Source organism: Leucobacter salsicius M1-8 (assembly GCF_000350525.1).
Taxonomy (GTDB): Bacteria; Actinomycetota; Actinomycetes; order Actinomycetales; family Microbacteriaceae; genus Leucobacter; species Leucobacter salsicius.
In genome coordinates this window covers 1-57,671 of sequence record NZ_AOCN01000022.1, presented here as the reverse complement: position 1 = coordinate 57,671, position 57,671 = coordinate 1, and the positions used below count along the sequence as shown (strand labels likewise).

Below are 57,671 nucleotides of genomic sequence, written 5' to 3'. Positions count from 1 at the left end.
GCGTGTTGCATTCATACTGGACTCCTTTGTTGCGGGCCGTAATTTTACTGAACAAGCGTCAACGTCTTCCACCACGAGGTTGAGCGTGAGTAATATAACCATAGACGAAAGGATTAAACAATGTTCAATGTTGAGCACACCAAGGCCGAGGCCCCCAAGACTGACCCCCGCACCGAGGCTGGCGACCGCACGCGAGCACGCGAGCTCGGTATTGGGTTCGACGGCGAGCCCGGCACGCTGAATGCGATCACCGATGTGCCTGGTCTCGAAGTGGGCCTCGTGACGCTGATCGGTGACGCCCCGGGCGCCCCAGGCTCCGCGAGAACCGGCGTGACCGCCATTCTGCCGCGCGGCAAGCATCTTGCCGGCTCCGCATGCGCGGCAGGAGTCGCGGTGCTCAACGGCAACGGCGAGCTGACGGGCCGCAGCTGGATCGAGGAGTCGGGGCAGCTCCAGGCGCCGATCGCCATCACGAATTCACACGCGGTGGGGGCGGTGCATTCTGGAGTGGACCGCTGGATGGCAGAGCACCACCCCGCCACCGCTGCGGCGTGGATGCTGCCGGTCGTGGGTGAAACCTGGGACGGCTACCTCAATGCCATCAACGCGCCGACGGTGACCCCCGCGCACGCGATTGAGGCGCTCAACCGAGCATCCTCGGGCCCCGTCGATGAGGGCAGTGTCGGTGGCGGCACCGGCATGAACTGCTACGGATTCAAGGGCGGTACGGGCACCGCGTCGCGGGTGGTGCGTTCTGGCGACCGCTCGTGGACCGTCGGGGTGTTGTTGCAGGCGAACTTTGGCTCACGGAAAGAACTTCGCGTCTCAGGGCACGCCCTCGGCAGGCAGTCCCAGGCCCCCAACCCCATGGAGACGAGCGGCTGGTTCGAACGCGAGGCCGGCGCGGGTGCGCAGGCCGTGGGCGGCGCGGGCAGCGTGATTGTGGTCGTCGCCACCGACGCCCCACTACTCCCGGCCCAGTGCGACGCGCTCGCACGCCGCGTGCCGCTGGGGCTCGCGCGCACAGGCACCACCGGCAGCCATTTCTCGGGCGACATCTTTCTCGCGTTCTCCACCGCCAACGAGGGAGCCCTCGGCTCCCAGATGGCGGGAGACGAGATCCGGATCGAGTCACTCGATCACGTCGCTTGGGGCTCGATCGACCCATTCTTTGAGGCCGTGGTTGAGGCCACCGAGGAGGCCGTCATGAACGCGCTCGTCGCGGCCCGCAACATGACGGGCCGCGACGGCCACATCAGCTACGCGCTCCCCCACGCAGAAGTGCGCGCCGCGTTTGGCGGCGCGCACTGAAGGGGCGCTAGCTGATCCGGTGCTCGTGGACCTCGGTGGAGAACGCAGCGTCGCCGACCTCGAGGAAGAGGTGCCCCTCGGTGCGCGACACCGACAGCGTGTTACGCCGTCCGACCGCCGCAGCGACCTGTTCCACAAATCCGGGGTCGAAGGAGCGCACCACGATGTCTGCGGACTGATGAATGGTCTTCCCCGCCCACGACGCCAGCAGCTTCGCCGGGTCACGGTGCGTATACACCGCGACCCGGTCGGCAAGCTTGCTGCCAAAATGCAGCCGGGCTGCATCGGGTGCACCGATCTCGATCCAGGCGGTGATGTGACCGGTGAGATCGCGCACCAGCACGGCGGGCTCGTCGGTCGACGAGACGCCCCCGGCCGCAAAGCCGATGCCTTCCTCGTACTCGAGGCAGTAGGCCAACAACCGGGTCACCATATAGGTGTCGGTCTCTGAGGGGTGGCGGGCGACCCGCAGCGAGAAGTCCTCGTACACCCCACGATCCACGTCTGCCAGTTGTACATCGAAGGTGTGGATCGTTGCGCCTATTGCCATGTGTTCAGCCTAGTGGTCGACGGTTTCGTGTTCCCGCTGCGCAGCGATCAAGGCCGCGCGCTCAGGCTCCCGTTCGGGGTGCATGAGCCCCGCGACGAACACGAGAACGAGCGCGCCACCCCAGATGAGTGAGGCGGTGAGGCCGCCCACCAGCACGGGCAGGTTCCACACCGAGATTGCGAGCACGGCGAGCAATCCGAGACCGCCGAGCACGCTCGCGATGACCACCGCGAGAGGCGCTGCCTCGTGAGCTGCGCGACCGCGCCGCCCGTACGCGAGCACCGCAACGCTCGTGAGGGCCATCATGAAGATCACACCCACCGCACCGGCACCCGAGTACCAGGTGTAGATCTGCGTCACGGGATCCAGCTGCCCCAGCGCCGATACGACAACCACGGCGGACGTGACGATGCTCACCCACAGCGATGCCTGTGAGGGCGCGCGGTGCTTCGTGTGCACCGCCGCGAGCGCGCCGGGCAGCACGCCGCGCTGGCCGAGCGTGAAGAGGTACCGGGTGACAATGTTGTGGAACGACAGCATGCACGCAAACATGCTGGTTACGACGAGCACCTGCACGATGTCTGCCACGATGGGCGCCACGACCGCTCCCGCGAGCTGAATCACGATGCTGTCGGGGGCCTCGTTCGAGAGCGCAACAGCTTCATCCGCCCCCAGCCCCGAGATCACGAGCCACGATGACACGAAGTACAGGGCGCCGATCGTGATCACGGCAATGTACGTGGCGCGCGGCACCGTGCGATCCGGATCCTTGGCCTCATTGCGGAACACGGCCGTGGCCTCGAACCCAAAGAACCCCAGAAACGCGAAGAGCAGCCCGAGACCCGGTGCGCCCACGAGCGCCTCGGCCGGGTTGAGCGGTGCAGTCGAGAGGCTGCCGCCGTTGAACAGCACGCCCAGATCGATCGCGAGCACCGCCACGACCTCCAGCACGAGCACCGCACCCAGTACCTTGGCCGAGAGCTCGATGTCGCGGTAGCCGAGCAGCCCGACGATGAGCAGCATGATGGCCGAGATGAGCCACCAGGGGGGTGTGAAGCCGAGCCACAGCTGGATCAAGTTACCGGTCTGCACGCCGAGGTAGCAGGTCATCGAGACCGTGAGCAGCACGTAGCTGAACAGCGCGACGGCGGCCGTGCCGTGGCCCGCGCGGCGGCCCAGCCCCCGCTGCACGTACGAGTAGAAGGCTCCCGCATCGGGGACGCGGGGCGTCATCCAGGTGTAGCCGACTGCGAACAGCAGCAGGATTGCGGTCGTGGCGAGCACCATGGTCGGCACACCGATCGAGCCCGAGATGCTGATGATGATGGGAAAGTTGGCGGCGACGACGGTGATCGGCGCGGCCGCCGCAACCACCATAAACACGATGCCGGGCACGCCAAGCGTGCGGTTGAGCGTGGGTTTCACGTGGGTCTCCTGTTGCGAGGCTTGTCTCTGAATGATTCGAGGCATGCCAGAGCCTGCAAGCGCGCGGTGGCGCGGCGAGTGTGCTCGTGACTCAACAGCGAAGAAGGGGTGGCAACGCTGCGCTTCTTCATCGAAATGCTGGTTAGGCACCGCCAGCTTACCGCGCCAGCGGCGGTATCGAGGACCGCCGCTGGCTAGTCCTTTGCAGCGCGCTCGGCCACCCGCACGTCGAGCGGAAAGTCGACGGGGCTTTGGCCAAACAACAGCCGTCCCGCAGCGGCGGCCGATTCGGTCACGGCTGCCGTCACTTGCTCGGCCAACGCGATTGGGGTGTGGACGATGATCTCGTCGTGCAGAAAGAAGGCGAGGTGTGGGCGTCGCGCGAAGGCCGGGCCCGACGCGCGCGCGGGCGTCGCTCCGACATCCCCTGCCTCGTCCCAGACGATCTCGTTGAGTCGCAGCCGCAGATCGGCGAGCCACGCGAGCGCCCACTCGGCGGCGGTGCCCTGCACGATAAAGTTGCGCGTGAACCTCCCGAAGTCGCGCGCCACCCGTTTGGCCTCACGCTCGTCGCGCGCGGAAGCTCCGGGCAGGGTCGCCCGAGCCTGCAGCTCAAGCCACTCGTCCCCGGGCAGCGGCGACGACCTGCCAAGCCAGGTCGTCACGATGCCGCCGCGCTCCCCCGTCTCGGCAGCCTGGTCCACGAGCCGCATCGCGTCGGGAAATCCACGTCGCAGTCGCGGCACGAGCCGCCCGCTGTCACCCGTGGTGGCGCCGTACATCGCGCCCAGCACGGCAATCTTGGCGTCTTGACGCGTCGCGACCACTCCGCTGTCCACGACCCCGGCGTACAGGTCGGTTCCCGCTCCTGCGGCAGCCATCGCGCGGTCGCCGGACATGGCTGCGAGGACGCGCGGCTCGAGCTGCGCGACATCGGCCGATACGAAGGTCCAGCCGGGGTCGGCGCGCAGCGCGGGCCGCAGCAGCCGGGGCAGCTGGAGCGCGCCGCCGCCGCTGGACGCCCAACGGCCGGTCACCACGCCGCCAGGAACATACACGGGGTGATACCTGCCGTCGCGCACCCACTCGTCGATCCAGTTCCATCCGTTGGCGGTGAGCAGCCGGGACAGCTTCTTGTAGTGCAGCAGCGGCGGGATCACCGGGTGCTCGACCTCGGCGATCTCCCACTGAGAGGTGGACTGCACGTCGAGGCCCGCGTCGCGCATCGCACGCAGCAACTTGGGCGGTGAATCGACGCTCACGCGAGGGTTGCCCAGCGCACGCGCAATCTCCTCGGCGAGCCGCGCCATGATCTCGGGCCGGGCTCCCGTGGCGGGCCTCGGACCGAGCGCGTCGGTTAGGATCCGGTCGTGCTCGGTCGCGTCCCAGGGCACGCCGGCCTCTCGGAGCTCCGCTGCGATGAGCGCGCCCGCCGACTCCGCCGCGACCAATAGTGCGAGCTGGCCCGGGGCTGACGCGAGGGCCGCACGCTGCCGCGCGAACTCCGCGAGCGTTTCCTCGATACCGCCCGGCACGGCGGTCAATCGGGGTGCATCGAGCTCAAAGAGCGTCGTCTGCTGGGGCTCCGGATCCGGATCCTCGTGCCCGACGGCCCAGGCGGCCGCGGCCCGCAACGGGCCGGGATCCGGCACGAGAGCCGAGCGCGCGAGGATCGCGTGCGCGAGCCGCAGATCGTGGCAGCGGGTGACCCGCACGCCGAACTTCAGCAGGCCCGGCAGCCATTTCGCGGTGTCGTTCCAGACCCAGCGGGGCGCCTGGGCCGCCTCGGTCGCGCGCACGAAGTCGACGAGTTCGGCCGGAGCCAGTTCGGTGCGCTCGCCCAAATCGCCGAGCTCATTGAGCCCAAACGCAGTGATGCGCCCGTCGGCATTTCTGCCGAGGGCGCACCAACGCATCGTCACCTGGGGTGTCGAGGTTCTACTGTGTGTTGGGTGACCGGAGACCGGTTACCAGCGGGGCTTACGCTTGCCATCGGCGCTGTTGCCGCCGAAGTCGTTGCCACCGTCGCGGTTACCACCGTAGCCACCACGGCCACCGCGGTCGCCGCCGCCGTCACGGTTGCCACCGTAACCGCCGCGCGAACCGCCACGGTCGCCGCCGTAGCCACCACGGTCGCCGCCGCCGTCACGGTTGCCACCGTAACCACCGCGCGAACCGCCACGGTCGCCGCCGTAGCCACCACGGTCGCCGCCGCGATCATTACGGTCGCCGTAGCCACCGCGCGAGCCGCCACGGTCGCCACCGCGGTCGTAGCCGCCGCGTCCACCACGGTCGCCGCCGCGATCGCCGCCGCGATCGCCGCCGCTGTAACCGCCGCGCGATCCTCCGCCGCCACGGTCTTCCTTCAGCTCGATAGCCTTGCCACCGATACGCGTGTCCTGCAGCGCCGCGCGGGTCGCCTCAGACAGGTTGTTCGGGAGCTCGACGAGCGAGAAGTCGTCGCGCACCTGGATGCGGCCGAAGTCGTCGCGGGTGAGGCCACCCTCGTTGGCAATTGCGCCAATGATCTGGCCGGGCTGCACGCGATCGCGGCGGCCCACCTCGATGCGGTACATCTTGAGGTCGTCACGGCGCGGGCCACGCTCGGCGCGCTCGCGCACCGGGCGGTCGTTGCTGTCGTCGAGGAAGCTCGCGGCCTGCTTGCGGTCGCGATCAAACTTGCGATCGTCGTCAGCCGAGAGCAGCAGCGGCGTAGCGCCCTGTGCGACGACGGCGAGTGCAGCGGCCACGTCGATCTCGGGAACGTCGTGGTGCTCGACGTAGTGCTGGATAACCTCGCGGAAGCGATCGATGCGACCGGTGCGGCCGAGGGCCGCCGTGATCTCATCGTCGAAGCGTGACAGACGGGTCGCGTTGACCTCTTCGATGCCGGGCAGCGGCATCTGGGTCAGGGTCTGCTTCGTGGTCTTTTCGATCTGCTTCAGCAGGCGACGCTCGCGCGGCGTGACGAAGCTGATCGCGTCGCCCGTGCGGCCAGCGCGGCCGGTACGGCCGATGCGGTGCACGTACGACTCGACGTCGATCGGCAGGTCGTAGTTGATGACGTGGCTGATGCGCTCAACGTCGAGGCCACGGGCCGCGACGTCGGTGGCAACGAGGATGTCAAGCTTGCCATCCTTCAGTGCCTGCACGGTGCGCTCGCGCTGCGCCTGCTGGATGTCACCGTTGATCGCTGCGGCCGAGTAGCCACGAGCGCGCAGCTTCTCAGCAACCTGCTCCGAGTCACCGCGGGTACGCGTGAAGACGATGACGCCATCGAACTTCTCGACCTCGAGCACGCGGGTAAGCGCGTCGAGCTTCTGCGTGTAAGAGACAACGATGTAACGCTGCGTGATGGTCGAGCTCGTCTGGGTCTTCCCAGCGATCTTGATCTCCTGCGGATCCTTCAGGTACTGCTGCGAGATGCGGCGGATCTGAGCGGGCATCGTCGCAGAGAACAGTGCGACCTGCTTGTCGGCGGGAGTGTCAGCAAGGATCGTCTCGACGTCCTCAGCGAAGCCCATCTTGAGCATCTCGTCGGCCTCATCAAGCACGAGGTACTTGATCTGCGTGAGGTCGAGCGAACCACGCTTGAGGTGATCCATGATGCGGCCGGGGGTACCGACAACAACATCGACGCCTCGGCGCAGGGCCGACAGCTGCTGGCCGTAGGCCTGGCCACCGTAAACGGGCAGCAAGTTCACCTTGGGAAGGTGCACGGCGTAGCTCTCAAACGCCTCGCACACCTGGAGCGCGAGCTCACGGGTGGGGGCGAGAACGAGAGCCTGGGGCGCGCCAGCGCCCGGGATCATGCGTGAAAGGACCGGCAGCGCGAAGGCTGCGGTCTTGCCGGTGCCGGTCTGGGCGAGGCCGACGACGTCGCGCCCCTCGAGCAGAACGGGAATAGTAGCGGCCTGAATTGCCGACGGGGTTTCGTATCCCACGTCGGTTACGGCCTTAAGAACTTCAGCAGAGAGACCGAGATCGGCGAATGTGATGCGCTCGCCCTCGGATTCTGAAGAGACTGCGGATTCGCCTGATGTGGCGTTCTCGGAAGAGGTCATCATACTAGTCTACCCCGGGATAGCTCGAACACCTGACTAGATCGTGATAATTCACATTCGCGACACCCTTCACCGCCGCCACGCGGGCCGTAATCCGCGCCATCATGCGCATTCCCTGCACTAAAAATCAGGCCCCGTGCACGCTGAGCCAAACACAATCCACCCGACCGGCCATACGCTCAAACTCATAGCGTGGGCTGTGTTCTGCATCGCAGCAGTCCCGGTCGAGTACTTCGACCCTCACGCGGCAATGTTGCCAAATGAAAGGATCCCCCAATGAGTGAGTCAATCCCTCCTCAACAGTCAGGTCTGAGCAGGCGCACCCTTGGCGCACCAGCGATTACCCTCATGATCATCGCGGCCTCGGCGCCGCTGACGGTAGTCGCTGGTGGCGTCACCACCTCATTCGCGGTGACCGAGTCGTTGGGCGTGCCGCTCGGCTTCCTACTGATCGCCGCAATTCTGACCGTGTTTGCCGTCGGATACACGGCCATGAGCCGGTTCATCACGAACGCCGGTGCGTTTTATGCCTACGTCGCGCAGGGCCTCGGCCGTCCACTCGGCGTGGGAGCTTCGCTCATCGCTCTTGTGTCGTACAACGCAATGCAGGTCGGCATTTACGGTCTCTTCGGATTCCAGATGTCGATGTTCCTCGAGGCGAAGCTTGGCTTTGCTTCGCCCTGGTGGATCTGGGTGCTGCTGTGCATCGTGCTCGTCGGAGTGCTCGGCGTGAACCGCGTCGATCTCTCGGCGAAGGTGCTCGGCGCACTCGTCGCGCTCGAGTTCCTCGTCGTCATCATCTTTGACATCGTCTCGTTCTCGGTCGCCCCCGAGGGCATCACCACGACCACGCTGAACCCCACCGAACTCTTCGGCCCCGCGCTCGGCATCGTGCTCGTCTTTGGCGTCGCAGCGTTCATGGGATTCGAGGGCGCCGCTATCTACGGCGAGGAGGCCAAGGACCCGAAGCGCACCGTAGCCCGCGCCACCTACGCGGCCGTCGCGATCATCGGCTTGTTCTACGCATTCAGCGCGTGGGCGTTCTCGGTGGGCATCGGCCCGTCGAACATCATTGGGGCATCGCAGGAGTTTGGCCCCGACCTGATGTTCGTGTTTATGGGCGAGCACACGAGCGTGATCTTTGCAGACGTCATGACGCTGCTGTTCATTACCAGCCTGTTCGCGGCACTGCAGTCGTTCCACAACTCGGTCGCCCGGTACTTCTACTCGCTCGGTCGTGAAGGGGTGCTTCCCCGCGCCTTCGCTCGCACCTCGCGGGCGGGCGCTCCCTGGGCCGGTTCAGTCGCACAGACCGTCATCGCCTTCGTTGCGGTGATCGGCTTTGCTCTTGCGGGTGACGCGTTTGGTGGGGCGGCAGCGCTCGGCGACATGTCATTCCTGTACCCCGTGCTGACGATGTTTACGTGGCTCACCAACACGGGCGCCGCTGGCTTGGTGCTCCTCATGGCGGTCATCGCTGCCGCGGTAATTGGGTTCTTCCACAAGAACCAGCGCGGCCTCGGCGTGTGGACGCGCATCGTGGCTCCCGTGATCTCGGGGCTCGCGCTGCTGTGGGTGTTCATCATGATTCTGATGAACTTCCAGTTGATGCTCGACCAGGCAGAGCCCGATGCCACGACCTACATCTTGCCCGGTTTGATCTTTGCCGCGGGCATCGTGGGCATCGTGTGGGGGCTCGTGCTCAAGGCCACGAAGCCCACCATCTATCGCCAGATTGGGCACGGCACCGAGCCCGGCGCGTACGACACCGAGCTCGTGTCGGTGCCCGAGCAGTAACGACTCGATCCGGGATCCCAGACAGAGAGAGCCCGAAACGCATGGCCCCGGCGGCGGTGACGCGGTGAGATGGAATCACCCGCGGCACCGTCGCCGCTTTGTTTCGAAAGGGCCCCACCATGGCACTCCCCGGCGCACGTCCCGTCAAAGCCCCCCGCGGCACCGAAATCTCAGCGAAGAGTTGGCAGACCGAGGCACCGCTTCGCATGCTCATGAACAACCTCGACCCCGAGGTGGCCGAGCGCCCTGACGACCTCGTCGTCTACGGCGGCACCGGCCGCGCGGCCCGCAGCTGGGCGGCGTACGACGCGATCGTCGACACCCTGCGCGACCTCGAAGACGACGAGACGCTGCTCGTGCAGTCGGGCAAGCCCGTGGGCGTCTTCCGCACGAACGTGTGGGCACCCCGCGTGCTTATCGCCAACTCGAACCTCGTGGGTGACTGGGCCACGTGGCCCGAGTTTCGCAAGCTCGAGGCCGAGGGCCTCATCATGTACGGCCAGATGACGGCCGGCTCGTGGATCTACATCGGCACCCAGGGCATTCTGCAGGGCACGTTCGAGACCTTCGCGGCGATCGGCGTCAAGCGCTTCGGCGGCACCCTCGCCGGTACGATCACGCTCACCGGCGGCTGCGGCGGCATGGGCGGCGCGCAGCCGCTCGCCGTCACGCTCAACGACGGCGCCTGCCTCATCGTTGACGTCGACGAAAGCCGCCTGCAGCGCCGCGTCGGCAAGCGCTACCTTGACGAGGTCGTCACCGATCTCGATGAGGCGCTCGCGAAGGTGCAGCTGGCCAAGGACGAGAAGCGCGGCTGGTCCGTCGGGCTCGTCGGCAACGCCGCAGAGGTGTTCCCCGAGATCCTGCGCCGTCACCAGGCCGGCGAGATCACGATCGACATCGTCACCGACCAGACCAGCGCCCACGACCCGCTGTCGTATCTACCCATCGGCTACACGGTCGATGAGTGGCCGGATCGCGCAGCGGCCGATCCCGAGCAGTTCACCCGCGACGCACAGGCTGCGATGGCTGCGCACGTCAAGGCCATGGTCGAGTTCCAGGATGCCGGCGCAGAGACCTTTGACTACGGCAACTCGATCCGCGATGAGGCCCGCAAGGGCGGCTACGACCGCGCCTTCGAGTTTCCCGGCTTCGTCCCGGCCTACATCCGCCCGCTGTTTTGCGAGGGGCTCGGGCCGTTCCGCTGGGCCGCACTGTCGGGTGACCCCGAGGACATCCGCGTCACCGACGAGGCCATCCTCGAGCTGTTCCCCGAGAACGCGCACCTACACCGCTGGATCCGCGCCGCACAGGAGCGCGTCGAATTCGAGGGTCTGCCCGCCCGCATCTGCTGGCTTGGCTACGGCGAGCGCCAGCGCGCCGCGCTGCGCTTCAACGAGCTGGTCGCCGAGGGCAAGCTCTCGGCTCCGGTCGTGATTGGCCGCGACCACCTCGATTCCGGATCGGTCGCATCCCCGTACCGCGAGACCGAGGCGATGGCCGACGGCTCTGATGCGATCGCCGATTGGCCCCTGCTCAATGCCCTGACCGCAGCCTCATCGGGCGCGACCTGGGTGTCACTGCACCACGGTGGTGGCGTCGGCATCGGCCGCTCAATCCACTCGGGCCAGGTCTCGGTGGCAGACGGCACCCCGCTCGCGGCAGAGAAGCTCGAGCGTCTGCTCACGAACGACCCCGGCATGGGCGTCATTCGCCACGTCGACGCCGGCTACCAGCGCGCGGTCGATGTGGCCGCGGAGCGCGGCGTGCGTGTGCCGATGGAGCCCACCATTCGTCACGACTAGGCTGCTGCCCGCTGCACCTCTCACCCGTCATTCTGCGCGAGCTTGCGAGTCGCAGAATCCACCCACCAACGAAACGAGTCCCCTATGGCTTCACTGCTGATCGACAACATCGGTGAACTCACCACGAACGATGACGAGCTCGGTCGTCTGAGCGATGCAGCGGTCGTCGTTGAAACGTCGGGGCCAGACGCTGGCCGCATCGCTTGGGTCGGCCCTGCTGACCAGGCCCCCGCGGCGGACGACCGTTTCGATGCCGCGGGACGGGCCGTGCTGCCCGGATGGGTCGACTCCCACACCCACATGGTGTTCGCGGGAGACCGCACCGCCGAGTTCGAGGCGCGCATGGCGGGTGAGTCGTACGCGGCGGGTGGCATCAATGTCACGGTGAACGCGACCCGGGAGGCCTCCGATGAGGCACTCGAGGCCAACCTCGTGCGCCTCATCGACGAGGCGCGGCGCGGCGGCACGACCACCCTTGAGACGAAGACGGGCTACGGGTTGACGGTGGCCGACGAGGTGCGCTCGGCACAGATCGCGGGCCGCCACGTCGACGCCGTCACCTTCCTCGGCGCGCACCTCGTACCCGCCGATACTGATCCCAGCGAATACCTAGACCTCGTCACCGGCCCCATGCTCGAGGCGGTCGCCCCGTTCGTGAGCGCGGTCGACGTGTTCTGCGAGACCGGCGCGTTTGACAAGGCTGCGTCGCACCGTGTGCTCGAGGCCGCGGCTCGCGTGGGCCTCGCCACCCGCGTCCATGGAAACCAACTCGGCCACGGGCCCGGCGTGCAGCTCGCCGTCGAACACGGCTCGCTCAGCGTTGACCATGTGGCGTTCTTGAGCGACGAGGACGTCGAGGCGCTTGCGGCATCTTGGTCCGGATCCGGAGCCGCGGGCGCAGCAGCCACCAGCGCAGGTGCTCCCAGGGGCACCGTCGCGACGGTGCTGCCCGCATGCGATCTGTCGACTCGCATGCCGCTCGCGCCGGCGCGCAGGCTGCTCGACGCGGGGGCGCAGATCGCGATCGCGTCGAACTGCAACCCGGGTACCTCGTACACCAGCTCGATGGCGTTCTGCGTCGCGACCGCGGTGTTGCAGATGGGCCTCACGATCCAGGAGGCGGTGCGCGCCGCGACGCTCGGCGGGGCGGTTGCGCTCGGCATGCGTGACGTCGGCGTGATCCGGCCCGGCGCGCGTGCCGATCTGCAGCTACTCGAGGCCCCCTCGGTCACGCACCTCGCGTACCGGCCCGGCATGCCGCTGACGTCAGCGGTCTGGCGGGCCGGGTTGCGCGAGTTCTAAACGTTTCGTTCCACAGTCGTTGCCCCCTCGCTCAGAAACCACCGCCCCCTAGCTGCTGGGGCCACAAGTGGGGATTACGGCTAGGCATAACCCCAACTCATGGCCCCAACTCAAGCATTGAATCAGGCGAAGCCCTACAGCGCCGGGAATGGGCATTCTGCGAACAGCCGCGAGAGTGCGGGAGCGAGCAGTCGCGGGTCTCGCCCCAATCTCTCAGTGAGCGTCTTGCGGGTCTGCGCAAGGTTTTCTGCAAAGAAGTCTTCGTAGTGCAGACGCAGCACCTCATACCCCGCTTCTCGAGCGCGCTGCAGCCTGATCTCATCGTGAAGGTACTGATCCCGGTCCGTGCGATGCTGCTCTCCGTCGTATTCCAGAATCAGTTTTTTGGAGTAATCAACAAGGTCAAACCGGCCAATCAGCTTGCCGTGAGCGTCAAACACCTCAGACTGCATTTCCAAATCGTCGAGACCCATGCGTGCCAGTTCGAAGTGCAGCAGCGTTTCCATACGCGACTCTGCACCGACGCGAGACACTGACAATGCCATTCTCAGCCGCTTCGCCTGCAGAATACTTCCCGAAGAAAGTGCAGCCGTAATTGCCGCCTTCGTTGAAATCGAATACTGACGCCACGGTGGTCCCTGCAGTTTCAGCATGTGGTCAAATGCAACTACAAGGTCACAAAACGTGAGCAAGGGTACCGCTTGAAGTACCGCGTCGAGGATGGGGATGCAAGGTAGCCCCGTGTGGTCGTACACGGTGCGAAACGATGCTCGTTTTCGGTGCCCAATCACGCTCTCATCACGAGTGCGGTTGTTGTGGTGGGGTGATGTGACGTGTACCTCGAGCGGAGCCCGGATCGGTACTTTCAGTAGCAACAGCGCTGTCGTGTGGCTGAACACTTCACCCGCCCGCAAGGCCGGATACACCCCTTGTGCAAGGACGCGAGTCGCCTCGTCCACATGCATGCGAGGGAGCTTTTGTCGCAAGCGGTAGACCCCCCACCGCACTCGCGCAAATCTCTCGTGTCGAAGCATGTCACGAGTGACGCCGAGTCTGGCCCACTCTGCGGTGGTGTGTGCTGTACCTGGCGCATACGCGACTGGTGTGGGTGTGCGAGTCATGCACTCCAGTGTGAACATCTGCGGAGCCCCTATTAAGTTCTCCACAGCACGGGCCAAGAAAAATGAGTCCGCCCGCACAATCGCCCCCTGTGGACGAAGCACTTTCCTCACGCAAGCCCCTCGCTGGGGCCGCACGTGGGGGTTATGCCCGCCTATTACGCCCGCACGTGGCCCCAGCAGGTGAGGTTTGCTGGTGCGGCCTGCGGGTGTAGCATCCGCGGCACGGCCGTTGTTAAGCCCGGGCCCGCCCATGAATGCGCGTGGACAGGGTCTGCGCGGTCGTGCGTACGTCTTGGGCCATGCCTGCGAATTGATCCGGATCTATCCCGTCCTCGGCGAAGGTCACCGCAATCGCGGCCACCGGCCAGCCGCGGTGATCGAGAACCGGCACCCCGATCGACGCGAGACCGGCGGTCACTGAACCACGTTCGAGTGCATAGCCACGCGTGAGTGTGTCGTCAAGCACGGAACGTAGCTTGGAGTAGCGGTCGATGTGTTCGGCCCCCTCGGGGTCCTCATGTCGATGGACAAAGGCCTCGCGGTCGGGAAACAGGGCGCACACCTGGGCTTTAGGCAATGCGGCAAGGATCGCGCGACCACTCGCCGTGAGTTGCATCGGCAAACGCACATCGACATCGGTGATGAGTCGGCGGGCCCCCGGGGCTCGCTCCTCCACGACGTAGAGCACGTCGCGGCCGTGAGGCACTGCAAGGTGGCAGCTCTCACCCAGCCGGTCGACCAATTGGGCGATCAGTGGCCGACCAAGGCGGCTGAGTGGCTCTTGACGTTCATATGCACTCGACAGTTCGACTGCTGCAATGCCGAGCCCGTAGCGTTTCTCCTCGGGCAAGTGCATCACAAAGCCGTGCTGCTGCAGCGTGGTGAGCAGGTGGTAGACGGTCGAGCGCGGCAGCTCGAGCTGCGTGGCGATCATGCTCGCGGCCATCGGCCCGCGTGAGCGCGCCAGCAGGCTTAGGATACGCAACGTCTGATCGGCGGCGGGCACCTTGGTCGCGGGGGGCACGGTCATGCTGGCACTGTACCCCGTACCGGCGCCCCATCCGGGCGCGCTAGCGGAGCTGTGCGCCAAGGGCGGCTTCGACCTGCGCGCGCACCGCACCGCTCACGACGAACTCGTGCGCCGCCGTAATAGTCGGCGACAGGAACGAATCGGTGTCGGGCGCCGAGATTCGTGTGCGAAATAGCTCGTGCACGGCACTGGTCGCGGGCGAGGGCGTCTGAGTATCAGCGTCACTTGCCTGCGCACGGAAATCGAGGGCGCGGGTCGACGCCAACAGTTCGATCGCCAGCACGCGCGACAGCCCGTCGACGGCGCGGCGTAGCTTGCGGCCGGCGTGCCAGCCCATCGACACGTGGTCCTCCTGCATCGCCGAAGACGGAATGGAGTCGACCGAGGCGGGGGCCGCCAGGCGCTTGAGCTCAGAGACAATGCCCGCGGCGGTGTACTGGGCGATCATGAGCCCCGAGTCGAGACCCGCGTCGGCCGCAAGAAACGGCGGCAGCCCGTGATTGCGGGCCACGTCGAGGAAGCGGTCGGTGCGGCGCTCCGAGATACTCGCGAGATCGGCGACCGCGATCGCGAGAAAGTCGAGCGCGTACGCCACGGGGGCGCCGTGAAAGTTACCGTTCGATTCGACCCGGCCATCGGGCAGCACCACGGGGTTGTCGATCGCCGAGGCAAGCTCGTACCCGGCGACCGTTGCGGCGTGCGCCGCAGTATCGCGGGCAGCGCCGTGCACCTGGGGTGCGCAGCGCAGCGAATACGCGTCCTGCACGCGAGTGAACTCGCCCTCGCGGGGGCGCTGAATTAGGTGGGACCCCTCGAGCACCGCGCGCATGTTGGCAGCTGCCGCGGCCTGGCCGGGGTGCGGGCGCAACGCCTGCAGGTCTGCCGCGAACACGGCGTCGGTGCCAGCGAGTCCCTCGACAGAGGCCGCGGCGGCAACATCGGCCACGGCGAACAGATCGGCGAGGTCGGTGAGCGCGAGGCACAGCATGCCCAGCATGCCGTCGGTGCCGTTGATAAGGGCGAGACCCTCCTTCTCGGCGAGCACGAGCGGTTCGATGCCCGCTGCGGCGAGCGCCTCGGCGGCATCAATCGGCGCGGTGTGCGGGTCGAGGCTCACGCGCACCTGGCCCTCGCCCATGAGCGTGAGGGCGCAGTGGGCGAGCGGGCTGAGATCCCCTGAGCACCCCAGCGAACCGTACTCGTGCACCACCGGGGTGATCCCCGCATTAATGATCGCGGTATAGGTCTCCACCACGACCGGACGCACACCCGTACGTCCGGTGGCGAGCGTGGCAAGCCGCAGCAGCATCAGCGCTCGCACGACCTCACGCTCAACCTCGGCGCCGGTGCCTGCGGCGTGCGAGCGGATCAGGCTGCGCTGCAGCTGCTGACGCTTGGGCGCCGGGATCTGCACCTTGGCGAGCGCCCCAAATCCGGTCGAGATGCCGTAGTGGGGCTGAGTGTCGTTCGCGAGGTCCTCGACGATCTGGCGGCTCGCGGCAACACGGTCGTACGAGGCAGCCGATACGGCAATGGCCGCATCGTGGCGGGCGACCGCGACGACCTCGGCGATCGTGAGCGGTGTGGCGCCGAGCGTGACGGTTGCGTGAGTGTTCATAGTTTGATTCCATCGCACTCGCGGGCCGCACGACACAGCCAACCGACCTTCGCTGTCTGAAATCCCAGACAATCACGAGACGTGATGTTTCAGAAGCCGCCGCGAAGTTGTTACGGTCAAGACATGAGCAGCGATCACAGTCCCCGCAATGAAGCGCAGACCGGCCCCGTCCTATCGTCAGATCCCGCTTGGCCACGCACGGGCGGTTGGGGGCCGCTGCCCGAAGCGGGCGTGCACGTCGACATGGCACTCGTGGGCATCCCCACGTCGCGCACCTCGCTCTCCCCCACCAACGCGCATGAGACTCCCGCCGCCGTGCGGGCGGCGCTGCGCCGGTACTCGGGCCACGTCGTCGCCCCGGGCTTCCCTGGCCGCCGTCGACTCGAGAACGAGCTGGTGCTCGACGAGGCGCTCACCATCATCGATGCGGGCGACGCCATCGACCCCGACACCGAGGTGGGCGAGGCAGCAGCGCGCGCGCTCGTCGCAAGCCTCGCGGCTCGCGCAGACCTTGTCGTGTCTCTCGGCGGCGACAACTCCCTCACCGTTCCCGCGGCGCTGGGGGTTTACGGTGACGATCTCGAAACGGCCGGGCTCATTACGCTCGACGCACACCACGATCTGCGCGACGGCCGCTCGAACGGGTCCCCCGTGCGCCGGCTGATCGAGGCGGGGCTCAACCCGCGTCGCATTGTGCAGATCGGCATCGCCGACTTTGCCAACTCCGCCGAGTACCGCCGCCGGGCGAAGGAGTACGGCATCACCGTGATTCACCGCGATGAGCTCCACACCCGCACGATGCACGACGTGATCGAGGAGGCGCTGCACATTGCGGGGTCGGGCGGCGGCCCGCTGCATGTCGATCTCGACGTCGACGTCTGCGATCGCTCCGTCGCCCCCGGCTGCCCCGCATCGATTCCCGGTGGCATCCAGGCGCACGAGCTCCGGCTCGCGGCCCGGCTGCTCGCGGCAGATTCGCGCGTGCGCGGCATCGACATCGCCGAGGTCGATGTCACCGTCGATACCCCGGATCAGCGCACCGTGCGGCTCGCGGCGCTGTGCGTGCTCGAGGCCGCGGCGGGACTCGCGAGCCGCCCGGGGCGCTAACACGCAGCGCGATTCTCTGAAACTCAGGCGCTCGGGTTACAGTGTTTCGGTGCGGGAGATCCCGCCGAGAGGGATCGCGCAATGAATTCGACGGACGGCCTGCCCCCGAAGGCACCAGCCTCAGAGGTACCCGATCCGGCCCAAATGACCACGCGGTCACACGCGCGCGATGCAGATGCATCGCGGCCCCACACTGAGCTGAAGCGAGGGCTCACCGCCCGCCACATTCGTTTCATGGCGCTCGGTTCAGCGATCGGCACGGGCCTCTTCATGGGCTCGGCGGGTGCGATTCAGACCGCGGGCCCCTCGGTGCTCCTCGCGTACATCATCGGCGGCGCAGCCGTCTTTATGGTGATGCGTGCGCTCGGCGAGCTCGCGGTGCGCAATCCCGTGTCCGGCTCCTTTTCGGCCTACGCCTCGCGTTATATCGGCCCGTTCGCGGGGTTCCTCGTGGGCTGGACGTACACCTTCGAGATGTTCGTGGTCGCCCTCGCCGATGTCACCGCGTTCGGCATCTACATGGGATTCTGGTTCCCCGACGTCGACCGCTGGATCTGGGTACTTGCAGCCGTGTTCTTCATCGCGGCGCTCAATCTCATCAGCGTGAAGGCCTTTGGTGAGCTCGAATTCTGGTTCTCGCTCATCAAGATCTCGGCCATCGTGCTGATGATCGCGGGCGGCATCGCCGTCATCGTGTTCGGCTTCGGCAACCAGAGCGAAGGCGCCGCGGGCCTCGCGAACCTCTTCAGCCACGGCGGCTTCATGCCCAACGGACTGTGGGGCTTCCTCGCCTCATTCACCATCGTCATGTTTGCGTTCGGCGGCATTGAGATCATCGGCATCACGGCGGGCGAGGCGCAGGACCCGGGCCGTGTGATCCCCAAGGCCATCAACTCGGTGCCGGTGCGCATCCTGCTGTTCTACGTCCTTACGCTCGGCGTCATCATGATGCTGCAGCCCTGGACCGCCATCGACGGTTCGTCGAGCCCGTTCGTGTCGGTGTTCGACTCGATCGGCATTCCGGCGGCCGCCCACGTGCTCAACTTCGTGATCATCACGGCGGCGCTCTCGGCAATCAACGCCGATATCTTTGGCGCGGGCCGTATGCTCCACGGCCTCGCTCTCAAGGGCCAGGCACCCAAGGCGTTCACGCGCACGAGCCGCGGCGGCGTGCCCTATATGCCGGTCGTGGCGATGGTGGGTGCGCTGCTAGTGGGCGTCGTCATCAACGCACTGTTCCCGGATCAGGTCTTCTTCCTCATCGCCGCGCTCGCGACCTTCGCCACGGTACTCGTCTGGCTCGTCATTCTGATCGCCCACGTACGCATGAAGCGTGAAGTGGCCCGCGAGGGCCTCACGCCGAGCACGTTCCCCGTGCCGCTGTGGCCGGCGGCCTCCTATGTCACGATCACGTTTGTCATCGCGGTGCTCGCACTCATTGCGATCGTGCCCGACACCCGGCCCGCCATCTACGTCGGGGCCGGCTGGGTGCTGCTGCTCTCGGGCTGGTACTGGTTCTTCCTTCGCGGCCGCCGGGCCGCGCCGATTGCGCCGTAGCGGAGACCGGAGCCGACCTCGGCTCGTACCCGGCTAAGCCACCCGCCAATCGATCGGGGCCGCCCCCTGCGCCTCGAGTGCCGCGTTGGCCCGGCTGAACGGGCGCGACCCGAAGAACCCGCGCCGTGCCGACAGCGGCGACGGATGGGCGCTCTCGATGACCGTCGTTGCGGCAAGGCGGGGCGCGAGTGCCCGCGCATCATTGCCCCACAGGATCGCCACGAGCGGCCCGCCCCGAGCTGCGAGCGCATCGATGGCACAGTCGGTGACCCGCTCCCAGCCCATGCGGCGATGGGCCCCGGCCTCCCCCGCGCGCACCGTCAGCACGCGGTTGAGCAGCAGCACTCCCTGGTCGGCCCACGCGCTGATATCGGGGTGGGGTGCCGGATCAATCCCCAGGTCGTCATGTAGCTCGCGGTACAGGTTCGCGAGGCTTCGTGGCAGCGGCCGGACATCGCGAGCGGCCGCAAACGCGTACCCCATCGCATGCCCGGGGGTGGGGTACGGATCCTGCCCCACGACAAGCACCCTCACCCGTGCGAGCGGCCGTTCGAATGCCCGATAAACATCGGCCTCGGGAGGAAGTACCTCAACGCCCGCGGCGCGCTCGGCCGCGCGCGCGGCGTCAAGCGCTGCGAGTTCAGCCGCCACGGGAGTGAGCGCTGCCGCCCAATCGTCCGCGATGCGCCCCGCCTCGGCGAGACCCTCGAGGTATGCCAGCCCCTCGGCCTCAGTTTTCCCTGCCACGCGAGATACCACGCGCCCGCCTTTCGTTCGACGGCCCCAGCCCCCCTGTTCCGAAGACCGTGTACGCCGTAAGGATGCAGTGTACCGGGCGATAAGTTACGCCTCGTGTCGGCACGTGTTGCCGCCCCGGCGAGCATTTCGTAGTCTCAATACAGCGTCACTGCGAGCCTAATTGCGGCGGCCCCCTCCACTTCCACTCACCGAGGAGTTTCCAATGACTGACACCACCGCATGGGGCTTTGAAACCCAGCAGATTCATGCTGGTCAGGTACCCGATCCCACCACCGGATCGCGCGCCCTGCCCATTCACCAGACCACCGCTTTCGTGTTCGAGGACACGGCGCAGGCGGCGGGGCGTTTCGCGCTGACCGAGTTCGGTCCCATTTACACGCGCCTCAACAACCCGACGCAGGACGTCGCCGAGCAGCGCATCGCGGCCATCGAGGGTGGCACTGCTGCACTGCTGCTCGCTAGTGGCCAATCGGCATCGACGTTCGCTGTGCTCAACATCGCTGGCGCGGGCGACCACATTGTGTCGTCCTCCTCGATTTACGGCGGCACGTACAACCTCTTCAAGTACACGCTCGCCAAGCTGGGCATCGAAGTCACCTTTGTGGAGGATCAGGACGATCCGGCAGCATGGCAGCGCGCTGTGCGCCCCAACACGAAGCTGTTCTTTGCCGAGAGCATCGCGAACCCCCGCTCAAACGTGCTCGACATTCGTGCCGTCGCCGACGTCGCGCACGAGAACAATGTGCCGCTGATCGTCGATAACACCGTCGCAAGCCCCTACCTCGTGCGTCCCTTCGAGCACGGCGCAGACATCGTGCTGCACTCGGCCACCAAGTTCCTCGGCGGCCACGGCACGACCCTCGGCGGAGTCATCGTCGACGGCGGCAAGTTCCCGTGGTCCGAGCACGCCGACCGCTTCCCCGGCCTCACGGAGCCCGACGAGTCATACAACGGCGTCAGCTACACCGGTGCGGTGGGCGACGGGATCGCCTACATCATCAAGGCTCGCGTGCAGCTGCTGCGCGACCTCGGCGCATCGATCGCTCCGCTCAGCGCGTGGCTGCTGCTGCAGGGCATCGAGACGCTGTCGCTGCGCATGGAGCGCCACGTGCAGAACACGCAGGAGGTCGCGGAGTGGCTCGATAACCACCCCGACGTCGCGACCGTCTACTACTCGGGTCTCCCCACAAGCCCCTGGTACGCCGCGGCCAACAAGTACGCCCCCAAGGGTGTCGGCGCGGTCGTTTCCTTCGAGCTCAAGGGCGGAGTGGAGGCTGGCCGCGCGGTCGTCGAGAACGTCGAGCTGTTCAGCCACGTCGCCAACATTGGCGACGTGCGCAGCCTGATCATTCACCCCGCATCAACCACGCACTCGCAGCTCAGCCCCGAGCAGCAGCTCACTGCGGGCGTCACCCCTGGCCTCGTGCGCCTATCGGTGGGCCTCGAGCACATTGATGACATCAAGGCGGATCTCGAGAAGGGCTTCGCTGCCGCTCGCAAGGTTGTCGCCGACGCTGAGGCCAACGCCTAGCAGCACGCGCGCATCGAGTTGCCCCACATGCGTCTTCGCTCTGAAGGCGCATGTGGGGCAACTCGCGTAATACCGCCACGCCGCCGCCGCGTCACGCAGCGCGGCCCCCGCCCGCAGGGCAGAATGGAGCACCATGGACTGGCAGACCCCCGAGGACTCGTTTCCCACCGATTTCATCACCGACGCCCAGCTGCGCGCGCTGATGGGTCGGCCGCCCATTTCGGGCGGGTGGCGCGACGGCGACCCGGTGGGGCAGCGTCAGTTCGCGGCGATCGGAACGCTTGCTACCGAGGCTGGCCAGGAGATCCCCAACGTTCGCATCGCGTACGAGACCTTCGGCGAGCTCAATGCGGCGCGTGACAACGCAATTCTCGTGTTCCACGCGCTCACGGGCGACAGCCACCTCATGGGCGCCGCGGGCCCGGGCCACCCCACCGATGGCTGGTGGTCCGAAATCGTGGGCCCGGGACGCCCCCTTGATACCGAGAAGTACTGCATCGTGGCTCCCAATGTGTTGGGCGGCTGCCAGGGCTCGACGGGGCCCGGATCCCTCGATCCCGAGCACCGTGAGTGGGGTGGCAGGTTTCCGTTTCTCACGATCCGTGACCAGGTCGCTGCGGCGGCCCGCTTCGCCGACTCGATCGGGATCGAAGAGTTTCATACCGTCATTGGCGGATCGATGGGGGGCATGCATGCCCTCGAGTGGGCGCTCACCCAGCCGGGTCGCGCACATCGGCTCGCAGTTATCGCGGCTCCTCCCGTCACGACCGCCGACCAGATCGGTCTCAACCTCGTGCAGCTCGAAGCGATCAGGTCTGATCCGGCCTACCACGGCGGCGACTACTACGATGCTCCCGACGGGGTCGGCCCGCACCACGGGCTCGCGACCGCCCGTCGACTCGCGCTGCTGAACTACCGCAGCAACACCGAGCTCGACGAGCGCTTCGGGCGCGCCTGGCAATCGGCGGTCAGCCCGCTCGGCGGCGGCGGGCGATTTGCGGTCGAGTCCTACCTCGACTTCCATGGCAACAAGTTCACGCGCCGGTTCGACGCCAACAGTTACCTCACCCTCGTGCAGGCCATGAACTCGCACGACGTGGGGCGCGGCCGTGGCGGCGTGCGCGCGGCGCTCTCCACGATTGAGATTCCCACGCTCGTGCTGGGCATTCCCAGCGATCGCCTGTTCACGCTTGAAGGGCAAGATGAGATTGCCCGGCACACCCCGGGCAGCCTCGACGGACCGCAAGCCACCCGCATTGACTCCCCGTTCGGCCACGACGCCTTCCTGATCGAGTTTGAGCGAGTGGGCACCGAGCTGACGCGGCTGCTCTGTCAGTAACCGCTCGGGCGCGCGGACGCTCGGGCACCGGCGAGGACGCTCCAGTCTCAAGGGATCATTTCAGCTGAGACTCGTTGTCGTCCCACTACAGTTGTAATTTCACCGGTGAAATTTGTGGCCCCCGCGCCCACTACCAAACGAGGTCTCGATGAACCGCCAAGTTCGTTTTCCCCGCACCGCACGTCTCGTGCTGCCCGCCGTGCTTGCAGCAGGCGCACTGCTGCTGACCGCCTGTAGCGGTGGCGACGCCGGCGATAAGGAGCCCGCGCAGGGACCGCTCACGAAGTACATGAATGCCCTCTTCGAAGGCGAAGAGTACACGCAGGAGACTTTCGACAAGCAACAGCTCGAGGTAGAAGAACTCGTCGCGGCGTGCATGACCAAGGAGGGGTTCGAGTACATCCCGAATCCCTCGAACGGCGGCATGGTGATGGCATCGGAGGGTGAATCTGAAGGCCCAGAGTGGGGTACCGAGGAGTTCGCAAAGCAGTACGGTTACGGCATCATCGATTGGCCCGGGAGCGAGGACGTGGAGGCGCAGCCCGATGAAGACGAGTACGTCGACCTCAACGCGGACTACGTGAACTCACTCAGCGAGTCAGAGTCGGCTGCCTACTATGAGGCACTGCACGGCCCGCAGCCCACCGAAGAAGAAATGCTCGCACAGCAGGAAGACGAGAACTACGAGTACAACTGGGAGGAGGCCGGCTGCTACGGTGCTGCAAATAACAAGGTGCAGCAGGAGTCCAACAGTTACCAGGCAGCCAGCGAGGACCCCCAGTTTGCCGACCTGTTCACTGCAATGAACGAGGTGTTCAGTGTCGTCTATGACGAAGAGAACCCGCACGAAGACGTCGCCAAGCTCAACCGCGACTGGGCAGATTGTGTAGCCGAGGCGGGCCTCAGTGAGTTCACCTCTCCCAACCAGGCGCAGCAGGCGTTGTTCGATGAGTACAACGAGCTGCAGTCGGCTGGCGGCGACAACGAGGAGTACGTCGAACCGAGCAAGGCAGATAAGAAGAAGTTTCAGGAGCGCGAGGTCGAAGTTGCAGTGGCTGACCTCGCCTGCAAGAAGAAGCTCTCCTACGACGACAAGCTCGAGAAGCTGCAATTCGAACTCGAACAAAAGTTTGTCGACGAGCACAAGGCTGAGCTCGACGCGATGATCGCTCAGTACGGCACCGCCGCGAAGAAGGACTAGCCGCATGGCAGCATTCTCGCGTCGCGGTCGGCGCGCAGCTTCCGCGCCGTCGGTCGACGCCAGCGAGGCGACCGCGGACGCCTTAAAGGAAGCGACGGAGGCCGAAGCGGCAGAATCGGTGAGCGATGCCGGATCAGCTGCTGCGGCACCCGATGCAGTCGCTGTTCCCGGGCGCCGCGGCTGGTCTGGCCCACGTCTTGTCGCGCTGGTGGCGGGCGTCGCCGTCGGTTCCCTCCTGATCGGGGTCGCCGCAATGCAGTTCATCGTGTCGCCGGCGGAGATGGCCGCAAAGTCGAAGCCGCCCGAGCCCGGCCCCATCACGACCCCGGTCGAGCTGCGCACGATCGAGAACACGGTCATCACCCGCGGTGAGGTGAACTACGCCGACGCGGTCGATGTCACCATTGACACGGCCGGCGGCGAAGATCGCCCGGTGGTCACGGGTCACGTGCCCACAATTGGCACCGAGTTGAAGGCCGGCAACATTGCCCTCGAAGTGGCAGGCCGGCCGGTAATAGTGCTGCCTGGCGGGCTCCCCGCCTACCGTTCGCTGAGCATCGGCATGCGCGGGCCCGACGTGGTGCAGCTCAAGACCGCGCTCACGGGTCTGGGTTTCGCCGCCGGCGACGCCTCAAACGACACGTTTGAGTGGGATACCGCGTCGGCGCTCGGCGCGCTGTACGAGCAGATCGGATACTCGGCCGCGACCGGCGGCGAGGCGACCCAGGAGGGGCTGCGGGGTGCAGAACGCTCGGTGCGCGATGCCAATGTGATGCTCGCTCAGGCCCAGGCGAGCCTCGAGCAGGCGCGCGCCGACAAGATGCCCTCGCTCGTTGGCGAGCAGGCAGCCGTCGATTCCGCCTACACCGCACTGTCAGACGCGCAAGAGCAGCTGGCGCAGGCCCAGCAGGCCGTACTCCCCACCATGCCTGCGAGCGAGGTGCTCTTTCTCGAGAGCTTGCCTCGCCGCGTCGATGCAATTTCGGTGGCCCGCGGCGACATCCTTTCGGGCAGCCCCATGAGCGTTTCCGGTGCGACCCTCACTATCATCGGCAGCGTCTCGAAGCAGGACGCCGAGCTGCTCGCCGACGGCACGGTCGCGTACTTTCCCGGCCCCGATGGCGAAGAGCTCACCGCCACCGTGCAGAAGATCATTGCACCGAAGAAGAGCGGCACCGGCAGCGGTGCCGGGGGCGACACCGCACAAGAGGGCGGGGGGAACTCGGGAGGTAACGCCGGTGGTTCAGCTGGTTCCCGCTACGAGGTGCACCTCACGCCGGGCAAGCTCACCCCCGAACAGCTGGAGGCCGTGCGCGGCACGAACGTGCGCGTTCGCATTCCCGTAGCCTCCACCGAGGGCGAGGTGCTCGCGGTACCGATCGCGGCGCTGTCTGCCGGTTCGGGCGGTGAGGACCGCGTCGAGCTGCTCGTCGATCTCAAGGACGGCCCCAACGCCGTCACCGAGATCGTCACGGTCACGGCGGGCCTCGCGGCCGACGGCTACGTCGAGGTCACCAGCGAGGACCCCCGCATCAAGGCGGGTGCCAAGGTCGTGGTCGGCAAGTGACGGCCCTTGAGGCGATTCTCGACGCTACGCCCGCATCCCCCACTCGCCCTCCGAGCGACCGCGAGGTGGTGCGCCGGGCCAAACGCCGGGCGCGCGAGCACGCGCGAGCGGCGAGCATGATCGCGGCCGCTCCCATCGGCGATCCGGGTCACGCGGGCCCCATCGTCACCCTCGAGGACGTCACACGCTACTTCCCGGGGCCGCCAGCCGTCAACGCGCTGCGCGGCATCGATCTCATAATCGAGCGTGGCGACTATCTTGCGATTGTGGGTCCATCGGGATCGGGCAAATCCACGATGCTCAACACGCTGGGGCTGCTCGACCGGCCCAGCACGGGCACATTTCTCTTCGAGGGCGTCGACGTCGGCAAGCTCACCGAGGACGAGCGTGCGGCGCTGCGCGCGACCGCGATCGGCTTCGTGTTTCAGTCATTTCATCTGCTGCCGACCCGCAGCGTGCTCGAAAACGTGATGCTTGCGGGCACCTACGAGGGGGTGCCCCGCGATCAGCGCGAGGACCGCGCCCGCGCAGCACTCGAGAGGGTCGGGCTCACACACCGCGTCGACTTCTCCCCCGCCCACCTCTCGGGCGGTGAACGACAGCGCGTCGCGATCGCTCGCGCCGTCAGCGGCGAGCCACGGCTGCTGCTCGCCGACGAGCCCACCGGCAACCTCGACCGCAAGAACTCGGACTCGATCATGCAGCTGTTCGCCGACCTCGGTGCCGATGGGCTCACGATCGTCATGATCACGCATGACGAATCGGTGGCCGAGGCCGCGGCCCGTCGCGTGCGCATGCACGACGGTGAGCTGACGGAGATCGCATGATCCGGCGTAACTCTCGACCTATCACCCGCAAAATCTCCAGCCGCGATCTCGTGCGCGAGGCCTTTGAGGGCATCGGGTCGCGCCCGTCGCGACTCCTGATCACCATGATCGGCACGGTGCTCGGCATCGCTGCGCTCGTCGCCACGATCGGTTTTGCGCAGACTGCGGCCGGTCAGATCGCCCAACAGTTCGATGCCCTTGCGGCCACGCGCGTGACCGTGGAACCCGGCACCACCAATGGCCCGGGCGGCAGCGACCGTGCCAAGGTGAGCCTGCCGTGGGATGCGGTCGATCGGGTGTCTACCCTGGCCGGGGTCGAGCACGCTGCGCTCTATGCGAAGGTGCCCGGGGACCTTCCCGTCACCGCGGTGCGGGTGCAGGATCCGTCGGCCCCAGCCCAAGCGTCTCCCCCGGTCGTCGCCGCGTCACCCGATCTCCTCAGCGTGGTCGAAGGCGAGGTGCAGACCGGCCGGTTCTTCGACGCGGGCCATGATCGCCGCGCTGACCGCGTGGTGGTACTGGGAGCAGAGGCCGCGAAGCGGCTTGGGATCAACCGCGTCACGGGCTCACCGGCCGTCTTTATTGATGACCGCGCCTACACAGTGATCGGCATCCTCGACAAGGTCGGCACCCGTTCGGCGCTCCTCGATGCCGTCATCGTGCCGGTCGAAACGGCCCGCGCTGAGCTCGGCTTGAGTCGGGCCGAGAGCCTCGACATTCGTATCGCGGTCGGGGCTGGCTCAGTTGTCGCCCATCAGGCGCCCATCGCCCTCGACCCAAACTCCCCCGACCTGTACAAGGTGACCGCACCGCGCAGCGGCAACCAGCTGCAAGAAGGCGTGGAGGCTGACGTCAACGTCTTGTTCCTGGCCGTGGGAATAGTGGCGCTGCTGGCGGGCGGCATTGGTATCGCCAACGTCACATTGCTGTCGGTGTCAGAGCGTCGCGGCGAGATTGGGCTGCGGCGCGCGCTCGGGGCCCGGACCCGGGACATCGCCGCTCAGTTCATGCTCGAATCCCTGACAAGCGGTGTGCTGGGCGGGTTGATGGGTGTCGTCGTGGGCATCTTCGCGATCATTGGGGTGTGCCTCGTACAGCAGTGGACGCCGGTGATCGCGCCCTGGGCTGCGCCGCTCGGGGTCGCCGTCGGCGCGCTCGTGGGGCTTGCCGCAGGTGGCTATCCGGCGATCAAGGCCGCGCGTATTGAGCCGGTCGACGCCCTGCGCGACGCGTAAGAGCTCGAGTGATTGTGGGACCCCGAGCGTAAGGGGCGGGGGGTGCTCGGGGCCTCACGGCGCATATTTCGAGCGGTTGCCCGATCAAGAGGAGCTCTTGTCTGTCCGAGAAAAGGAAGTGTTCGCACTTCTCGCGCTTGGAAAGCCCCGCCCTGAGATCGCTGAGATCGCTGAAATCGCTGAAATCGCTGAAATCGCTGAGACGCTCTACGTCTCTCTCATCACCCTCAAGACGCAGTTGCGTTCGATCTATCGCAAGCTCGGGGGGAGTCGCGTGCAGATGCGCTCCAGCAGGCAAGCAGTCGCGGTCTCCTGTAGTTTTCAGGCTGAGGCTCAGATCGCTCACACCTGCCTTTCGGAACCCTCACACCTTGCCCGTCTAGGCTCAAGTTCGGCAAGCGAGTCGTAGACGGAAGGACCCTGGTGAGCCTCACTAAACCGCACCGCGCGGGTCGCAGAACCCAGGCAATCGTGCTGGCAGGAGTCGCTATTTCGACGGGACTCGTCGGCTGTTCTCAGGCAACCGACCTCACCGCCCATTCCTCCAGCTTAAGTGCGGCACAGGGATCCGACATTCTTGCGCCACCATCTGAGCGCGTGTACGAGGTGACCGACATTGATGTGTCGGCCGCCGACGGTGCCACCAGCCTTACGCTGCCCGACACAATCACCCCCACCGGATACTTCGTGGTGGGCGATGGGGTCATCACCGATGCCTGGTTCGAAACCAGTTTTGGTAGTTCACCCGATGACCAGTCCGCCGCTTCATTCCGACTGACTGAGCCCACCGTGCTACGCCGCCTTCAGAGCGACGACGGATCTCTCACCGCAGTGGGAACGCTGACCTACGGTGGAGTCGACCGGCCCGACACACCCGTCCAGTTTTCCATCGTCTCACTCGATGACACGAGCGCCGAGGTCGACGTGCTCGTCAGTCCTCCCGCCAGTGTGCTGACCTCGGGCGACGAGCCCGCGATCGCCGCCCGCATCACGTTCGACGCGCAGTAGCTCTCGACGCGCAATAGCGTTCGTTACTCGAAGCGGTTGCGCTTCGTCGCGTCGTGCACCTCGCCGACGAGCTCCTCGATCACGTCTTCCAGAAAGACGACGCCGAGCTCCAGCCCCTCCGAGTCGTGAATGCGCGCGAGGTGGATACCGCGCGCCTGCATGCGTGCCAGCACGTCCTCGAGTTCGGTCTCGGCGTGCATTGCAATCATCTCGCGCACCCGCTTGTCGGGGATCGGCTCGTGAATGCGATCCTCACCCAACCGCACCAGGTCCTTAATGTGCACGTAGCCGCGCAGTTCGCCGGCAGCATCAGCCAGCAGGTAACGCGAGAAGCCATGCCGAGCGACCGCTGCCTCGACGTCGGCGGGCGTCGCTCTCGCCGGCAAGACAACGAGCTTTTCGCGCGGCACCAACAGATCGCTTGCGTGCTTGGTGGTGAACTCGAACGCTGCCGTGAGCGCCCCGCTCCGATCCTCGAGCACGCCTTCCCGCGTCGAATGGCTCACGATGCTCGCGACTTCTTCGAGCGTGTAGGTGCTGTTCGTCTCAGATTTCGGTTCCACCCCGAACAGGCGCAGCACACTGTTCGCGATCGCGTTCAACGCGGCAATGATGTGACGCAGCAGCCGCGACACCGCCACAAGCGGCGGCGCGAGCAGCAGCACGGCCTGATCCGGCATTGAGAACGCCGCATTCTTCGGCACCATTTCGCCAAACACGACGTGCAGATAGGACACGATCAGCAGTGTAATCACGAACGCGGTAATCGATACGACCTCGACGGAGAGCCCCGTCCAAGACAGTGGGCCAACCAGCAGATGGTGGATCGCGGGCTCAGACACATTCAGGATCATGAGCGAGCAGACAGTGATACCCAGCTGGCTCGTGGCCAGCATGAGCGTCGCGTGCTCCATCGCGTAGAGCGCGGTCTTCGCGCGCTTCGATCCGGCCTCGGCCTTGGGTTCGATCTGTGACCGGCGCGCCGAAATCACCGCAAACTCGGCCCCCACGAAGAACGCGTTGGCGATCAGCAGCACCACGAGCCAAAAGATTCCCATCCAGTCGCTCATGATGCCTTCCCTGGGGTCTTGTCGTCTGGGTCGGTCGCCGCTACTTCAGCGGCCCCCGGGGGCAGCGGGTCGCTCGTGAACCGCAGCCGAGAGATGCGGCGCCCCTCGAGTCGTTCCACGCGCAGCGTGCCGCCGTCGTCGAGCCGCACCTCGTCGCCGACCTCGGGCATGCGGCCGAGTTGGCTCAGCACGAAGCCAGCAACGGTGTCATACTCGTCGTCCTCGGGCACGTCGATGCCCGTCTGCTCGAGTAGTTCGTCGGGGCGAAGATCGGCGGGGAAGGTCATTTCCTGGGCGGTGCCCAGAACGCCGGCCGCGGCCCGGTCGTGCTCGTCAGAGACCTCGCCGACAATTTCCTCGACCAGATCTTCGAGCGTCACGATGCCGGCGGTGCCGCCGTACTCGTCGACCACGATCGCGAGCTGGAATCCGTTGCCACGCAGGTCCTCGAGGAGCTGATCGAGCCGGATCGTCTCGGGGACGCGCACGGCCTCTTCGGCGAGTGCAGCAACCGGCACCTCGTTTCGCTTCGCGCGCGGAACGGTGACGGCCTGCTTCACATGCACGACTCCGACCACGTCGTCACGGTCCTCGTCGATAACGGGAAAACGGGAGAAGCCAGAGCGACCCGACAGCTCGAGCACGTCCTGGGCGGTATCGAGCCGGTGCATGCTCTCGACCTTGAGTCGCGGGGTCATAACGTCGCCCGCGGTCAGCTCGGCGAAGCGCAGGGTACGGCCGAGCAGGGTGGCCGTGTCTGCTTCAAGCAGCCCGGCGCTGGCGGAGTGACGCACGAGCGAGGTGAGTTCCTCGGCCGAACGTGCGCCCGAGATCTCTTCCTTGGGTTCGATGCCAATGCTGCGCAGAATGCCGTTTGCGCTGCCATTGAGCAAGAGCACCGCGGGTTTAAACGTGGCGGTGAACGCCGCTTGGGCGGGCATCACAAATCGGGCGGTGGCGAGCGGCTTTGCGAGGGCAAAGTTTTTGGGAACGAGCTCACCGGCGATCATCGAGAACACCGTAGCCAGTGCCACCGCGACGGGAGCACTGATCGTGCGACGCAGCTCTGCCGGCACCCCGAGGGCGCCGAGCGGGCCGTCAAGGAACGAGCTGATTGCGGGTTCTAGGGTGTACCCGGCCAGCAACGTCGTAAGGGTGATGCCCAACTGCGCACTCGACAGGTGCGTCGAAGTTCGCGACAGCCCACGAATCACCCGATCGAGGCCACGCTCGCCGCCCGCGCGCCGACGCTCCAGGTCTTGCCGGTCGAGCGCAACGAGCGCGAACTCGGCCGCGACGAATACACCGGTACCTATCGTGAGGACGATACCGATTGCGAGGAGTGTCCATTCGCTCATGCGATGGCTCCCGCGAGTCTAGGTTGCCGCGCCAGTGCGCGGCAGGTACTCGGAGGGTCTGAAGGTCTTCGAGAGTCTGAGTCCATAGCGCGAACGACCCTATCATTCCGCGCTGGAGAAACAGCCGAACGATATGCATCAAGCACCAAGGAAAGGGCGTAGGCTTGAGCTGTACGGCTGTGGCGCCGAGACCCGGGGCTGCATTTTGCTGTGAGAATCACAAAATGAGAGGACGTCGCTTTGGCGGAGCGCACGGAGACCACCACAGAGGCTGGTCCCGCAGGAGATTTCGGTGCAAATGCTTGGCTAGTTGACGACATGTGGAAGAAATTCCAGGTCGACAAGAACTCGGTTGACCAGTCTTGGTGGCCGGTGCTCGAGCGCTATGGTGCGGCGCAGGCCGCAGGTCAGACTGGTGGCAGCGCTGCCGCGCCTGTTTCGGCGACAAGCCCCATTACGATTCCCGCACAGCCAGCGCGCACCACCAACGCCGCTCCCCGAGTGGCCCCGATCCCGGCTGATGCGCCGCGCGCGAAGGACACCGTTCGCTCGGCTATGTCTGCGAAGGCACCCGCTGATGTTGAGCCGCAGGACGAGATCACGCCGTTGCGCGGCATGGCGCGCTCGCTCTCCAAGAACATGGAGCTGAGCATCCAGGTTCCCACGGCGACCAGCGTGCGCACGGTTCCGGCCAAGCTGTTGATCGACAACCGGATCGTCATCAATAACCACCTGCGTCGCAGCCGCGGCGGCAAGGTGTCGTTCACACACCTCATCGGGTGGGCACTCATTCAGTCGCTCAAGGAGTTCCCGAGCCAGAACGTTGCCTACGCAGAGGTTGACGGGAAGCCGTCGGTCGTCGCCCCCGCACACGTGGGATTGGGCATCGCTATCGATCTGCCCAAGCCAGACGGCAGCCGCGCGTTGATGGTGCCCGCTATCAAGCGCGCCGAAACGCTCGACTTCAACGAGTTTCTTGCTGCGTACGAAGACCTTGTGAAGCGGGCGCGTGGCGGCAAGCTCACCGCCGAGGACTTCTCGGGGGCCACCGCGTCACTCACCAACCCTGGCGGAATCGGCACCGAGCACTCGGTGCCCCGCCTCATGCAGGGCCAGGGATGCATCATCGGCGCGGGTGCACTCGAGTACCCGGCCGAGTTCCAGGGCGCTTCTCCCGAGATCCTCACCGATCTGGGCATCTCAAAGACCATTACGCTCACGAGCACGTATGACCACCGCGTCATTCAGGGTGCAGGGTCGGGCGAATTCTTGAAGCTCGTGCACCAGCGCCTCATCGGCGGGCACAACTTCTACGAAGACATCTTCGCCGCGCTGCGTATTCCTTACAAGCCTGTGCAGTGGGCGTCTGACATTCACGTCGATGTGTCGGGCGCGGTCGACAAGTCGGCTCGCGTGCAGGAGCTCATCAACTCGTTCCGCGTGCGCGGGCATCTCATGGCTGACACCGATCCACTCGAGTATGTGCAGCGTTCGCACCCCGACCTCGAGATCGAATCGCACGGGCTCACCTTCTGGGATCTTGATCGCGAGTTCGTCACCGGCGGCATTGGCGGCAAGCGCACGATGCTGCTGCGTGACATTCTCGGGGTGCTGCGTGACTCGTACTGCCGCAAGATCGGCATCGAGTACATGCACATTCAGGATCCGGCACAGCGGCTGTGGCTGCGCGCCCAGCTCGAGGTGCCGTATGCGAAGCCCAGCCGCGACGATCAGATGCGTATCCTCGGCAAGCTCAACGAGGCCGAGGCATTCGAGACGTTCCTGCAGACGAAGTACGTCGGTCAGAAGCGTTTCAGCCTCGAGGGCGGCGAATCGGTTATCCCGCTGCTCGACGCCATGTTGATCGATGCCGCAGAAGACGGCGTCGACAGTGTTGACGTCGGCATGGCGCACCGAGGTCGCCTCAACGTTCTTTCGAACATTGCGGGCAAGACCTACGGGCAGATCTTCCGCGAGTTCGAGGGTGCCCAGACCGCAAACAAGGGCGGCTCGGGCGACGTCAAGTACCACCTCGGTACCTCGGGTGTGTTCACCGCCCCCAACGGCACCCAGGTTCCCATTCACCTCGCGGCAAACCCGTCGCACCTGGAGACCGTCAACGGCGTACTCGAGGGCATCGTGCGCGCCAAGCAAGATCTGAAGCCCATTGGCTCGTTTACCACCCTGCCGATCCTGATTCACGGCGATGCCGCGATGGCCGGCCAGGGCGTCGTGTACGAGACGATGCAGATGTCGCAGCTGCGCGGCTACCGCACGGGCGGCACGATTCACATCATCATCAACAACCAGGTGGGCTTCACCACGTTGCCCTCCGACTCACGTTCGGCGATTTACTCCTCCGATGTGGGCAAGGTTGTTCAGTCCCCCATCTTCCATGTGAACGGTGACGACCCGGAGTCGGTCGTGCGCGTGGCAAAGCTGGCATACGAGTTCCGCCAGCGGTTCCACGTCGACGTGATCGTTGACCTCATTTGTTACCGCCGCCGCGGCCACAATGAGGGCGATGACCCGTCGATGACGCAGCCGCTCATGACCGATCTGATTGAGGCAAAGCGTTCAACCCGACGCCTCTACACGAGCGCCCTCGTCGGCCGCGGTGATCTCACCGAAGAGGAATACGAGAAGTCGAAGCAGGACTTCCAGGATCGTCTGGAACTGGCGTTCCAGGAGACGCACGCTGCCCAGACCGGTTCGATTCCGATCATCGACACAAGCGGCATTGCCCCGGTCGCCACCGTTGGTGGGCCCGGGCCGGCTCCCCTCGAAACCGCTGTGGATCAGAGCGTTGTCGAGCGGATCGGCGATGCACACGCCAACAAGCCCGAGGGCTTCACTGTGCACCGCAAGCTGCAGCAGCTGCTCGACAAGCGCGTGCAGATGAGCCGCGAGGGTGGCATTGACTGGGGTTTCGGTGAGCTGCTCGCCCTCGGATCGCTGCTCATGGAGGGCACCGCCGTTCGCTTTGCTGGCCAGGACGCCCGCCGCGGCACCTTTGCTCAGCGACACGCGGTGTTCCACGATCGCGCGAATGGACAGGAGTGGATCCCACTCCTCAACCTCGCAGAGGAGCAGGCTCGATTCTGGATCTATGACTCGTTCCTGTCTGAGTATGCGGCCCTCGCCTACGAGTACGGCTACTCCCTGCAGCGCGAGGATGCGCTCGTGCTGTGGGAGGCCCAGTTTGGCGACTTTGCCAACACCGCTCAGGCCGTCATCGACGAGTACGTGGCAGCTGCGGAACAGAAGTGGGGCCAGCAGTCCTCCGTGGTGATGCTGCTGCCGCACGGCTACGAGGGTCAGGGCCCCGATCACTCGTCGGCGCGTATTGAGCGGTACCTGCAGCTCTGTGCCGAGGACAACATGATCGTGGCACAGCCGTCGACCCCCGCGAGCTACTTCCACCTGCTGCGTCGTCAGGCGTATGCCCGGCCGCGCAAGCCCCTCGTGGTGTTCACGCCGAAGTCGATGCTGCGTTTGCGCGGCGCCTCTTCGAGCGTCGAGGACTTCACCAACGGCACCTTCCAGCCCGTCATCGACGACCCCAACATCGCAGATGCCGCGGCGGTGGAGCGCGTGCTCCTCGTGTCGGGCAAGGTCTACTACGACCTGCGCAACGCGCTCGACAAGAACCCCGATCCGCGAATCGCGCTGGTGCGCGTCGAGCAGTACTACCCGGTGCCGGCCCCGCAGCTCGGGCGCGTGCTCGCGCAGTATGCAGAGGCCAGCCTCGTGTGGGTCCAGGAGGAGCCCGAGAACCAGGGCGCGTGGCCGTTCATCTCGCTCGAGCTCTCGAAGCACCTCGCAAACGACCGCATCTCGCTCGTGTCCCGTTCGGCCTCGGCTGCTCCGTCGACGGGCTCCGCGAAGGTGCACGCTGCCGAGCAGGAAGCGATCATCGCCAAGGCTCTGAAGTTCGACGAGTAGTTCAGGTCATTTCGTAGTGCAACAGCCACCTCTTGGCAGCCCGGTCGCGGGCGAGGGCGATTCCGCTGGCCCACAGGTCAGCGGAATCGCCCGTCGCATCGTCTCAGCCATCTCCCTGGGCATGCTGACCGTAGGCGAGCGGCTCCCCACCGAGGCCGAACTCGCTAGCCAATTCGGAGTCGCCGTCGCGACCCTGCGGAAGGCACTCGCCACGCTGCGCGATCAGGGCGTGGTCGAGACCCGACGCGGCCGCAACGGCGGCACCTTCATCGTGGCGTCCCCCTACCCGTCACCAGAGCTGTTGCAGTCGTCACTGAAGTTCACGAGCCTCGTGGCACTGCGAGACTTCTTTGACGAGCAGGCCGCCGTGTCTGGGATGGCAGCCAAGCTGGCGGCCGAACGCATCGCGCCGCACTCACGCACGCGCCTCGCCGAGTTCGCGTTTCAGGCCCGGGAGGCCCGCAGCGCTCGTGACCGATCGATGGCAGATAGCCGATTTCACTTTGAGGTGGCGGTGCTCAGCCAGTCCCCCCGGCTCCTCGCCTCCGAACGCAGGCTGCAGTCTGAGCTGTCGCCGTTTCTGTGGTGCGAGGAAATCTGCCGTGCTTCGGTGCAGACGTCATTCACCGACCACCTCGCGCTTGTCATGGCGGTTGAACAGCGCCAGCCAGAAGAGGCGCAGCGACTCGCCGTCGCACACGTGCACAGCAACATGCGCCTCATTATCGAGGGCAAACTCGCCCTCACCGGCAGCGACGTGATCCAGCTGTCTCCCTCCGAAGAGAAACAGGCCCCATGACCGAGAACACCGCCGTGCAGCGGGTGCGGGAGCAGCTCGAGGCCTGGTTCCATGAACGACTCGCGCGCGTGGAAGCCCTCGCCGGCGAGCTCCTTGGTGGGCTTCGCCTTGATGACGCGGGCTACCTAGATCTGAGCGAGTCGGTCAGGCGCCGACTCAAGACGGTTGCCGGCAGGTTCTTGATCGCCAACGAGTTCATTGACGGGTGCGGTCTCATCGTTGCCCACTCCGCCCTCGGCACGGAGAACGGCCACCTCGAGTGGTGGGTACGGGAAGACGACGCCCGGTTTGCACGGTACTCATTTGGTGTGGTTCCCGGGGCAGATCGCTACTACGACTACGAACAGCACGAGTGGTTCGTGCGCTCGTTTACCGACGGCGAATCAGCGCTCGTTGGCCCCTACATCGACTACCTCGGCGTCGAGTCGTACGTGCTCACACTCACGGTTCCCGCAGTGGTCAGCGGTAAACGCGTGGGTGCCGTAGGCAACGATATTCAGGTGCAGGATCTCGAACGGGCGCTGCTGCCGCTGCTCGTAGAGCAAGAGCAGCCGTTCGCGCTCCTCAGCCAGAGCAGCAACGTGCTGTTGAGTAATAGCGCCGGGTTCTTGCCCGGTGACCTCGTCACGGGGCAAGAACCCGGTTATGTGCGGCTCCAGCTTGAACCCAAAGCGATGGGTTTGCAGCTGCTTTATGCTGACGCGGGAATGGCCTGATCCGAGAGGGTCTGTGCCCCGAGCACGACGCTCGCAAACCGATCAGTGACCGCACCCCAGAGCGAGATCAGCTTCGGTTCTGCGGCTCGCAGATCGCTCACGAGCTCGTTCTCTTCAATACCGAGCAGCGCGAGATTCTCTCGATCCTCTTCCGCCCAGTCGATGACCGTTCGGGTGAGCGCCTCGGGGTGAAACTGCACTCCCCAAGCTCGCGTCCCCAGACGAAACGCCTGGTTGCGGCACGCGTCGCTCGACGCGAGCACCGTCGAATCAGCAGGCAGTGAATCGGCCTCGAGCCAGTGCCACTGCACAGCCGACACGGTCACACCGGCGAGCCCACCGAACACTGGATCCGGTGCAGCGTCACTCGCGAACTCGACGTCGCAGAGCCCGACCTCGGGGCCCGCCGGCATATCGCGCACGTGCCCGCCTGCAGCCGTGGCGAGCAGCTGCGCGCCCAAGCAGATTCCCAGCATCGGCACCTCGCGCTCGATCCCCTCAGCAAGCAGCTGGCGGGTGGCGGGCAGCCACGGCGCGGTGTCGTCCTCAGTCGGGCCCATCGTGCCGCCGAGCACCACCAGCGCGTCGTACCCTGCGAGCGAGTCGGGCACGGGACGCCCGGCGTCGGGGCCGACCAAAACGAGTTCGAGATCGTGCGATCGGAGACGATCGCCGACCAGCCCAAGCCCGGCATTGTCCTGGTGTTCTACCACCAGCACCCGCGGTGTCGTCATGCCTGCTTCTCCTTTGAATGTCGCGCCCGATCCACCAGCCAGCCAAAAATCGCTTGCTGCTGCGCATCGGTTTCAGACGTGTCTTCTGGGTGCCACTGCACCGCAATCAGGTCGGCACTGTCGTGCTCGATGGCTTCAACGATACCGTCGGATGCGCGGCCCACAACATGCAGGCCCGCACCAATCTTGTCGACCGCCTGGTGGTGGTATGACGAGACCGGCAGGTCGGTTGCGCCGACCGCGGCCGCGAGCGCAGAGCCGGCGTCGAGGGTCACAGCGTGCACCGAGTCACGGTGTGGGCTGTCGGCGGGCAGATCCTGCACCATCGTGCCCCCGTGCTCGACGTTCAACAGTTGGAACCCGCGGCAGATGGCGAGCACGGGAATGCCCAGTTTGATGGCGGCCGCGAGCATGTCGGCCTCAAACTGATCCTGTACTTCGAAGTCGGCGGTCACCGTTGTCGCATCGCGATCCTGGCCATAGCGTGCGGGATCGATGTCGTAGCCGCCGGGGACCACGAGGCCATCTAGGCCGCGCAGCCGGTCCTCGGCAGACGAGACCCCTTCAGCAAACAGCGTGAACGGCTCGCCGCCCGCGCGCACGACGGATCGGAGCACAGCCGCGGCCACGACACTGCCCTCAAACCGGAGCCCGTGGATCTGGTTCGAGAGCATGCCCGTCACCCCGACCCGCGGGGCGGCAGCCGTGTGCACGGCTGCCGCCTGCGCGGGGGCCACTACGCGGCCTCTGCGGCAAACGGGAACGGGAGGAGCGGCATCCACTTCGCCCAGACGGCTTCGAGCGAGCCATCTGACACGACCTCAGTGAGCGTCTCGTTGATGCGCTCGCGCAGCTCGATGTTCCCCGGCGCGACTCCGATGCCCCAACGGTTGTTCGTGTTCACCGTAAAGGCGAGCGCGAAGTCAGGGTCTTCTTCGGCGAGCGGAATCATCACGACATCGTCATCGACGAAACCGTCGATATCACCCGATCGGGTGGCCTCGATCATGTCCCCGAACACGTCATCGCTTGCGCCAAAGCTCACGAGCTCGACCCCCGGGAACGTCTCAGCGAGCTTCATGTTGGTCGAGTTCTCAATCGCCCCGATGCGGTAGCCCTTGAGGTCCTCGGCCGTGCGGGCGGGGTCGCCCGCACGCACGACCACAGACTCGTTAAACACGGCGTAGGGCGAGGTGAAGTCAACGAGAGCGGCGCGCTCTGCGGTCATCCCCTGCCCGCACCACACGGCATCGGCGTCGCCGCGGCGCACCGCGGGAATCATGTCCTCCCACGGCAGCATGACCCACTCGATGTCGGCGCCGAGGCGCTGCAGCACGAGTGCCGCGGCCTCGGGCTCATAGCCTGTGCGGGTCTTGCCGTCAGGGCTCTTGTCGAACAGCGGCGCCGCATCGGAGTCGATGCAGGCCAGCCGAATCGTCTGGGTCGCGGTAGCGACGGGTGCTTGTGTTTCGTTTGTGTGGCTCACGGAATTGCCTCCCAGTACTGATCGAACTCCCACTGTGTGATCTGGCCGCAGTAGCGTGCCCATTCGTCGCGCTTCAGCTGCAAGTAGATGCGGGTGAGCTCCTCGGGGATCGCGCCCATCAGGTACTCATCGGCTTCGAGCGCCTCGATCGCGCTCCCGAGCGTGTTCGGCACGACCACGTCGCGAATCAGCGCGCTCGGCTGGCCCGGGTCACCGGGCTCCAGCTGGGCCTCGATGCCGTGCTCGATCGCGGCGAGCAAGAACAGGTGCGACAGGTAGGGGTTCACGCTTGCGTCGGGCAGGCGGTACTCCATGCGACCGTTTGCCGAGATCCGGATCGCCACACCGCGAGTATCCAGGCCCCAGTCGGCTCCCGAGGGTGCGAACTGGCCAGCGTCCCAGAATCGCTTGTAGGAGTTCACGGTCGAGGCCATGACGACCATCGAGCCCGGGGTGTGCAGCAGCATGCCCGCGATCGCGTGGCGCGCGGTGTCGGTGACGTGCAGCTCGACGCGGCCGTCCTCGACCACGTTGACATCGCCGCCCTCGGTCGTCTTCCACAGGCTCAGATTATGGTGGCAGCCGTTACCCATCTTGCCGTTGTACGGCTTCGCCATGAAACTGGCCTCGAGGCCGAGCTCACGCGCCACCTGCTTGCAGATCTGGCGGTAGGTGGTCAGGCGCTCTGCGCTAAGTTCGGCGCGGTCGTACTCCCAGTTGAGCTCGATCTGGCCGGCATCCTCGTAGTCACCCTGGATCATGTCGAAGCCGAGCGCCTGGGCGTAGGAGTAGAGCTTCTTGTAGACGGGGCGCATCTTTTCCAGGTTTTCGACCTGGTACGCGGGGCTCTGGTCCTGCTTGGAAATCGCTTCGATGCCCGGTCCGGTCCAGGTCATCTCGGGCTCGAGGCCCGAACGCAGCTCGAGACCGGTGCGCTCCGTGAAGCCCTTGTGGGCGGCTTTGAACAGCGAGCGAGTGTCGAGCGGAATCATGCGGCCGCCCTCCTCACCCAGGTGGGGCGGATCGTAGGCGGTGCAGAAGACGCGGCCGACCTCAGTGTCCCAGGGCAGCACCTGGAAGGTCTCGGGATCGGGCAGACCCCAGAACTCATGGGCGTCGACGCCGCCGCCGATGAGCTCGCCCTCGCGGCTGGTCTGCAGGTCGGTGAGGGCCGTACGGTGAAACGCGATGCCCTTGCGCAGCATGCGCTCGAAGTGCTCGGCGGGCACAACCTTGGCGACCGTGCGAGCACCCAGCGTCGGCAGCATGAAGTAGATGTACTTCACACCATTGGTGCGAATCTTTTCGGCGAAGGCCTCGATGACCTCGGGGCGCAGGTTCGCCTCCTGGTGCCGGGCAAACGCGGTGGTGTCGGCGAGAATCTCGCGCAGGGCAGCGCCAAAGCGGCCCCCGGTTGAGAGGTCTGAGGTAAGCAGGCCGGCCAGCTCGGTCTCTAACCGATCAACGGCAATTGTGTTCGACACAGTGGTCCTTTCGTCATTGGAAGGTGATGTTTGGGTAAATCGTGGTCTGTGGATGAGCTTTGGTGCCCGGTGGCCCCGGCGCGAACCGAGGGCCACCGGTCCCGGATTATGAGCGCAGCTCGAAGGTAATAGGAAGCCGGATCGGGCCGTGGTTGCCCGAGTCGGGCAACCACTCGTCGCCACCCGGGCAGGAGATGTTGGTGAAACTCTCCGCCAGCATCGGCAGGGCTACGCTCATGTCGGCGCGCGCGATGTAGTGGCCGAGGCAGTGGTGTACGCCGCCGCCAAAGGTGTGGTGCTGCTTACGCGCTTCCGACTGAATGTTGATCTCGGGGTCGGGGTAAGCCTCGGGGTCGGTGCCGCTCGACATGGTGAAGAGGTGCACGGTGGTGCCCTTTTCGATGAACAGGCCCTTGAAATCGAAGTCCTCGTTCGCCTCACGCGTCACCCATCGGGTAGTCGGGTTGACTCGCAGACCCTCCTCGAGTGCCGGCTTCGTGTAGGTTGCAGGGTCAGCTGCGAGCAGCTCCCACTGTGCGGGATTGCGCATGAAGGTCTGCAGCAACAGCCCCAGCTGATTACGCGTCGTGTCCATGCCGCCGAACAACATCAGCACGAGCGCATTGCGCAGCTCGGCGTCGCTCAGCTTGTCGCCCGACTCCGAGAACTGCACCAGGCGCGACACAACGTCTTCGCCCGGCTGCTCGCGACGCTCCGCGATGAGGCGTTCCACGAAGTCGTACAGTTCCTGAACGGCCACGTCGACCTCTTCAATGTCGTCTTTGATGGAGACGCTCAGTGCGAGCCCGACAGTGTTGGCGCGAGAGGCGATGAACTCCCAGTGCTCGTGGGGCAGGCCCATCATGGCGCAGAGCGCCCGGGTGGCGAAGGGCTCGGCAAAGTCAGCGACGAATTCGACCTGCTCGCCAGCATTGTGCTTGCGCTTCATCTCATCGATGAGTTCGCGTGAAATCGCTTCGAACTCGGGGACGAGGCGACGTGCGACCGTGGGAGAGAACGCGGGGTTAAGCAGCCGGCGAATACGGTGGTGCTCCTCCCCCTCAAGCACGAGCAGGTTCTTCGCCCACCACTCGTGAAAGATGCCGGAGTGCACGCCGTGATGGTCAGGCCATTTTGCGCTGCCCTGATTCAGGCTTGGGTGCTTCAGCAGCTCCGTGACCTCCTGGTACCGCAGCACACCGTACCCGTAGTTGGTCTTCGCGTACCAGCTGCGGTCCCGGGCCTCGCGCACGGCTTCCGAGTTCATGGCGAACTCGGGGGCCGAGATATCGAGGTAGGGCGCAGTCTCTTGAAACGTCTGTCCGGTCATTCGTACTCCCTTGTCGAACTCGTGTCCGCTCTGTCGTTGAGCGGCCGGTTAGCAAATAAACTATCCATGAATGTTTTGTTTCGCAAGTGGAATCAACAAATTGATGATTTTCATAGATTCATTAGGGATTAAATCATTCACAAATGAAATCTTTACGGTTACACTGGAGCCAACCTCCATCCCGGCGCGACGAAGCGCCTCAAGGATCCTCACGCAAAGGAGCTGTGATTGATGCCAACTCCCCCAACCCTGCACGTCGCGATTATCGGCAGCGGCCCTGCCGGCTGCTACCTTGCACAATCCCTGCTGCGAGCTCTTCCCGGGGCTACGTTGACGCTGTTCGACCGGCTCGTATCGCCGTTTGGCCTGATCCGGTACGGCATCGCCGCCGATCACCAGCACACGAAAGCGATTACCCGCCAGTTTGAACGTCTGTTCCAATCGGGCGCCGTGCGATTCGCTGGCGACATCGAGGTGGGCCGTGACGTTTCCCTCGAGGAGCTTCGCGCGCAGTTCGATGCGGTCGTGCTCGCCACGGGGCTCAGCGCGGATCGCAGCCTGGGGGTACCCGGGTCAGAGCTCACGGGCGTGGTCGGTTCAGGTGAGGTGACCCGCATTCTGAATGCCCACCCTGATGAACCCGCCCAGCTGCCCGAGCTCGGTTCAGACATCGTGATCGTGGGTGCCGGCAACGTCGCGCTCGACCTGCTGCGCTTCCTCGTCAAGTCCGCAGACGACTTCACTGACAGCGACGTCGCTGAAATCGCACTGCATGAATACGCTTCTGCCCCGGCCTCACGCATCACGCTAGTGAGTCGCTCGAGTGCCGCGAGTTCCAAGGGTGACCCGCAAATGATCAAGGAACTCGCCGCGCTCGAACGCGCGAGCTATGCAACACCCGATCCGGTATCCCCCGACCCCACCACCGGGCTGGATCGCACCGCGACCAGCCGGGTCGTCGCGATCGGTGAGCTTGTGTCGCCGCTTCGCCCCCAGCACCCCGGCCCCCGCGTGACACTGCGGTTTGGGCTCACGCCGCAGCGCGTGCTGGGCTCTGACCGGGTCGAGGCAGTCGAATTTTCCGACGAGCGAGGCACCGTCACTGTGCCGGCAACGGCCGTCCTCACCGCCATTGGCTTTGACGAGTCGGTAACCGAGGGCGTTACGGGCACGGCGTTCTCCCCGAGCAGCGATACCGGCCGCGTGGCCCCTGGGCTGTACCGCACCGGCTGGGCCAAGCGGGGCCCTCGCGGTGCGATCCCCGAGAATCGTGCCTGCGCAAAATCAGTAGCCGAAGAGCTCGTTGCCGACCTCGACAGCGGCGCAATCGATCCGACCTCGACCAAGCTCGGGTTTGACGGCCTCTCACAGCAGCTGCGCGACCGCGCGATTAGCTATGCCGAGTGGCTCGTGCTCGATGCCCACGAACGCGAGCAAGCCCCCGCGCACCGGGTGCGACGCAAGCTTCCCAACCACACACACATGGCCAATATTGCCCGCGGGCTGGCCGCAACCTATTCAGCATGACCACCCCCGAGAGGAACTCAGCCATGAAGTTTACCGTCCTATACGGCACCGAATCAGGCAACTCAGAGCTCATCGCCGAAGACCTCGGCGAGAAGCTGCGCGAGACGCACGATGACGTCGAGGTACACGACCTCCAAGCCTTCGACCCCGCAAGCCTCACCGCAGAGCGCTTCACCGTCGTCGTCTGCTCGACCCACGGCGAGGGCGACCTCCCCAATACCGCGATCCCGTTCGTTGAGGCATTCGACGAAGTACTGCCCGACCTCACCGGGCTGCGCTACGCCATGTTCGGCCTGGGCGACACCTTCTACGAGGACACCTACAGCCAGGGCAGCGAGCACATTGACCGCCGCTTCACTGCGCAGGGCGGGGAACGCGTCGGCGACTATGGCCGCCACGATGCCTCATCCTGGGACCTCGGCAGCGACGTCGCGATCGAGTGGATTGACGGCGTACTCGCGCAGCTCTCGGCCACGGTCTAGCCACCACGGGGCGTGACTTCGCTCACGAAACGATTCAGCCCCCGGGCGCACCGCGTGTGCACCCGGGGGCTGTGCTGTAGACACTAGACGCGGGCCGCGAGGCGCGCTTGCTCAACGAACGAGCCAAATAGCCGTGACCGATCCTCAAGATCTGCATCCACTTCCTCGGGATGCCACTGGACGCCGACGACCCAGCGAGCGTCTCGATGCTCGGTCCCCTCGACGATTCCGTCGTGGGCGCGAGCCGTCGCGCGCAACGCCGGGGCAACAGCGTCGACTGCCTGGTGGTGACCGTTGCGCACCGTGACGCTCGTGCGGCCGAGCGCGTGGGCGATCTTGGAGTCGGCCTCGAGCACGACCTCCTCGTCGACGAACAGGGGTGACCCGTTGCCACGGTGCATCGCCCATTCCGAGATGTCAGGGATCAGCGTGCCGCCGAACGCGACATTGAGTTGTTGCGAGCCGCGACAGATCGCGAGCGTGGGGAGGTCGCGCTCCACTGCATCCCGGATCAACCCGATGCAGAAATCGTCGGCACGGCGGTCCACCCCGTATTCATTGGCCGGGGGCGGGCCCTCGTAGCCGTAGCAGGCCCCATCGACGTCGCCGCCGCCCAGGATCATGATGGCGTCGGCGTCGGCGAACACGTCTTCAGCGGAAGAGAGCTGCGCGTCGGCGGCGTCCACGAGGCGGGGTCGACCACCGGCCGCACGCACCGCGTCAAATGCCGCACGCGTGAGTTCGTCTTGCAGGTCGCGGGCAGCCTCGTTCATACCGGGAAAGCTCAACGACACCACCATGGGAATCAGCGGTCCGTTGAGGTTCTCCTCCCCCGGGGTGAGAAACGGCGTGGGGTCGACGACGTAGTCAGTCATCAGGGTTCCTTTCGTGAGCTGCCGCGACTCCCAGTGGCTGGAGGCGGCCTGTGGTGAGCGTGAGTGTGCCCCCGCTTCGTCTGAAGCGGGGGCACACTCACGCGGGGCGTATTTAGACGAGCACCTTGATGGGGCCGCTGGCATCTGCCGCCGGCGTATCACCGCGCTGGTAGGCCTTCGACACGAGCATGTAGATCCATCCGATCGCCACCACGCCCACGGTGGTCATGATCAGCAGGTAGTCCTCGGCCCAGCCCCCACCGGTGGGGCGTGGCCACAGAATGTTGGCCACGGCCGCAATTCCCCAGACGAGCGCCACAATGTTGACGGGGTACGCCCAGGCGCCGAGGGTGAACTTACCGGCGGGCTTCCACCCGAGGATACGGGCACGCAGCGCCGCGAGGACGACCATCTGAAAGCCCATGTAGATACCGACGGTACCGAACCCGACCATTGCCGTGAGGGCGTTCTCCAGGAGAAGCGAGAGCACGACGACCGCTGCGGGGAAGAACGCTGCGACGAGGAGCGCGTTGTGGGGCACGTGGCGCTTTTCGTTGAATGAGGCGAGGAACTTCGAGGCCGGCAGGATTCCGTCGCGTCCCATCGAGTACACGAGGCGGCTTGCCGCGGCCTGCAGACTCGTAATGCATGAGAGGAAGGCGACGACGATGACGAACATGACGACGGGGAAGACCGGGCCAAAGGCGGTGTGCAGGATCTCACCGATCGGGTCGACCACTTCACCGCTCGCAACGGCCTGGAAGTCAGGAACCGCGAGTACGAGCGAGAAGGCGAGCAGGTTCGCCGCGAATCCGCCGATGTACATCGTCATGCGCATGGCCTTCGGCACGCGTGAGCTGGGGTTCTTGATCTCCTCGGCGACGTCGCCGTTGGCCTCAAAGCCGTAGTACGCGAACATGCCGATGAGAGCCGCCGCGGCGAAAGCGCCGAGATAACCGCCGGGGGCGTCGGTGCCGATGCCCTGGTTGTCGAACAGCACGGAGAAGTCGTGATGACGGTTGAAGATGAGCAGGTAGCCACCGATCACGACGGCACCGATCATTTCGGCGATTAGGCCGATGGTTGCTGCGAGACTCAGGATCTTGGTGCCCGAGAAGTTCAGCACCGTTGCAAGCACCAGCGTGCCGAGCGCAATCAAGACGGTGCCGGTGGCGTCGAGTTCCTCACCGAACACCGAAGCGATAAACGGTGCTGCGCCGTATGACACCGCCGCGATCGTGCCGATCAGGGCGACAACGTAGATCCAGCCGTTCATCCAGGCCCACTTGCGTCCCCAGAGACGTCGCGACCAGGGGTACACGCCGCCGGCTACCGGGTAGTTCGAGACGACCTCGCCGAAGATCAGCGCGACGAAGAACTGGCCGATGAGCGCGATCACGAGCGCCCACGCCATTGGCGGGCCCGCCTGCCCGAGCGAGATCGCGAACATCGAGTACACACCCGCGATTGGAGATAGGTAGGTAAACCCGAGCGAGACGTTGCCCCAGAAGGTCATATCGCGCTTAAACGTCGTTTCGTAGGTGTATCCGAGAGACGCGAGGTGGGCCGCGTCTTCGTCGTGATGCACGACGGTATCTTGCTGTGTCATGGTCGCTGGTACTCCCTTGTACGTCACCAAATAACTCCGCCACCCCTCGGTGACGACTTCATACAATCTAGGTGTAGATGATTAATTACGCAAGCAAATACTGGCCTGATCGATCAAGATCGCCAGAATCTCGCATATTTCATCCATTCATGAATGAATAACGAAGACTCGAGTTCTCGCCCATTCGGGGTAGACTGAAAAAGATTTCAATTTCTTCGCGCACGTCTCGTGTGCGAACCGATCTATCGAGGAGCAACATGACGACGTGGCGCATGCCCATCGAGGGACACGAGCAGGAGCGTCTGTGGCTGGCTTGGCCCACCACCGGCTACACGCTTGGTGACACGGAAGCAGAGGCCCTCGAGGCCCGCACCACCTGGGCCGCCGTGGCTAACGCCGCGAGCGAGCACCAGCCCGTCACCGTCGTCGTGAGCCCCGGCGACGAGGCAATCGCGGCAAAGTTCCTCTCGGCACAGATCGACACCATCGTCGCGCCCCTCAACGATGCCTGGATGCGCGATATCGGCCCCAGCTTCGTCATCGGTGATGACGGACGCCTCGGCGCCGTGAACTACGTATTCAACGGCTGGGGCGGCCAGGACTGGGCCCAGTGGGATCACGACCAGCACATCGGTCGCATCGTGGCCGAGGCCGCCGGCGCGGAACTCATCAACTCCGAGATGGTCAACGAGGGCGGCGGCATACAGGTCGACGGCACCGGTCGCGTCGTACTCACCGAGACCGTGCAGCTCGATCCGGGCCGCAACCCGGGTTGGACGAAGGAGCAGGTCGAGGCCGAGCTCACCCGCACCATCGGCACCACGAGTGCCCTGTGGCTCCCCCGCGGGCTCACGCGCGACCACGACACCTTTGGCACGCGCGGTCACTCCGATATTCTTGCGGCGTTCACGACGCCCGACGTGCTCCTGATGCACAGCCAGAACTCGCAGTCCCACCCCGACCACGTCATCGCGACGACCAACCGCGCCGTGGCCGAGGAATACCGCACCGCCAACTCGGCCGGCTTCGAGATCCTCGACCTGCCCGCACCCGAGACGCTGCGCGACGAAGAAGGCTTCGTCGATTACAGCTACATCAACCACGTCGTGATCAACGGCGCCGTGCTCGCGTGCTCGTACGACGACCCGGCCGACGATAAGGCGCTCAGCATCCTGCGCGACGTCTACCCCGGCCGCGAGGTCATCGGCATCGATGCGCGCCCGCTGTTCGCACGCGGCGGCGGCATCCACTGCATCACGCAGCAGCAGCCGAAGGTCGCGCAGTAACGCAGAAGCCTTCACGAGAGAAGTTCACCCACGCGCAACCGCGCTCGCGTAGACTCATCTCGAATCAATGACGCCTGGGCGTCCGGAATGTTCCGGGCACCCAGGCGTTGTAGTTGAAGCATCGTTTTTGGCGCCACCACTACCCCGCGTAGCGCCCTCCCGCAGCCCACACACCCAGATGAGGTAGCACCCGACTTGTCCACGCTCATGCGCATTCTGCGTTTCACTCGTTCGCTCACGCCTTACTACGTCGGCATCATGATCGCCGCTGCAGTCATCACCGGCGCGGGCATCGCGGTGCCGTTCATCACGGGCGCCGCCACTGACGTGGTCGTGGGCGCGGTCGGTGCGGTCGCCAACGGCGAGGCAGTGCCCGAGGGTGCGATCCGGTCGGTCGTGTTGCTCGCGCTCGCGTTGCTCGCCGCGAGCCTGGTTGAGACCTTTGTGAGCAACATCGGTGGCTACTGGGGCGATGTGATGAGCGCCAAGATGCGCACAATTCTCTCGACCCGCTACTACGAGCAGCTCCTCGCGCTACCGCAGCGCTACTTCGACAACGAGCTCAGCGGCACCATCGTGGCGCGCCTCAATCGTTCGATCACCGAAGTCACCAACTTCATGAAGTCGTTCTCAAATATGTTCGTGACGATGCTCATGACCACGGTCGCCGTGCTCGCGATTAGCGCCTGGCACTACTGGCCGCTCGCGGTGCTGCTCGCGATTGCTTACCCCACCTATCTCTGGCTGACCGCGCTCACGAGCCGCAAGTGGCAGCGCCTCGAGAATCAGAAGAACGAGCATGTCGATCTCGCCTCGGGCCGCTTCGCCGAGGTCGTGGGCCAGATGCGCGTCGTGAAGTCGTTTGCGCGCGAGGACAGCGAACTCGACGAGTTCGGCAACCACTTCGACCGGACCATTGCGCTGACGGGAGCGCAATCGCGCCACTGGCACATGATGGACGGCATTCGTCGCGCCGTGCTCAACGTCATCTTCTTCGGGCTGTACCTCATCATCTTCATTCGCACTGTGATGGGCTTCTTCACCCCCGGCGAGATGGTGATGCTGATCCAGCTCATGGCGATGGCCAAGCAGCCCGTGCAGAACCTCAGCTGGGTCGTCGACTCCGCGCAGCGCGCGTCGGCTGGCTCCCGCTCATACTTCGAGGTCATGGATCTCGATCCCGCGGCCACCGGCGGCACCGGATCGCTGCCCCGCGATCCGGATCATGCCCCCGAGGCCACTCGGGCACCCGGCACCCAGCCAGCAGCCGGGCGCCCCGCGGTCTCGTTTGACGGGGTGACATTCGGGTACGAGGACCACGCCCCCGTGCTGAACGACATCACCTTTGACGCGCACCCGGGTGAGCGCATCGCCTTCGTGGGCGAATCGGGCGGTGGCAAGTCGACCATCGTGAGCTTGCTGCTGGGGTTCTACGCATCGCGCGACGGCAGCATCGAGGTGCGCGGTGCGGGCCCTGATATGTCGTCGCTGCGCCGCAACATCGGCGTCGTGTTTCAGGACCCCTCACTGTTCTCTGGCACGATCGCTGAGAACATCGCCTACGGTCGCCCCGAGGCGACCCAGGCGGAGATCGAGGCGGTTGCACAGCGGGCTGCGGTCGCGGAGTTCGTGGCGAAGCTGCCCCAGGGCTACGACACCATGATTGGTGAGCGCGGAATGAAGCTCTCGGGCGGACAAAAGCAGCGCATCGCCGTGGCTCGGGCCATGCTCAAGGATGCGCCGATCCTGGTGCTCGACGAGGCCACGAGCGCGCTCGACACGAAGTCCGAGCGGCTGGTACAGCAGGGTCTTGACGACCTCATGCGCGACCGCACGAGCTTCATCATCGCGCACCGGCTATCGACGATTGCTGAGGTGGACCGCATCGTGACGCTCAAGGATGGCCGCATTGACGAGATCGGCTCCCCCGACGAGCTCGCGGCATCGGGCGGCATCTACGCCGAGCTGCTGTCGCTGCAGAACTCGGCGTCGAAGGCCGACCGCAAGCGCCTCAAGCAGTTCGACGTCGTCGGCTAACCCTCTTGAGCCTCGCGGGCTTATCGGTGTAGCGGTGTACCGGACTAACGTCCGATGAGCCGGTGCGCCGCGAGCATGATGTGGCAGTCGAGCCCGTGCTGCCCGTAGGCCCAGCCGTCGCCGAGCAGCTTGGAGATCCGGTCGAGTCGCTGGCGCACCGTATTTTCGTGCACGCGTAGATCGATCGCGGTCTGCGGCACCGAGTGCCCCGCATCGAGAAACGCGCCGGCCGTCTCCGTCAGCGCGGAGCCGTGATCGCGGTCGTACTCAAGCACGGGCCCGATCACCTCGACGATACCCAGACGCGTGGGCTCGAGCGTCACCTTCGTGAGGAACGCTCCGATCGCGCCGTAGGTCTTCAGCGAGACGAGCGTGTCGGTGTAGCCGGAGCGTCTGGCCGCGTCGAGCACCCGCTCCACGAGCGCGAACTCGTCGGGCACCACCTCGAACATGTGCAGGGCGGGCGAGTGCGCCACCAGCATCGCGCCCCAGCGGCGAGCCCCGCGCTCCTCAAGCTCGTCACGAATCCGCTCAAAGGCCGCCTCCGGCACCACCGCGATGATCTGCTCGCCGAGCTTCGCGTGCAGCAGCGACGGCCCGAAATCCACCTCGAGTCGGTGCCCGAAATCCCGCAGCGACGACTCCGAGCCGTCGACCACCAGGATCCGGAACGGCTTACCCGTCTCAATTCCGAGCTCCCGCAGCTGCGTGATGACCGCGAACCCCAGGCCGCTGGGCGCTGGGGCGAGCACCTGCTCGATGAGTTCGCGCCGTCGTCTGGCAATGTCGCCGCGCTCACGATCCTGCGCGCTCAGAAACACGCCCAGCACCCGGGCGCATCGGCGCAGCACGAGGTCGTCGCTGGCCGATAGCTCCCCCTCGAGCATCACGGCCCCGACGAGGTCAACGCCGCGCGTCGCGGCCATGATCGCGTGCACGGAGCCGTCCTCGCGCGTGTGCAGCTGGGCGGTGCCCGTGCGGGCGGAGAGCGCAAACAGCGGCCGTTCGGCGTCACCCACCTCGGCCGCGGCCGCGCGCATGTCGAACCGAACCGTGAGGTCGACGAGCTGCACCGGGCGGCCGAGGGCCCGCTGCATGCCGTCTCGCAGCGACCCGAGCCCGCCGCCGCCCGCGATCGCGTCCATCAGGGCCTCATCGGCGCTCGTGACCCGACGCTCGGTCGCCAGTTCGCCCTGCGTGTGCTGTTGCCCCGTACGCAACGCGACGACCTCGGCGTCGAAAGCGGCCACCTGGTTCGTGTTGTCGATCGCGACCGCGGCGAGGTTTGCCAGCGTCTGCGCGATGTACACCTGCTCGGCCGAGAACCTTCGCGCAAACCGGTTGGCGGCGAGCAGCGCGCCGATGACCTGCCCCCCAGAGCGAATTGGAGCGCCCAGAATCGCCTTCACTCCTTCGGCCGCCACGATCCGGTCGACGTGTTCGTCGTGCGCGAGCGTGTCATCGTCCGCGTAGTCCGAGGTCTGCACGGGCCCGCCTGCCTGCGCCACCCGCCCGAGCACCCCGCTGCCGAGCGGCATCCTGAGGGTACGGTATTCCTCCGTCCACACCCCCGAAGTCTCCGTGATGTGCGTGTACCCCGAGCCGTCGGTGCCGTTCAGGCTGATGTAGGCCATGTCGACATCGAGCAGGGTGCGCGCACGCGTGACGAGCTGTTGCAACGCGGCGGCGCTGTCGCGAATCGACGTGATCGCAATCGCAAACTCAGAGATGGAGCTCGTTAGGCGCTGCTGCCTGCGCGCCCACTCCACGAGCTCCTCATGGTCTCCGGTCGGCACAATCAGATTCTGCATGTGGGTAATTCTATGTTGAGTTTGTAAATGTAGAGAACTCTCCACATAGTTGCTCGCGAGCGGCAGGCATGCTCATAGTCAAGGCCATTCCCCGAGGCAGGGCCTCGATTCATCCCAACACCCACGATCCGCTTCCCCGCAACGGAGATGACATGAGCACCACCGCCACCCCCCGCACCATTCGCGGCGCGGTTCTGAACACGCTTGGCGCCCAGGCACCCTACGCTTCGAGCCGCCCCATCAGCGTTGACACCCTGACGCTCGGCGACCCGGGCGCACAGGAGCTGCTCGTGCGCATCGAGGCCGCCAGCATCTGCCATTCAGACCTCTCGGTCGTGAACGGCTCACGTCCCCGCCCGGTCCCCATGCTGCTCGGCCACGAGGCCGCGGGCATCGTGGAGCAGCTCGGCGAGGGCGTCACCGACCTCAAGCTCGGCCAGCGCGTTGTGCTCACCTTCCTTCCACGCTGCGGCGAGTGCGCGCAGTGCGGCACCGACGGCCGGCTCCCCTGCTCCGAGGGCAGCCGCACGAACGAGGCCGGCACGCTACTCGAGGGCAGCCGCCACCTCACCCGCGACGGCGAGAGCATTCACCACCACCTCGGCTGCTCGGGCTTCGCGGAGTACGCGGTCGTCGACCGCCGCTCGGTCGTGGCAGTGGGCGACGACGTGCCCGCCGACATCGCCGCCGTACTCGGCTGCGCGGTACTCACGGGCGGCGGAGCGGTGCTCAACGCGGCGAAGCTGCAGGCAAGCAACACGATTGCGGTTGTCGGCCTCGGCGGCGTGGGCATGGCCGCCCTGCTCACCGCTCTCGGCATCGGCCCGCGTGAGGTCTACGCGGTCGACGCCAACGAGGCCAAGCTTGAACTCGCACGCGAGTGGGGCGTCACCTCCGCGTTCACCCCGCAGCAGGCCGTCGAGCAGGGCATCACTGCAGACGTCGTGATCGAAGCGGTCGGGCACCCCCGCGCATTCGAGACCGCCTACCAGCTCATTGGTTTCGGCGGCACGCTCGTCACGGTCGGCCTCCCGGCCCCCGGTGCCATGAGCGAGATCGAGCCGCTCAAGCTCACCGCCCGCGCGCAGCAGGTCATCGGTTCCTACCTCGGCTCGGCCGTGCCCAGCCGCGACATCCCCAAGTTCGAGCAGCTGTGGCGCGAGGGCAAGCTTCCCCTCGAGCGCCTCATCAGCGGCACCATCGACCTCGACGACATCAACGAGGGCATGGATGCGCTCGCATCGGGCACCGTGCTGCGCCAGATCATCCGTATGCCGCAGGCTGCTGCGGATCCGGCACCCGAGACAGCACCCGCAGCGGTCCTTGCCGCGGCGAGCGCCTAACCTCCATCCTCATCGCTTTCCAATACATTCGCACCAAACCTAGAAGGACACTCTCATGACTACTCCCCAGCACTTCCGCGTCGCGGTTCTCGGCTCCGGCTTCGGCGGCCTCGGCATGGCTGCACAGCTCGTGCGCGCGGGCGAAGAGAACTTCGCTGTCTTCGAGAAGGCAGACGCTGTCGGCGGCGTGTGGCGCGACAACACCTACCCCGGTGCAGCGTGCGACACCCAGGCACACGTCTACAACTACACCTTCTTCCCGCACCTGCGCGTCTCGAAGATGTTCGCGGGCCAGGACGAGATGCTCGGTTACCAGCAGCAGCTGCGCGACGCCTTCGGCATCGAGAAGCACATGCACTACAACGCCGAGATCGTCGAGGCCCGCTGGGTCGAGGAAGAGGCGCACTGGCTGATCTCGCTGGCGAACGGCGAGCAGTACACCTCTGACTTCTTCATCCCCGCCTGGGGCCAGCTCAGCGAGGTCAAGATCCCCGCGTGGGAGGGTCGCGACAAGTTCAAGGGCGAGCAGTTCCACTCGGCTCACTGGCGTCACGACGTCGACCTCAAGGGCAAGAAGGTCATCTCGATCGGTTCGGCCGCTTCGGCCGTGCAGTACGTGCCCTTTGTCGCAGAGGAGGCGGGCAGCCTCGAGGTGTTCCAGCGCTCGGCAAACTACATCCTGCCCCGCGAGCAGATCGAATTCACTCAGGAGCAGCTCGACACCTTCGAGCAGCACCCCGAGACGTTCGAGGAGTCGCGTCGCGCGATCCACGAGCTGCGTGAGGCCGGCTTCGAGCGCACCCGCCTCAACACGGGCGGCCAGGCAGAGGGCGCCAAGGAGTCGATCGACTACCTGCACTCGGTCATCGAAGACGCGGACCTGCGCGAGAAGCTGACCCCCACCTACGAGTTCGGCTGCAAGCGCATCCTGCGCACCTCGGCCTACTACCCCACGTTCCTGCGCGACAACGTCTCGCTCGTGACCGAGGGTGTCTCGCACTTCACCGAGAACGGCATCGTGACCGCCGATGGCGTGGAGCACGAGGCAGATGTCATCATCTACGCCACCGGCTTCTACTCGCAGAACTTCCAGGGCAACCTGAACATCATCGGTCGCGACGGCGTCACGCTCGCCGAGCGCTGGGGCACCGAGGATGCCGAGGCATTCGTGGGCATGTCGGTCGACGGCTTCCCGAACATGTTCCTCATGTACGGCCCCAACACCAACCTGAATCACAACTCGGTCGTCACGATGCTCGAGATCCAGCAGTCCTACGTCAAGGACGTGCTCGCGAAGACCGCTGACCTCGAGAAGGTTTCAGTCGATGTGCGCCGCGAACGCCTCGACGCGTTCAACGAGGTGCTTCAGGCCGAGATGCGTGGTTCGGCCTTCTCGAGCGACTGCTCGAGCTGGTACAAGAACTCGAAGGGCAAGGTCATCAACAACTGGTCGGGCACCGTCGAGGAGTACCGCGACTGGGCTCGCGAGTTCAACGCTGACGACTACGTCGTCAAGTCGCTCTCGCTGGTAGAGGCCTAACCCCATGACTGCCCTTCCCCTCGAGGCCGTCGCGGCCGACCAGCGCGAGATGATCGCCGCGTTTCGTGCAGCTGGGTCGCGTTCCTTTCAAGATGCCGGATCAATGGCCGCATCGCGTGAGGGATACGAACGCTCCAGCGCCGCAAACGGCTTGCCGCGCGACGAGGTCGCCCTCGTTGAGGACGTCTCGATCGGGGAGGGCAGTGAGCGCTTCGGGGTGCGGGTCTACGACCCGCGCCCCGGGGGCGCTCGGGTAGCCACTGACGCCGTCATCCTGTTTGCGCACGGCGGTGGGTGGATCATCGGATCGCTCGAAACCCACGATCCTGTCTGCCGCAGGCTGGCAACCCTCACGGGGTTGCCCGTCGTCGCGGTCGGCTACCGGCTCGGCCCCGAGCACCAGTTCCCTGCCGCGCACGACGACTCGCGCAGCGCGGTCGAGTGGCTGCGTGACGAGGCCGCGGCCCGCGCGTGGGATGCGTCACGCATCGTCACCGTGGGCGATAGTGCGGGCGGCGGCATCGCCACGGCCCTCGCGTTCGAGCCCTCACTGCAGGTCGACGGCACTTCGGTGGTTGCCCAGGTACTGCTCTACCCCGTCGTTGACGTGTCGGCCGAATCGACCGGGTACGCGCGTCTCGAGGAGGGCTTTCCGCTCACCGCAGACACCATGCGCTGGTTTGCCCGCGAGTTTCTCGCCAACGCCGAGGACGGGCACGACCACCGCGTCTCCCCGTTGCTCGCCGCACGGGATCAAAATGCGGCCCCGCAGCCCCCCGCCTGGATCATCACGCTGGGGCTCGACCCGCTCGCTGAGGAGGGCCTCGAGTACGCCCGCCTGCTGGCCGAACGCGGCACACACGTCGAACTCACGCACCTCCCGGGCAATGCCCACGGCATCTTCACGTCGGCCGGCAAGATTCGCGCGGGCGAGACGCAGCTCGTGCGTGCCGCCGAGTTCATTACCCGCACGGTCTCGTAGTCTCCAGCCCTCACCAGACGCCGTTGAACGGGGCGGGTTTCGCATGATCGAAGCCCGCCCCGTTCTTTCGTGTGGGCTCCAGAAATTGTCTGCTGTCGGCAGACCAGCTTGAACTGACAGTATGGGATCATGACACAGATGTCTACACTCACCGCACCCCTCGAATCCATCGTCGCCGCAGCCTCGGCAGCAGCCCCCGCATTCGCCGCCACGACAGCGCAATCCCGGGCACAGGCCCTCGTAGCAGTCGCCAACGCGCTCGAAGGCGAGAAGCCCCGGCTCGTCGAGATTGCCATGCGTGAGACCGGTCTCACCGAAGCCCGGCTCACGGGTGAGGTCACCCGCACGGCCGTCCAGTTGCGCCTCATGGCCGACGCCATCGTCGACGGCGGCTACCTCGATGCGCGTATCGACCAGGCCGACGCTGACTTCGTACTGGGGGCTCGCCCCGACATTCGCCGCAGCCTCACGCCGCTCGGCCCCGTCATCAACTTTTCGGCCTCCAACTTTCCGTTCGCGTTCTCGGTCATGGGCGGCGACTCGGCCGCGATCCTGGCGGCGGGCTGCCCGCTCATCGTCAAGGCCCACTCGGGGCACCCCGAACTGTCGGACGCGACCGCCGAGGTCGCGACCCGGGCCCTCGCAGGCGCGGGGATGCCGGCCGGCATCTTCCATCTCATTCACGGACGCGACGCCGGCATCGCGGTGCTCCAGGACGCGCGGGTGAAGGCTGGATCATTCACCGGATCGATCCGGGTGGGCAGGCTGCTCGCCGACATCGCGGCCAGCCGTCCCGCTCCCATTCCATTCTTTGGCGAGCTCGGCAGCGTCAACCCAGTGTTCATCACGGCCGACGCAATCGCGGAGCGCGCGGGCGAAATTGCGGCCGGCTATCTGACCAGCGTGACCGGCTCAGCCGGTCAGCTCTGCACCAAGCCGGGCTTCGTGTTTGCCCCCGAGGGCTCCACGCTGCCTGCCGCCATCAAGTCTGTTGCAGGCCATCCCGGCGAGCACCGGCTCCTCGACCCGCGCATCGCGACCGGGTTTGCGACGCGGCGTGACGAGGTGCTCGGCTCCCCCGGCGTAACGCCCATCGTCGAGGGTGGCGTGCGGTTTGACGAGCAGGGCCATGGTTGGGCGACCCCGACGGTCGTTGCGGTGTCGCTCGAGAACTTCCGCGCGGGCCACGACGCGCTCGTCGAGGAGTCCTTCGGGCCGCTCTCGATCATCGTGGAGACTCCCGAGGGCACCGACCTCGCGTCGCTCATGCCCGAGTTCTACGAGGGCAACCTCACCGGCACCCTGCACCTGAGCGCCCAGGAGGCCACCGGCACGACCGCGAATGCGGCTGAGCTGCAGTCGTTGGTCACCGCAATGAGCCACCAGGTGGGGCGGGTGCTATTTAATGGCTGGCCGACCGGTGTTGCAGTGACCCCCGCCCAGCAGCACGGCGGCCCGTGGCCAGCCACCACCAACGATTCGAGCACGTCGGTGGGCACCGCGGCTATCACCCGCTTCCTGCGCCCCGTCGCATTCCAGAATGCGCCGCAGGCGTTTCTCCCCGATGCATTGCGCGACGACAACCCGCTGGGTGTGCCCCAGGAGATCGCCGCTGCTGGGCTCTCCCAGGAGTGGGGTGCACGCTGGGAGTAACCGGCCAATACGCGTCGCAGTGAGGAAATTGTCCGGTATACACGGGGCCCGCGCTGTTACGCTGGCGCCATGACTCCCTCACGTTTGCGCCTCCTTGCCGCCGCGGCCGCAGTCGCCGCGCTCGCTCTCACTGGGTGCTCGTCTGCCGCCCCATCCGCCGTCGGCAGTTGGGGCGACGCGGCCCAGACCAACCAGCCCTCGCTGGAGCTGTCAAAGGACGGCAAGGTCACCGGCACCGACGGCTGCAACCGACTCATGGGCGGTTACAGCGAGGAGGGTGGCACCGTGCAGTTCAAGCAGCTCGCATCAACCATGATGTTCTGCGAGGGCGTCGACACGTGGCTGAGCAAGGCCTCCACCGCCACGGTGTCGGGCGATACGCTCACCATTAACGACGAGGCGGGTGCCGAGATTGGCACGCTGAAGCGGGCGACGAGCTAACGCTCGCCGGATCACGCAGAACGCAGAAGGGCCCGGATCATATGATCCGGGCCCTTCTGCGTTGACGAGGTGAGGGGCTTAGCTCCAGAGCACCGCGAGCGCGACGTTGACGGCCGACAGGCCGGCGATCGCGCCAATGACGCCGCCCGAAACCTGGGGCTTCTTGCGGTTGATGAGCACGAGCGCGATGATCACGAGCAGCACGACGAGCTTAACGCCGATCTTCGCGTTGTTCGGCTGGCCGCCGAGCGCGTAGATCATGCCGACCAGCAGCAGACCGGTCGCGAACAGCAGCGAAGAGCCGTGCAGAATGCCAGCCGAGATCTTGGCCGTACCCTTCTTGATGTTGGGCAGCTGAGCGAGAGCTCCGCCAAAGACCACGCCAAAGCCGATGATGTGCAGGACTACAAGGATGCCCTTAACGATTTCCATAGACTCTATGGTAGCTTGCCGCGCTGCGCGTCAGCTGTCGCGAGACTCAACTGCGGAAGGAAAGCCGTGATACCGAGCAAGACCCCGGGCATCGTCAGCCGCAGTTCCGGCGCGATCACCGTCGCCATTCGTGTGGCACTGCTGCTCGCCTGGATGGTCGCCATCTTCGCGTTCTCGGCGCAGTCGGGCTCCGAGTCGGAGGTGTCGAGTGACGCACTGGCCGACTTCGTGCGGGGCCTCGGGCTCCCGCTTCCCGTTGAGGCACTCACGTTTGTCATCAGAAAGGGAGCGCACGCCTTTGCCTACTTTGGGCTCGCGGTTCTGGCGTTCCGAGTTGCGATACTGACCCGGCTTTCGCTTCGGGGCGCCGCGGTCTGCGCGCTGGTCTTCGTGCTCGTGTACGCCGCTTCCGACGAACTACACCAGCTCATCGTGCCCGGCCGCTCGGGCGAGATCCGCGACGTGCTGATCGACACGGCGGCGGGGGCGGTCGGCATTCTTGTGACCGCGCTCGTGTACCGATATGCCGCCCCTCGGCGGTCGGCGTAGCGGGCGGCACGGCCCGGCACCACCCCAC

47 protein-coding genes (1 of these 47 running past the window's edge) are annotated in these 57,671 nt (G+C 65.8%); 27 read left to right on the top strand and 20 right to left on the bottom strand.

What is annotated here, in order from left to right; translation table 11 throughout:
• A protein-coding gene (locus C795_RS17570) for a hypothetical protein (protein WP_232225468.1) crosses the window boundary here: on the bottom strand, positions 1 to 15 show its 5' portion. 207 nt of this gene lie to the left of the window's left edge; only the first 15 of its 222 coding nucleotides appear in the window; the start codon lies at positions 13 to 15; its stop codon lies beyond the left edge, outside the window.
• 105 nt (positions 16 to 120) lie between these two features.
• Between C795_RS17570 and C795_RS0109425 the strand changes: the two genes are divergently transcribed.
• Entirely contained in the window at positions 121 to 1,311 is a 1,191-nt protein-coding gene (locus tag C795_RS0109425; protein ID WP_017793508.1) for a DmpA family aminopeptidase, read from the top strand.
• A 7-nt stretch (positions 1,312 to 1,318) separates the two neighbouring features.
• Here the strand turns inward: C795_RS0109425 and C795_RS0109420 are convergent, their stop codons facing one another.
• The 4 genes from C795_RS0109420 to C795_RS0109405 all read right to left on the bottom strand — a co-directional run bounded on the left by C795_RS0109420 (position 1,319) and on the right by C795_RS0109405 (position 7,350).
• Positions 1,319 to 1,861: a YaeQ family protein gene (locus tag C795_RS0109420; protein ID WP_017793507.1), complete on the bottom strand. Its 543-nt coding sequence runs from the start codon at positions 1,859 to 1,861 to the stop codon at positions 1,319 to 1,321.
• Positions 1,862 to 1,870: 9 nt separating this feature from the next.
• Entirely contained in the window at positions 1,871 to 3,286 is a 1,416-nt protein-coding gene (locus C795_RS0109415) for an APC family permease (protein WP_017793506.1), read from the bottom strand.
• 194 nt (positions 3,287 to 3,480) lie between these two features.
• A complete protein-coding gene (locus tag C795_RS0109410) occupies positions 3,481 to 5,202 on the bottom strand; it encodes a bifunctional 3'-5' exonuclease/DNA polymerase (RefSeq protein ID WP_017793505.1) in 1,722 nt (573 codons plus the stop codon).
• A 51-nt stretch (positions 5,203 to 5,253) separates the two neighbouring features.
• A complete protein-coding gene (locus C795_RS0109405) occupies positions 5,254 to 7,350 on the bottom strand; it encodes a DEAD/DEAH box helicase (protein WP_157487059.1) in 2,097 nt (698 codons plus the stop codon).
• 276 nt (positions 7,351 to 7,626) lie between these two features.
• Here C795_RS0109405 and C795_RS0109400 point away from each other — a divergent pair, with 276 nt between their 5' ends.
• The 3 genes from C795_RS0109400 (at position 7,627) to C795_RS0109390 (ending at position 12,254) form a co-directional block, all read left to right on the top strand.
• Positions 7,627 to 9,147, top strand: a complete 1,521-nt coding sequence (locus tag C795_RS0109400; protein ID WP_026139576.1) for an APC family permease — start codon at positions 7,627 to 7,629, stop codon at positions 9,145 to 9,147.
• A gap of 119 nt (positions 9,148 to 9,266) precedes the next feature.
• Positions 9,267 to 10,952 carry a urocanate hydratase gene (hutU, locus tag C795_RS0109395; RefSeq protein WP_017793502.1) on the top strand — a complete coding sequence of 562 codons (1,686 nt, stop codon included), beginning with the start codon at positions 9,267 to 9,269 and terminating at the stop codon, positions 10,950 to 10,952.
• Positions 10,953 to 11,036: 84 nt separating this feature from the next.
• Positions 11,037 to 12,254 carry an amidohydrolase family protein gene (locus C795_RS0109390; protein WP_017793501.1) on the top strand — a complete coding sequence of 406 codons (1,218 nt, stop codon included), beginning with the start codon at positions 11,037 to 11,039 and terminating at the stop codon, positions 12,252 to 12,254.
• A 134-nt stretch (positions 12,255 to 12,388) separates the two neighbouring features.
• On the opposite strand, the gene C795_RS17565 is transcribed toward C795_RS0109390, so the two are convergent.
• The 3 genes from C795_RS17565 to hutH all read right to left on the bottom strand — a co-directional run bounded on the left by C795_RS17565 (position 12,389) and on the right by hutH (position 16,023).
• Positions 12,389 to 12,907 carry a DUF559 domain-containing protein gene (locus C795_RS17565; RefSeq protein ID WP_232225467.1) on the bottom strand — a complete coding sequence of 173 codons (519 nt, stop codon included), beginning with the start codon at positions 12,905 to 12,907 and terminating at the stop codon, positions 12,389 to 12,391.
• Between the two features lie 700 nt (positions 12,908 to 13,607).
• Complete coding sequence (locus C795_RS0109380) at positions 13,608 to 14,405, bottom strand: IclR family transcriptional regulator (RefSeq protein ID WP_017793499.1); 798 nt, start codon at positions 14,403 to 14,405, stop codon at positions 13,608 to 13,610.
• A 40-nt stretch (positions 14,406 to 14,445) separates the two neighbouring features.
• Complete coding sequence (gene hutH / locus C795_RS0109375; protein ID WP_017793498.1) at positions 14,446 to 16,023, bottom strand: histidine ammonia-lyase; 1,578 nt, start codon at positions 16,021 to 16,023, stop codon at positions 14,446 to 14,448.
• A gap of 123 nt (positions 16,024 to 16,146) precedes the next feature.
• Between hutH and C795_RS0109370 the strand changes: the two genes are divergently transcribed.
• Positions 16,147 to 17,130 carry an arginase family protein gene (locus C795_RS0109370; protein WP_017793497.1) on the top strand — a complete coding sequence of 328 codons (984 nt, stop codon included), beginning with the start codon at positions 16,147 to 16,149 and terminating at the stop codon, positions 17,128 to 17,130.
• An 81-nt stretch (positions 17,131 to 17,211) separates the two neighbouring features.
• Positions 17,212 to 18,687, top strand: coding sequence for an amino acid permease (locus C795_RS0109365; protein ID WP_017793496.1), 1,476 nt, complete (start codon positions 17,212 to 17,214; stop codon positions 18,685 to 18,687).
• 33 nt (positions 18,688 to 18,720) lie between these two features.
• On the opposite strand, the gene C795_RS0109360 is transcribed toward C795_RS0109365, so the two are convergent.
• Positions 18,721 to 19,446, bottom strand: coding sequence for a uracil-DNA glycosylase (locus C795_RS0109360; protein ID WP_232225466.1), 726 nt, complete (start codon positions 19,444 to 19,446; stop codon positions 18,721 to 18,723).
• Positions 19,447 to 19,648: 202 nt separating this feature from the next.
• On the opposite strand from C795_RS0109360, the gene C795_RS0109355 reads away from it, so the two are divergent.
• The 8 genes from C795_RS0109355 (at position 19,649) to C795_RS0109320 (ending at position 28,154) form a co-directional block, all read left to right on the top strand.
• On the top strand, positions 19,649 to 20,977 hold the full coding sequence (locus C795_RS0109355; protein ID WP_017793494.1) for a bifunctional o-acetylhomoserine/o-acetylserine sulfhydrylase: 1,329 nt from the start codon (positions 19,649 to 19,651) through the stop codon (positions 20,975 to 20,977).
• Between the two features lie 133 nt (positions 20,978 to 21,110).
• A complete protein-coding gene (gene metX / locus C795_RS0109350; protein WP_017793493.1) occupies positions 21,111 to 22,316 on the top strand; it encodes a homoserine O-acetyltransferase MetX in 1,206 nt (401 codons plus the stop codon).
• A gap of 148 nt (positions 22,317 to 22,464) precedes the next feature.
• Entirely contained in the window at positions 22,465 to 23,517 is a 1,053-nt protein-coding gene (locus C795_RS15715; protein ID WP_017793492.1) for a hypothetical protein, read from the top strand.
• Between the two features lie 4 nt (positions 23,518 to 23,521).
• Entirely contained in the window at positions 23,522 to 25,084 is a 1,563-nt protein-coding gene (locus tag C795_RS0109340; RefSeq protein ID WP_017793491.1) for an efflux RND transporter periplasmic adaptor subunit, read from the top strand.
• Positions 25,081 to 25,911 carry an ABC transporter ATP-binding protein gene (locus C795_RS0109335; protein ID WP_017793490.1) on the top strand — a complete coding sequence of 277 codons (831 nt, stop codon included), beginning with the start codon at positions 25,081 to 25,083 and terminating at the stop codon, positions 25,909 to 25,911. The genes C795_RS0109340 and C795_RS0109335 overlap by 4 nt, the downstream gene beginning before the upstream one ends.
• Entirely contained in the window at positions 25,908 to 27,146 is a 1,239-nt protein-coding gene (locus C795_RS0109330) for an ABC transporter permease (protein ID WP_017793489.1), read from the top strand. Before C795_RS0109335 ends, C795_RS0109330 begins: the two co-directional genes overlap by 4 nt.
• 97 nt (positions 27,147 to 27,243) lie before the next feature.
• Positions 27,244 to 27,555: a helix-turn-helix domain-containing protein gene (locus tag C795_RS0109325; RefSeq protein ID WP_157487057.1), complete on the top strand. Its 312-nt coding sequence runs from the start codon at positions 27,244 to 27,246 to the stop codon at positions 27,553 to 27,555.
• A 14-nt stretch (positions 27,556 to 27,569) separates the two neighbouring features.
• Complete coding sequence (locus C795_RS0109320; protein ID WP_157487056.1) at positions 27,570 to 28,154, top strand: hypothetical protein; 585 nt, start codon at positions 27,570 to 27,572, stop codon at positions 28,152 to 28,154.
• A gap of 23 nt (positions 28,155 to 28,177) precedes the next feature.
• On the opposite strand, the gene C795_RS0109315 is transcribed toward C795_RS0109320, so the two are convergent.
• Both C795_RS0109315 and C795_RS15710 read right to left on the bottom strand, forming a co-directional pair.
• Complete coding sequence (locus C795_RS0109315) at positions 28,178 to 29,224, bottom strand: hemolysin family protein (RefSeq protein ID WP_017793486.1); 1,047 nt, start codon at positions 29,222 to 29,224, stop codon at positions 28,178 to 28,180.
• Positions 29,221 to 30,582 carry a hemolysin family protein gene (locus C795_RS15710; protein ID WP_017793485.1) on the bottom strand — a complete coding sequence of 454 codons (1,362 nt, stop codon included), beginning with the start codon at positions 30,580 to 30,582 and terminating at the stop codon, positions 29,221 to 29,223. Before C795_RS15710 ends, C795_RS0109315 begins: the two co-directional genes overlap by 4 nt.
• Before the next feature lie 240 nt (positions 30,583 to 30,822).
• On the opposite strand from C795_RS15710, the gene C795_RS0109305 reads away from it, so the two are divergent.
• From C795_RS0109305 to C795_RS0109295, 3 genes are read left to right on the top strand one after another with little or no spacing between them, the layout of a single operon-like run.
• Positions 30,823 to 34,527: a multifunctional oxoglutarate decarboxylase/oxoglutarate dehydrogenase thiamine pyrophosphate-binding subunit/dihydrolipoyllysine-residue succinyltransferase subunit gene (locus tag C795_RS0109305; protein WP_017793484.1), complete on the top strand. Its 3,705-nt coding sequence runs from the start codon at positions 30,823 to 30,825 to the stop codon at positions 34,525 to 34,527.
• Between the two features lie 16 nt (positions 34,528 to 34,543).
• Positions 34,544 to 35,326 carry a FadR/GntR family transcriptional regulator gene (locus C795_RS0109300; RefSeq protein WP_017793483.1) on the top strand — a complete coding sequence of 261 codons (783 nt, stop codon included), beginning with the start codon at positions 34,544 to 34,546 and terminating at the stop codon, positions 35,324 to 35,326.
• Complete coding sequence (locus C795_RS0109295) at positions 35,323 to 36,042, top strand: cache domain-containing protein (protein WP_017793482.1); 720 nt, start codon at positions 35,323 to 35,325, stop codon at positions 36,040 to 36,042. Before C795_RS0109300 ends, C795_RS0109295 begins: the two co-directional genes overlap by 4 nt.
• Here the strand turns inward: C795_RS0109295 and C795_RS0109290 are convergent.
• The 5 genes from C795_RS0109290 to C795_RS0109270 form a co-directional block, all read right to left on the bottom strand.
• Positions 36,018 to 36,776 carry a type 1 glutamine amidotransferase gene (locus C795_RS0109290; RefSeq protein ID WP_017793481.1) on the bottom strand — a complete coding sequence of 253 codons (759 nt, stop codon included), beginning with the start codon at positions 36,774 to 36,776 and terminating at the stop codon, positions 36,018 to 36,020. The genes C795_RS0109295 and C795_RS0109290 overlap by 25 nt on opposite strands.
• A complete protein-coding gene (locus C795_RS0109285) occupies positions 36,773 to 37,513 on the bottom strand; it encodes a gamma-glutamyl-gamma-aminobutyrate hydrolase family protein (protein WP_017793480.1) in 741 nt (246 codons plus the stop codon). The genes C795_RS0109290 and C795_RS0109285 overlap by 4 nt, the downstream gene beginning before the upstream one ends.
• Entirely contained in the window at positions 37,513 to 38,262 is a 750-nt protein-coding gene (locus C795_RS0109280) for a substrate-binding periplasmic protein (protein ID WP_017793479.1), read from the bottom strand. Before C795_RS0109280 ends, C795_RS0109285 begins: the two co-directional genes overlap by 1 nt.
• A complete protein-coding gene (locus C795_RS0109275; RefSeq protein WP_017793478.1) occupies positions 38,259 to 39,746 on the bottom strand; it encodes a glutamine synthetase family protein in 1,488 nt (495 codons plus the stop codon). Before C795_RS0109275 ends, C795_RS0109280 begins: the two co-directional genes overlap by 4 nt.
• A gap of 106 nt (positions 39,747 to 39,852) precedes the next feature.
• Positions 39,853 to 41,076: a cytochrome P450 gene (locus tag C795_RS0109270; RefSeq protein ID WP_017793477.1), complete on the bottom strand. Its 1,224-nt coding sequence runs from the start codon at positions 41,074 to 41,076 to the stop codon at positions 39,853 to 39,855.
• A 231-nt stretch (positions 41,077 to 41,307) separates the two neighbouring features.
• Between C795_RS0109270 and C795_RS0109265 the strand changes: the two genes are divergently transcribed.
• Positions 41,308 to 42,603 (top strand): FAD-dependent oxidoreductase, encoded by a 1,296-nt coding sequence (locus C795_RS0109265; protein ID WP_017793476.1) that lies wholly within the window; start codon positions 41,308 to 41,310, stop codon positions 42,601 to 42,603.
• Between the two features lie 23 nt (positions 42,604 to 42,626).
• The gene (locus tag C795_RS0109260; protein ID WP_017793475.1) at positions 42,627 to 43,085 is read left to right on the top strand and encodes a flavodoxin domain-containing protein; all 459 of its coding nucleotides are present in this window, start codon (positions 42,627 to 42,629) and stop codon (positions 43,083 to 43,085) included.
• Between the two features lie 83 nt (positions 43,086 to 43,168).
• Here the strand turns inward: C795_RS0109260 and C795_RS0109255 are convergent, their stop codons facing one another.
• Positions 43,169 to 43,960 carry a gamma-glutamyl-gamma-aminobutyrate hydrolase family protein gene (locus C795_RS0109255; protein ID WP_017793474.1) on the bottom strand — a complete coding sequence of 264 codons (792 nt, stop codon included), beginning with the start codon at positions 43,958 to 43,960 and terminating at the stop codon, positions 43,169 to 43,171.
• Positions 43,961 to 44,072: 112 nt separating this feature from the next.
• A complete protein-coding gene (locus C795_RS0109250; protein WP_017793473.1) occupies positions 44,073 to 45,569 on the bottom strand; it encodes an APC family permease in 1,497 nt (498 codons plus the stop codon).
• Positions 45,570 to 45,826: 257 nt separating this feature from the next.
• Here C795_RS0109250 and C795_RS0109245 point away from each other — a divergent pair, with 257 nt between their 5' ends.
• Positions 45,827 to 46,855, top strand: coding sequence for an agmatine deiminase family protein (locus C795_RS0109245; protein ID WP_017793472.1), 1,029 nt, complete (start codon positions 45,827 to 45,829; stop codon positions 46,853 to 46,855).
• A 195-nt stretch (positions 46,856 to 47,050) separates the two neighbouring features.
• Positions 47,051 to 48,892 carry an ABC transporter ATP-binding protein gene (locus C795_RS0109240; RefSeq protein ID WP_026139570.1) on the top strand — a complete coding sequence of 614 codons (1,842 nt, stop codon included), beginning with the start codon at positions 47,051 to 47,053 and terminating at the stop codon, positions 48,890 to 48,892.
• A 44-nt stretch (positions 48,893 to 48,936) separates the two neighbouring features.
• On the opposite strand, the gene C795_RS0109235 is transcribed toward C795_RS0109240, so the two are convergent.
• Positions 48,937 to 50,703 carry a helix-turn-helix domain-containing protein gene (locus C795_RS0109235; RefSeq protein WP_017793470.1) on the bottom strand — a complete coding sequence of 589 codons (1,767 nt, stop codon included), beginning with the start codon at positions 50,701 to 50,703 and terminating at the stop codon, positions 48,937 to 48,939.
• 152 nt (positions 50,704 to 50,855) lie between these two features.
• Between C795_RS0109235 and C795_RS0109230 the strand changes: the two genes are divergently transcribed.
• From C795_RS0109230 to C795_RS0109210, 5 genes are all read left to right on the top strand, one after another.
• Positions 50,856 to 52,046 (top strand): alcohol dehydrogenase catalytic domain-containing protein, encoded by a 1,191-nt coding sequence (locus tag C795_RS0109230; protein ID WP_017793469.1) that lies wholly within the window; start codon positions 50,856 to 50,858, stop codon positions 52,044 to 52,046.
• A 55-nt stretch (positions 52,047 to 52,101) separates the two neighbouring features.
• On the top strand, positions 52,102 to 53,586 hold the full coding sequence (locus C795_RS0109225) for a flavin-containing monooxygenase (RefSeq protein ID WP_017793468.1): 1,485 nt from the start codon (positions 52,102 to 52,104) through the stop codon (positions 53,584 to 53,586).
• Positions 53,587 to 53,590: 4 nt separating this feature from the next.
• Positions 53,591 to 54,568 carry an alpha/beta hydrolase gene (locus C795_RS0109220; RefSeq protein WP_017793467.1) on the top strand — a complete coding sequence of 326 codons (978 nt, stop codon included), beginning with the start codon at positions 53,591 to 53,593 and terminating at the stop codon, positions 54,566 to 54,568.
• Positions 54,569 to 54,697: 129 nt separating this feature from the next.
• Positions 54,698 to 56,221, top strand: coding sequence for an aldehyde dehydrogenase (NADP(+)) (locus tag C795_RS0109215; protein ID WP_017793466.1), 1,524 nt, complete (start codon positions 54,698 to 54,700; stop codon positions 56,219 to 56,221).
• A 69-nt stretch (positions 56,222 to 56,290) separates the two neighbouring features.
• Entirely contained in the window at positions 56,291 to 56,662 is a 372-nt protein-coding gene (locus tag C795_RS0109210; protein ID WP_033349501.1) for an META domain-containing protein, read from the top strand.
• Between the two features lie 78 nt (positions 56,663 to 56,740).
• Here the strand turns inward: C795_RS0109210 and C795_RS0109205 are convergent, their stop codons facing one another.
• A complete protein-coding gene (locus tag C795_RS0109205; RefSeq protein WP_017793464.1) occupies positions 56,741 to 57,094 on the bottom strand; it encodes a hypothetical protein in 354 nt (117 codons plus the stop codon).
• Positions 57,095 to 57,160: 66 nt separating this feature from the next.
• On the opposite strand from C795_RS0109205, the gene C795_RS15705 reads away from it, so the two are divergent.
• A complete protein-coding gene (locus tag C795_RS15705) occupies positions 57,161 to 57,643 on the top strand; it encodes a VanZ family protein (protein ID WP_017793463.1) in 483 nt (160 codons plus the stop codon).
• Positions 57,644 to 57,671: the final 28 nt, after the last annotated feature.

Bases quoted from the DNA above. Each gene is read 5' to 3' on its own strand.
- C795_RS0109370 (WP_017793497.1), top strand. From the start codon at position 16,147: ATGAGCAGCGATCACAGTCCCCGCAATGAAGCGCAGACCGGCCCCGTC.
- C795_RS0109425 (WP_017793508.1), top strand. From the start codon at position 121: ATGTTCAATGTTGAGCACACCAAGGCCGAGGCCCCCAAGACTGACCCC.
- C795_RS0109405 (WP_157487059.1), bottom strand. From the start codon at position 7,350: ATGACCTCTTCCGAGAACGCCACATCAGGCGAATCCGCAGTCTCTTCA.
- C795_RS0109355 (WP_017793494.1), top strand. From the start codon at position 19,649: ATGACTGACACCACCGCATGGGGCTTTGAAACCCAGCAGATTCATGCT.
- C795_RS0109420 (WP_017793507.1), bottom strand. From the start codon at position 1,861: ATGGCAATAGGCGCAACGATCCACACCTTCGATGTACAACTGGCAGAC.
- C795_RS17565 (WP_232225467.1), bottom strand. From the start codon at position 12,907: ATGCTGAAACTGCAGGGACCACCGTGGCGTCAGTATTCGATTTCAACG.
- hutH (WP_017793498.1), bottom strand. From the start codon at position 16,023: ATGAACACTCACGCAACCGTCACGCTCGGCGCCACACCGCTCACGATC.
- C795_RS0109265 (WP_017793476.1), top strand. From the start codon at position 41,308: ATGCCAACTCCCCCAACCCTGCACGTCGCGATTATCGGCAGCGGCCCT.
- C795_RS0109340 (WP_017793491.1), top strand. From the start codon at position 23,522: ATGGCAGCATTCTCGCGTCGCGGTCGGCGCGCAGCTTCCGCGCCGTCG.
- C795_RS0109230 (WP_017793469.1), top strand. From the start codon at position 50,856: ATGAGCACCACCGCCACCCCCCGCACCATTCGCGGCGCGGTTCTGAAC.
- C795_RS0109255 (WP_017793474.1), bottom strand. From the start codon at position 43,960: ATGACTGACTACGTCGTCGACCCCACGCCGTTTCTCACCCCGGGGGAG.
- hutU (WP_017793502.1), top strand. From the start codon at position 9,267: ATGGCACTCCCCGGCGCACGTCCCGTCAAAGCCCCCCGCGGCACCGAA.
- C795_RS0109260 (WP_017793475.1), top strand. From the start codon at position 42,627: ATGAAGTTTACCGTCCTATACGGCACCGAATCAGGCAACTCAGAGCTC.
- C795_RS0109295 (WP_017793482.1), top strand. From the start codon at position 35,323: ATGACCGAGAACACCGCCGTGCAGCGGGTGCGGGAGCAGCTCGAGGCC.
- metX (WP_017793493.1), top strand. From the start codon at position 21,111: ATGGACTGGCAGACCCCCGAGGACTCGTTTCCCACCGATTTCATCACC.
- C795_RS15710 (WP_017793485.1), bottom strand. From the start codon at position 30,582: ATGAGCGAATGGACACTCCTCGCAATCGGTATCGTCCTCACGATAGGT.
- C795_RS0109410 (WP_017793505.1), bottom strand. From the start codon at position 5,202: ATGCGTTGGTGCGCCCTCGGCAGAAATGCCGACGGGCGCATCACTGCG.
- C795_RS0109400 (WP_026139576.1), top strand. From the start codon at position 7,627: ATGAGTGAGTCAATCCCTCCTCAACAGTCAGGTCTGAGCAGGCGCACC.
- C795_RS0109330 (WP_017793489.1), top strand. From the start codon at position 25,908: ATGATCCGGCGTAACTCTCGACCTATCACCCGCAAAATCTCCAGCCGC.
- C795_RS0109245 (WP_017793472.1), top strand. From the start codon at position 45,827: ATGACGACGTGGCGCATGCCCATCGAGGGACACGAGCAGGAGCGTCTG.
- C795_RS0109390 (WP_017793501.1), top strand. From the start codon at position 11,037: ATGGCTTCACTGCTGATCGACAACATCGGTGAACTCACCACGAACGAT.
- C795_RS0109210 (WP_033349501.1), top strand. From the start codon at position 56,291: ATGACTCCCTCACGTTTGCGCCTCCTTGCCGCCGCGGCCGCAGTCGCC.
- C795_RS0109380 (WP_017793499.1), bottom strand. From the start codon at position 14,405: ATGACCGTGCCCCCCGCGACCAAGGTGCCCGCCGCCGATCAGACGTTG.
- C795_RS0109250 (WP_017793473.1), bottom strand. From the start codon at position 45,569: ATGACACAGCAAGATACCGTCGTGCATCACGACGAAGACGCGGCCCAC.
- C795_RS0109215 (WP_017793466.1), top strand. From the start codon at position 54,698: ATGACACAGATGTCTACACTCACCGCACCCCTCGAATCCATCGTCGCC.
- C795_RS0109205 (WP_017793464.1), bottom strand. From the start codon at position 57,094: ATGGAAATCGTTAAGGGCATCCTTGTAGTCCTGCACATCATCGGCTTT.
- C795_RS0109270 (WP_017793477.1), bottom strand. From the start codon at position 41,076: ATGACCGGACAGACGTTTCAAGAGACTGCGCCCTACCTCGATATCTCG.
- C795_RS0109315 (WP_017793486.1), bottom strand. From the start codon at position 29,224: ATGAGCGACTGGATGGGAATCTTTTGGCTCGTGGTGCTGCTGATCGCC.
- C795_RS0109220 (WP_017793467.1), top strand. From the start codon at position 53,591: ATGACTGCCCTTCCCCTCGAGGCCGTCGCGGCCGACCAGCGCGAGATG.
- C795_RS0109235 (WP_017793470.1), bottom strand. From the start codon at position 50,703: ATGCAGAATCTGATTGTGCCGACCGGAGACCATGAGGAGCTCGTGGAG.
- C795_RS0109225 (WP_017793468.1), top strand. From the start codon at position 52,102: ATGACTACTCCCCAGCACTTCCGCGTCGCGGTTCTCGGCTCCGGCTTC.
- C795_RS15715 (WP_017793492.1), top strand. From the start codon at position 22,465: ATGAACCGCCAAGTTCGTTTTCCCCGCACCGCACGTCTCGTGCTGCCC.
- C795_RS0109365 (WP_017793496.1), top strand. From the start codon at position 17,212: ATGAATTCGACGGACGGCCTGCCCCCGAAGGCACCAGCCTCAGAGGTA.
- C795_RS0109290 (WP_017793481.1), bottom strand. From the start codon at position 36,776: ATGACGACACCGCGGGTGCTGGTGGTAGAACACCAGGACAATGCCGGG.